We start from the raw sequence: 57,671 nt of genomic DNA on the forward strand, positions 1-57,671 counted from the left end.
CGACGGGGCTCCATCGATCGCGATCGGGCTATCGGCAAGGCCCTGTCGCGCCCGGGTGCGCTCCTACGGGGTGGCGGGGATTGGTGACGTTCCGCGCTTGGGCAGGACCCGCACCACGTGCAGGCTGTTGACCAACGGCACAGCGTGATCCACGACAAACGCCACGCCGTTGTAGGAGCGCCCTTGGGCGCGATGGGCCTTACCGGTAAAGCCCATCGCGCCCAAGGGCGCTCCTACATCGTCAGCTAGATGCGCGTGCGTGCACCTGTGGAGCCGCGCACCACGCAACGCCCGGTCATCACCATGCGGCGGATCGGCAGCTGCGGGTTGCCCAGGCGCTCCAGCAGCAACGACATCGCCGCGCGGCCCATGTCCTCGACCGGCTGTTCCACCACGGTGATGCCCGGCTCGACCAGGTCGGTCCAGCGCTCGTTATCGAAGCCCGCCAGGGCGAGATCCTGCGGCAACCGCAGGCCGGCGGTGCGCGCGGCTTTCAATGCGCCCATCAGCAGCAGGCTGTTACTGGTGACGATGGCTTCCGGGCGGTGATCGCTGGCAAGCCAATGGCCTAGCTCGGCAATCGCTGCTTCGGCAGTCGGCGCCACTTCGCGGTAGTCAGGCTCCAGTCCCTGCACACGCATCGCGGCCAGATAGCCGTCGCGACGCTCGGCCGCGGTGGTGCTGGTGCTACCGAACAACCCGCCGATGCGTCGATACCCCTGCGCCTGCAGATGCGCGACCAGCTCACCCATCGCTGCCGCATTGTCCAGCACCACGCTGTCGTAACGGCTGCCGGGGCCGGCGCGATCGACCAGCACGGTGGGGTAATCCAGCGCCAGCTCGTGCATCCGCCCCACGGTCACCCGGGTCGGAGCGAAGATCAGTCCGGTGATGCGTTCTTCCTGCATCAGCTCCAGATATAGCGCCTCGCGCTCGGGATCTTCATCGGTATTGCACAGCGTGACGCGCATACCGGCACGGTAAGCGACCTCTTCCACCGCTCGGATCAAGGCAGTGAAGTAAGGGTTGCGGATGTCGGCAACGATCACGCCCAGGATGCCGGACTGCTGCGATCGCAGCCGCCGCGCCATCAGGTTGGGGCGGTAACCGGTCTGACGCACAGCCGCCTCGACCTTGGCGCGCACTTCCTCGCTCACCGGGCCAGTGCCCAACGCGCGCGAGACCGTGGACTTGGACACACCGGCCACCCGGGCCACGTCATTGATGCTGATACTCACTGGGACCGTTCCCGCTCCATTTGCGCACCTGACCCAGGCGCCGTGTCTACTCCGATGCTAACCCGAAAGCACTACAAGGATTTTGTGCACTGCACATTGACCTGGATCGTGGGAACGTTCCCACTATACTTCCCAGCCTGATCCCCCAATCGGAGCCCGCCTTGTCTTCTCCGTCGCCCGCCCCCGTCACTCCCGAGCTCATCCGTCTGCGTGCGCAGGCCCGCGACAAGGACGACGCCATCGCACAGGCCGCCCAGCTGCTGGTCGCCGCAGGCTGTGTGGCGCCCGGTTACGACGCCAGCATGCGGCGCCGAGAAGGCCTGGCCAATACCTTCCTCGGTCACGGCCTGGCGATCCCGCACGGCGTTGGCGAAGACCGTCACCTGGTGCGCCGCGACGGCATCGCGGTACTGCAGCTGCCCGAGGGCGTGGAGTGGAACCCGGGCCAGACCACCCGGCTGGTGGTGGGCATCGCCGCCCAGTCCGACACCCATATCACCCTGCTGCGCCGGCTGACCCGCCTGATCCAGGACCCTGCGCAGCTGGAAGCGCTGTTCACCACCGACGACCCCGGCGTGATCGTGGCCGCGCTCACCGGTGACCGTGCGCCGGACACCAGCGCCGCACCGGCCACCGACCTGGCCGAAACCTTCGCGTGGACCATCGCCTACCCCAGCGGCCTGCACGCCCGCCCCGCCACACGCTGGGCCGAGACCGCACGCGGCTTCTCGGCGCGTGCGCAGGTGCGCGCCGGCGACCAGGCCGCCGATGCCAAGAGCCTGGTCGGCCTGCTGCAGCTGGGCCTGCGTGCCGGCGACAGCATCACCGTCTCGGCCGAAGGCAGCGATGCCGCTGCCTTGCTCAAGCGCCTGCGCGCGGTGATGGACAGCCTGACCGCGCAGGAAAAGGCCGATGCCGAACGCGCCGCGCAACGCCGCGCCGCGCCGGTGGCGGGCTGGACGCCGCCGCAGGCGCAGCCGGGCATCGTCGGCATCGGCGCCAGCCCGGGCGTAGCGATCGGCATCGTGCACCGGCTGCGCGCGGCGCAGACCGAGGTGGCCGATCAACCGGTCGGCCTGGGCGATGGCGGCGCGCTGCTGCACGACGCGCTGACCCGCACCCGCCAGCAGCTGGCGGCGATCCAGGACGACACCCAGCGCCGGCTCGGCGCCTCGGACGCGGCGATCTTCAAGGCCCAGGCCGAGCTGCTCAACGACACCGACCTGATCACCCGCACCTGCCAGCTGATGGTCGAAGGCCACGGCGTGGCATGGTCGTGGCATCAGGCGGTGGAACAGATCGCCTCGGGCCTGGCGGCGCTGGGCAACCCGGTGCTGGCCGGGCGCGCGGCCGACCTGCGCGACGTCGGCCGCCGCGTGCTGGCCCAGCTCGACCCGGCCGCCGCCGGCGCCGGCCTCACCGACCTGCCCGACCAACCCTGCATCCTGCTGGCCAGCGACCTGTCGCCGTCGGATACCGCCAACCTGGACACCGCACGCGTGTTCGGCCTGGCCACCGCGCAGGGCGGCCCGACCTCGCATACCGCGATCCTGTCGCGCACCCTGGGACTGCCGGCGCTGGTCGCGGCCGGCGGCCAGTTGCTGGATATCGAAGACGGCGTCACCGCCATCATCGACGGCAGCAGCGGACGCCTGTACGTCAACCCGTCCGCGCAGGATCTGGACGCGGCCCGCACGCATATCGCCGAGCAACAGGCCATCCGCGAGCGCGAGGCCGCCCAGCGCGCTCTGCCCGCCGAGACCACCGACGGCCACCACATCGACATCGGCGCCAACGTCAACCTGCCCGACCAGGTGGCGATGGCGCTGACCCAGGGCGCCGAAGGCGTCGGCCTGATGCGCACCGAATTCCTGTTCCTGGAAAGCGGACGCACACCCAGCGAAGACGAGCAGCACCAGACCTACCTGGCGATGGCGCAGGCGCTGGGGGGCCGCCCGCTGATCGTGCGCGCGCTGGACATCGGCGGCGACAAGCAGGTGGCGCATCTGGAACTGCCGCACGAAGAAAACCCGTTCCTGGGCGTGCGTGGCGCGCGCCTGCTGCTGCGTCGCCCCGACCTGCTCGAACCGCAACTGCGTGCGCTTTATCGCGCTGCAAAAGATGGTGCGCGGCTGTCGATCATGTTCCCGATGATCACCTCGGTGCCGGAGCTGATCGCCTTGCGCGAGATCTGTGAACGCCTACGCGCCGAACTCGACGCGCCCGAGGTTCCGATCGGCATCATGATCGAAGTGCCCGCCGCCGCCGCGCAGGCCGACGTGCTGGCGCGGCATGCGGACTTCTTCTCGATCGGCACCAACGACCTCACCCAGTACGTGCTGGCGATCGACCGCCAGAACCCGGAGCTGGCCGCCGAGGCCGACAGCCTGCATCCGGCCGTGCTGCGCATGATCCGCAGCACGATCGAGGGCGCGCGCAAGCACGACCGCTGGGTCGGCGTGTGCGGCGGCCTGGCCGGCGATGCGTTCGGCGCCAGCCTGTTGGCCGGCCTGGGCGTGCAGGAACTGTCGATGACGCCCAACGACATCCCCTCGGTGAAAGCGCGCCTGCGCGCGTCGTCGATCGGCCAGTTGCGGCAGTTGGCAGAACGGGCGCTGGACTGCGAAACCGCCGAGCAGGTGCGCGCACTGGAAGCGCAGCGCGGGGACGTGGCATGAGCCTGCAGGCCATCACCGTTACGCTGAATCCGGCGATCGACCAGACCATCCGGCTCGACAGCCTGCAGCCCGGCGCCGTGCATCGCGCCAGCAGCGTGCGCAACGATGCCGGCGGCAAGGGCATCAACGTGGCTGCCTGCCTGGCCGATTGGGGCACCGGTGTCGCCGCACTTGGCGTGCTCGGCGGCGGCAATGCCGGCGTGTTCGAAGCGCTGTTCCGCGAGCGCGGCATCGTCGACCACTGCCAGCGCGTGGCCGGCGAAACCCGCACCAATCTCAAGCTGGTGGAGGCGCGCAGCAACGACACCACCGACATCAACCTGCCCGGCCTGCAGCTGACCAGCGCGCATCTACAGGGCGTAGCCGATCAACTCGCGCCGCTGCTGCGCCCCGGCCTGCCGGTGGTGCTGTCCGGCAGCCTGCCTGCCGGCCTGCCGGACGACAGCTGGGCGCAGCTGCAGGCGCAGGCCAGCGCCGCCGGCGCACGCGTCCTGCTCGATACCAGCGGTGCGCCGCTGGTGGCCGCATTGGGCGCCGCCCGCGACGCCCTGCCGTACGCGGTCAAGCCGAACCGCCACGAACTGGAAGCCTGGACCGGCCGACCGCTCACCGACCGCGCCGCGCTCAGCGCCGCTGCGCACGAACTACTCGCGCGCGGCATCCAGCTGGTGGTGATTTCGATGGGCACCGACGGTGCGTTGTTCGTGCAGCGCGACCAGCGACTGATCGCGCGTCCGCCGCGGCTGGCGCAGGGCAGCAGCGTGGGCGCAGGCGATGCGATGGTGGCCGGACTGGCCGCCGCACTGCTGGATGCGGCCACCGATCTGGAGCAGTGCGCACGGCTGGCCACGGCGTTTTCGATGTGCCGGCTGGAAAGCGGCGACGCGCGCAGGCTCAGCGCCGACGGCGTGCGGCGTGCTGCAAGCCAGGTCGTGATCGAGATGCTGTCGTGAGCGCGGCCTTGCACCAGGCGGCGACCGCCACGCAGGTCTCCGCGCATCGTTCCGACCGCCGCCATCCCGGCACGCGTCACCCGTACGCGTAACGCCCCAATTCCCCCGCCGGCCTCACCGGCGACCGCAATACAGCAGGAGTTTTGCCATGTCCTCTTCCATCGTGGTCATCGCCGCCGGCGAACGCAGTACCGAAGCCGTCCTGGCGGCCGAAGCGCTGCGCCGCGCGGCCACCGCCGCCGGACGCAGCGTGACGATCGAAATCCGCAGCGACCAGGGCGTGCTCGGCGCGCTGCCGACCGAGCTGACCAGCGGCGCCGCGCAGGTCCTGGTCGTCGGCGATGCCGATGCCGACACCGCGCGCTTCGGCGATGCGCAACTGCTGCACCTGAGCCTGGGTGCGGTGCTGGACGATCCGGTCGCCGCCGTCAGCCAGCTCGCTGCCCCCACCGCACCAGCCAGCACACCGGCAGCGACCGACGCATCCGGCGCAGGCGGCAAGCGCATCGTTGCGATCACCTCCTGCCCCACCGGCATCGCGCACACCTTCATGGCCGCCGAAGGCCTGCAGCAGGCCGCCAAGAAGCTTGGCCACCAGATGCGCGTGGAAACGCAAGGTTCGGTGGGTGCGCAGGACGCATTGACCGACGAGGAAATCCGCGCGGCCGATGTGGTCATCATCGCCGCCGACCGCGAAGTGGACCTGGCCCGTTTCGCCGGCAAGCGCGTGCTCAAGAGCGGCACCAAGCCGGCCATCAACGACGGCCCGGCCCTGATCAACAAGGCGCTGGCCGAGGCCGGCGTACAGGGCGGCGCGGCGCCGGCCACCGGCACCGCCGCCAGCACGGCCGCAAGCAAGGGCAACGGCCGCACCGGCGCCTACAAGCATCTGATGACCGGCGTGTCGTTCATGCTGCCCTTCGTCACCGCCGGCGGCCTGCTGATCGCACTGGCCTTCGCGCTCGGCGGCATCTATGCCGGCGACGATGCGCACCAGGGCATGCTGGCCTGGTCGCTGTTTCAGATCGGCGCCAAGGCCGGCTTCACCCTGATGGTGCCCGCGCTGGCCGGCTATATCGCCTACTCCATCGCCGACCGCCCCGGCATCGCGCCCGGCATGATCGGCGGGCTGGTCGCGGCCAATCTCAATGCGGGTTTCCTCGGCGGAATTATTGCGGGCTTCATCGCCGGCTACGGTGTGGCCGCGCTCAACCGATATATCAAGCTGCCGCGCAACCTGGAAGGACTCAAGCCGGTGCTGATCCTGCCGGTGCTGGGCACGCTGCTGGTCGGGCTGGCGATGATGTACGTGTTCGGCCAGCCGGTCGCCGACCTGCTGGCCTGGCTCACCGCCTGGCTGCGCGGCATGCAGGGCAGCAGCGCGCTGCTGCTGGGCCTGTTGCTTGGCGGCATGATGGCCTTCGACATGGGCGGGCCGGTCAACAAGGCCGCCTACGCTTTTTCGACTGGTCTGATCGCCAGCCAGGTCTATACCCCGATGGCCGCCGCCATGGTCGCCGGCATGACCCCGCCGCTGGGCATCGCGCTGGCCACCTGGGTATTCCGCAACCGCTTCACCGTCGAAGAGCGCGGCTCGGCCACCGCCGCCGGCGTGCTCGGGCTGGCCTTCGTCACCGAAGGCGCCATCCCCTACGCCGCGCGCGACCCGCTGCGCACCATTCCGGCGCTGGTGATCGGCTCGGCCGTGGCCGGTGCGATCTCGATGTCGGTCGGCGCCGAACTGAAGGCCCCGCATGGCGGCATCTTCGTGCTGCTGATCCCCAATGCCGTCACCCATCTGGCGATGTATGTGCTGGCCTTGCTTGCCGGCGTGGTGGTCACCGCCATCGCCCTGCGCGTGCTCAAGAAGCCGGTGGCCGACGTCGTCGCCTGAGCCAACCCGCGGCGGCAGGCAGCTGCCGCCGCATCCGACGCGCCGGACGCGCGTCACCGCTGATTGCTGTTACCCCGCCGCGCCGCGCATTGATCGCGCGCCGCCAGCGGCTTGCCCATCCCCTTGCTGTCGCGTCCGCCATCTCGGCCACGCCCTCTTTGTTCGGAGTCCTGCCATGTCCGCCCTGCTCTCCCACCGCGCCTCCCATCGTCTGCTGTGCCTGTCGCTTGCCATGGCGCTGGCCCCCTTGGCCCACGCGCAGGAGGCCGCCGACGCCTTCAAGCTCAAGCTGGGTTACACCGGCGAAGCGGCGTCGATGATCGATGGCGGCCGCAAGAACGGCGATGCCTACGCCGGCCAGCTGATGGTCGGCACCGACGTGGACATGGACCGCCTGTTCGGCTGGAACGGCGCCACGGTCAAGCTGTACGTCTCCAACCGTCATGGCACCAACCTGTCCAACAGCAGCATCGGCAACAGCACCTCGGTGCAGGAAATCTACGGCGGCCAGGGCACGCGGCTGGCCAACTTCACCCTGCTGCAGAAACTGTTCAACGACCGCCTGGAACTGGAAGCCGGCCGCAGCGTGGCCAATATCCACTTCCTCGGCTCGGACCTGTGCCAGTACTTCCAGGGCAACTCGGCCTGCGGCAACCCCACCTTCGTGTTCCGCACCAGCAACTTCACCTACTGGCCGGTCTCCAGCTGGGCCGCGCATGCCACCGCCTGGGTCACGCCCAAGGTCTATGTGCATGTCGGCGCGTATGAAGTGAACCCGGTGCAGGCCCAGGACGGCCAGCACGGTTTGAAGTGGAGCACCGACGACACCACCGGCGTGGTGGTGCCCTACGCCATCGGCTACAAGAACAAGGGCGGCGACGGCACGCTGGCGGCGATGTACGAACTCGGCGGCTGGCAGGACAACTCCGACTACACCGACCCGCTACGCGACCGCAACGGCAACCCCGCCGTGCTCAGCGGCCTGGGCTATGAAAACAAGCAAGGCCGCTCGGGCCTGTTCGGCCGCTTCGAGCAGCAGGTCACCAACCCCGACCCGTCCGGCACCCGCGGCCTGACCGTGTTCGCCGCCATGCTCAAGAGCACCGGCGGCCAGGCGATCGAGGATCACTTCGTGCAGCTCGGCCTGGTGCAGAAAGGCACCTTCGCCAGCCGCCCGCAGGACAACATTGCGTTTGTGATCACCCAGCAGAAGTACAGCGACGAGGCGATCGAAAACCTGCGCCTGGCGCGCGCCTCCGCCGGCGGCACCGGCACCCCGGCCGACAACCAGATCATGATGGAGCTCAGCTACGGCATCCAGGTCACCAAGCGCCTGCGCATCGCGCCGAACCTGCACTACGTGATCAACCCGGACCAGTTCAACGAACCGACGCGCACCAGCGATCTGAAGAACGCGTTGATCGCGGGCATGCGGATCGATTGGAATCTGTGACGCGTAGAGAGGCTGCGCGCGTCGCTCGTATGCCTGGCGGGCACCATTGCCTGAAGTGAGTGGCGGGTGCGTTGCATCTGACTGCAGTGCAACGCATGGCGTCGACTCGGTTGGCTTGGGCATTTGCCGGATATGGCCGACGGGTTTGATGAGCCGCGTCGGTACGCAATCGCGCGTAATGAAGCTTTATCGGCCCACCTGGTCGCGCGCGAGCCAGTCGCTGGACACGCAAGATCACGCGACGACGGATGCCGAAGCTGTAATGACCCACCACCGCCTAATACCTGAACTAAGCCGCACCGCGAAGCGGTGTCGGCTTGAATGAATTGTTAGGTGTACGCCGACTGGACGACACAACCTCACCCATCATAGTCCAAACCGTACAACTCACAAACGCAAACCATGAATCCACATACAGCATGGAGTGCATGCTGCTCGATTGGCATGTGCACTACGACAAGTACGCTAGGCGATGCCTCCAGGTCATGCGCGGTAGCTACGCCGTACTGATACTCGTTGATTCAACTGGCAACAATCTCGGCTTTCTCGGCTATCGGACAGCGCAGCAAGATATTGACGTTTCTTGGAATGCCAAAGCAATCACCCTGGCTGTCGAGCCTGCGAAGAAGCTCGACATCCGCGACCGCTGTTTCCATCAATTTCTCTACTACTGCCATGCGCAAACCTAAAGCTTGAATTAAGCCGAGCCACGAAGCGACTTCGGCTTGAATGAAGTGTTAGACCTGTCACCTAGGTGAAGTCAGGCCGCTGTCGAACTTGAACTCAAATGAAGCCTGATGGCGACACGGTCTAGCTTGTGACGGATAACGCCATTGCCGCAAAACCGAAAGAACTACTTCATTGTGCCCAGTTGGACTGGGCCTAGTGCGCCCGACAGGCTGCCACTCCGCAGATTTGACGAAAGCTGACCTGACACGACCGTCGAGGTCGATAGTGAAGGAAATAACCACGCTACCCCCAAAGTCGTTGTGAAGTTTGGCGGGGAGCGTTGGGGGAACGAGAGTCAAAGGCCGCAACCCCGATGCACACGCGGGCAAGGGGTACTCGGTGGAGCATGCGCTAGCAGATGCACACAAAAGGGCAAGAGCCGTGACACGATGCAGTAATGTCATGGCAGGCCTAACAACTGAGTTAAGCCGCACCGCGAAGCGGCGTCGGCTTAAATGAAGTATTAGCGGCCATCAAGCGACGCTTGCTTGGTACACAGAAACCATGTGCTCGCTGGTGGAAATGGCATGCTCCGCGCTGCAAGTAAAGCACTCATCCGCAAAGCTCGGACGGTTATTCAATCGATTTAACCAAGGAAAGCGACTACGACGAAACCCTTCGTTGGCGAGGCGCGCGTGAATCATACTCTCAACTGCGACGGCAGCGTGGTTGGAGGCCAACGAGAAAATTCCTACCTGCCGCCAATCCTCGGCTCCGCCGTAGCACATCTCTATCAAGTGTGGAACGCGCCTGGCATTGTTGGATTTTCCAACCTTTACGAGGCCCTGTGATTCGCTGGCAAGTATGTACACATGGCAGTTGCTCTCTACTTCTGACACCCGAAAACCTTTCATGGACACTAACGCATGAATTATGCCGCGACGCGAAGCGGCGTCGGCTTGAATGAACTGTTAGAACTCAGGCTCACGTAACGACCACCTGGTCTGGAGCGCGTAGATTGGATTGCTTGTGCTCCGCGTTGTAAACGCGGATATGAAAGCTTCCTGTGGCAAGAAGATCAGCCGCTTCTTCGAGCGTATCAACAAGAACCTTATTTACTCCGTAGCGCAGAGGCTTGCCGCTTTTTGCCGCAAGATCCTCGGAGTGCAAGGTGTACTTTCCGCCTCTCGCTACCGCGAAGAATGGCTTACCGGCTACTTTCCCTGAAGTGCCGGTGGCACTGATCTCTTTGACGACGCGCGACATAGTCCCCCCTGATTTCTAACACCCGAGTTAATCTGCGCCGCGAAGTGGCGTCGGCTTGAATGATTTTTTAGGCCGCTGCCGCATGGGCGTTTTTGAACACGGCCAAGACTTCCATTGCGTTTTCAAACAAGAGGCCTTTCTGCTTGGGTGAAACGCCAGATCTCTCCGAAAGAATCTTCAAGGTTGCAAGATACTCATGGCGTAGGCTGGTTATCTGCGCCTCAATTTCTGCCGGAATCTTGAAGCAAGTGCGTGGACCGCCGGCCCCGGCGTACTGCCTTAGCTTGATATTGCAGTAGAGCAAAGTGGACTGCCCGGAATCGTGCTTGATGTTGATACAGAATCCCTCGTAGGTAGGGACGAGATTCTGGATGTGGCGACGATTGAAATGGGATAACGCGGAAATCCGGGAGTACAGAATAGTTTTGTCGCTCAGCACGAGCCCAAGGTCGGTAAATTTTGTCTCGAAGAGCCTGGGTCGCATGTGAGCGGCCTAACGCCTGAATTAAGCCGAGTTGCGAAGCAACTTCGGCTTGAATGAGTTTTTAGGCAGTGAGTGGCCGCGAAGGTTGGATGGTGCAACCCTGCTCCCCAGCACTGCCGCCTGGACCGAGTGTGCCACAGCTTGCGGGATGGAGCTTGCCCAGCGATGCAGCGGCGAGTGATGCCGCCGAAGCCAAGGGCAACAAGCGCAGCGCGGGAACGATGTGCCAAGGCGAAGCACCGAACCTACCTCAACCCGCAACGGTGATGACTGCTGCCCGGAGCCAGCCTCATGCACGCCTGCGAACTCACCGAATCGACAACCACCACCGCCTAATGGCTGAATTAAGCCGAGCCGAGAAGCGGCTTCGGCTTGAATGAATTGTTAGCCCTGCTAGTCATGCATGATGTGCGGATTCATCTGCTTTGGTGAGAACCACACGATATCGTGGCGCTCAAGAAGGATCCCGGCTTGCTCGCGCCAGACAAAATGGCAGCTACCTCTACCGATGCGCCCAGCTTGTTGGGCTAGCTCCCTCGCCTCAACCGCTGCCGCGGAAATGAGGGGGGCAAAATGCGGATCATCTTGCGTGGGATCAACCAGGCCCTGACGTTTCGGCCGTTGGATAGCTAACAGCACGCGCTCTCTAAGGAGTGGCTGCATAGCTCCGAGCGTGTCCTTGGCGAGCATCACCGGACAGCCAGTGGCCTTGTGGTAGGCAAAAACTTCTTCTGTGGTTGGATCAGTCATGTTCAGTGGGGCTAACGCTTGAATTAAGCCGCGCCGCGAAGCGGCGTCGGCTTGAATGAATTGTTAGGCGCATCCGAGAGACCGAGATATGCCCTGTTTGCAGCAGTTACAGGCGGCAAGAGTGCCAGAAGTTGCTGCGCCAGATCACGGATCGGCTCCCAAGCCGGATTTTGCATAGCTGCAAGATTTACGGCGCGACCAGATCCGAACGGCATCTCGATTACCGGGATGAGATCTATTTGCGCTAGAAACTCAAGAATGCCCGCCTCTTGTTGCTCTGTAAAGAGACCGGAGCCGATCAAGTAGTGGCCGGCGAGCGCATCATCCCGTAGCTCCCACGCGGTGTTGTAGTCGCCCATCAACTCGCACTGCTTATCGGCCGATTCGGCAAGCGATCCAAGAGTAAATACGAACACGTCATAGGCGTTGTGAAACGCTTCTAATGTTGAAATTTGCGATGGATGAGACATGCGCCCTAACGCCTTAGTTAAGCCGAGCCGCGAAGCGGCTTCGGCTTGAATGAGTTGTTAGGCAGTGAGTGGCCGCAAAGGTTGGATGGTGCAACCATGCTCCCCAGCACTACCGCCCGGACTAAGTGTGCCACAGCTTGCGGAATGGAGCTTGCCCAGCGATGTAGCGGCGCGTGATGCATCCGAAACCACGTGCACCGAGCGCAGCGCGGGAACGACGTGCCAAGGCGAAGCACCGAACGTACCGCAACTAGCAGCGATGATGACTGCTGTCCGGAGCCGACTGCATGCACGCCTGCGAACTCACCGAAGCGGCAACCACCAACGCAATTGCTCCACCACTGCCTAACACCGGAATTAAGCCGACCCGCGAAGCGGGTTCGGCTTGAATGAATTGTTAGCCGCTTGCGACGACAATTGGAGCGCGGCCAGACCAGAAATTGTTGAGGCCTTTCCACCACCGGAGGCTCTCGGGGCATAGGTGGATAGCAAATGTCTCCGGATCGACTCCCGCGTTGCCCCAAACATTTTGAATGGCCTCCAGAATGCCGACAGTAGCGAACTCTTGGACCCAAGGGGAACCGCTAACATGTAGCCGCTCAACTGCGGCAGCCAGGTCGGGGAAGGTCGATGAGTCGCCGGCCCTATGCAGCACAAGCAAGTGATCGGCCAGCTCTCCAGCAGCGACATACAAGACGTCGTTGCCGTACTCGAGCAGGTGTGCCTTCCAAGCGGAACGAAAGGAAGGGCAGGCCTCAACGATGTGGAGCATGGCTTGAGATTGCTCGATCATGTTCGATGCGGCTAACGCTTGAATTAAGCCGAGTTGCGAAGCAACTTCGGCTTGAATGAGTTGTTAGGCAGTGAGTGGCCGCAAAGGTTGGATGGTGCAACCATGCTCCCCAGCACTGCCGCCTGGACCGAGTGTGCCACAGCTTGCGGGATGGAGCTTGACCAGCGGTGCCCCCGGCGCGTGATGTCCCCGAAGCCAAATGTAACGGGCGCAGCGCGGGAATGACGCGCCAGGGCGAAGCGCCGAACCTACCGCTACCAAAAACGCTGATGACTGCTGCCCGGAGCCGACGGTGTGCATGCCAGCGGACTGGCCGAAGCCGGACTCATCGATTGATCTGCTCCACCACTGCCTAACACCTGAGTTAAGCCGCGCCGCGAAGCGGCGTCGGCTTGAACGAGTAGTTAGGCGCCAAATACGTATCCGCGACGTGCCAGCGCCAGAACCAAGATCACTACCGCTACGACGATGCTAAGAGCCAAGGACACGCGGTAACGAGCCAATTGCCGGCTCTTGTGCTCCCCGACTAACGTGACCCGCTCAAACGGATACCCAGTAAAGATCTGCAGGATGATGCTCAGCGAAAGCATGGCGAAGAATACGAGATCTTCTTGGCCCTTCAGTTGGCCGTTGCCATGCAGCACCACCACGGCCAGCACGCAGCAAGCGCTGAAAGCTGCATAGATTTCCGTCGGCCTTGGCGGGAGTTGAATCATTGGCGCCTAACGCCTGAATTAAGCCGAGCCGCGAAGCGGCGTCGGTTTGAATGAATGGTTAGGCATCAGGCGTCTCCACGAAAGATAGCGGAACCTGATGCTCATTGAGTACGGTCTTGTAGTGAGCAAGCATACTTAGCAGCTTGTTGTGCAGATCTTGGAGCTCGTCCCGGGAGTCAGGACTGTCCGACAATGCCTCAGTAGCCTGAGCGCACAACATATGAAGGGTGTCGCCCTGCACGAGTACGCCAGGGAACTGGCGGCCGGGATGCCTAATCACCGGCGTGTTTGATTGGTCTGAGAAAATTTCAACGTTCTCGACGCGCATAATCTGATGCCTAACGCCTGAATTAAGCCGCGCCGCGAAGCGGCGTCGGCTTGAATGAATTGTTAGGGGGCAATTAGCGACGGAACAAGCTTTTTCTCCATGCTCCAGCCGTCACGACCAGCCCTTACACCTTTGAATTCCTGACCGGCTATGAACTTGAAAAGTACACGGCCCGGCCAACTGCCCTCGGTCTCAACACGCGACTCAACAATGCGTCCGCCGAAAAATGAAGGCTTGTCTTGTGCCTTGTGGAAGTAGATCCGGCCACCCACCAGCAAGGACGCAGTTTCAGGCGAAATGGCCCACCAACCGCTTTCCCAGAGCGCGGTCTGTTTGTCGAGGCAAGTCATGTGGCCCATGCGCTCTATCAAGTGCAGGTCGCCTTTACTCACTTCCAATGCCCCTTAACGCTTGAATTAAGCCGAGCCACGAAGTGGCTTCGGCTTGAATGAATTGTTAGGCAGTGAGTGGCCGCAAAGGTTGGATGGTGCAACCATGCTCCCCAGCACTGCCGCCTGCACCGAGTGTGCCACAGCTTGCGGGATCGAGCTTGCCAGCGATGCCCCGACGCGGGGTGCCATCGAAGTCAAACACAATGAGCACAGCGCGGCAACGACAAACAAGCAAAGCGCCGAACTTACCGCAATCAGCAACGGCGATGGATGCTGTACGGAACCAACCGCATGCGTGCCTGCTAAGTTACCGAAGCAGGAGCCAAGAAGTTCCTTGCTCTAACGCCGCCTAACACCTGAGTTAAGCCCCGCTGCGAAGCGGCGTCGGCTTGACTGAATTGTTAGGCCACATGGCCAGGTGCTGCCAGTGCGAGCATTTATCAGCCGGATCTATGATCTGCGCTCGCCAACTACCAACCAGCGGATCCCAAGCGCGCTGACCCGAGAGAATATGCCCATCAAGAAGCGAGAAAGTAACCGAATAGTAGCTATTGCTATAGCTGCGAAGATCATATTTTCCGCTATAGAAAGTCAGTGATACGTAGGCAGGTAGGTTTACGCGCGTATGATACCAAGAGCCGCTGGCCTCAACTTTAGTTACATCCCGAAGCTTGCCTAGGATGCATTGATTCAACACGACGTTGAAATGAGGCGATGAAATCGCAACTCTTGTCAATGTTCCAGGATTTCCCTTAGCACGATTGATATGAACTTTGACAGGACCATAGGTGGCCGGTACGGCACCCAGAGTCCCATCTTCGCCAATCCGGAAAATGCGATCTTGATGAGCAGAAGCCGCGGCTGCCACCAAGAAGAGCAAGAAACCAGCTGCAATCTTTATCATGTGGCCTAAGATTGAAAGAGATGTTAGGCGATGAGTGGTCGCAAAGGTTGGATGGTGCAACCATGCTCCCCGGCATCGCCGCCTGGACCGAGTGTGCCACAGGTTGGGTAGATGGAGCCTGCCCAGCGACGCTCCGATGCGGGGTGCCATCGAAGCCGGACGCAACGAGTGCAGCGCGGCAATGAGGTACACGGGCGAAGTATCGCCCCTGTCGTCACCAGCAACGGTAATGATTACTGCCCGAAGCCGACTGTACGCCTGACTGCAAACCGACCGAAGCCGGACCCACCAACTGATGTGCTCTAACGGGTAGTTACGCCCTTCCGCGCAAGAAGACCGAACGAATTCTTGCGGTCCACGAACGCTCATAGAATGGTTTTACGGAATCGATGAAGTAACTGCTCAAGCCAGCGTCGCCTCGTTGCACCCGAGTCAAATCAACCATCTCCCCACTCGGCACTGTGTCTGCTGCGATTGCACCCGCCTCTCTGATAACCATTCCGAGATCTCCATCGCCCTCAATGCCAACGAGAAGTGCTGGCGCCGAGAAAGCTGCTGGATCGTGCATCAAGCAAAGATAGGCTGCACGAACATTCGGGCTTTTCTTGAAGAGCTTAGAAAGTGAACCAACCAACCGGGTTGGATAATTCGCTGGTTGACCCAAAAGAACCTTTGTCTCTTTCTCAACCACCCTTTGATCTGCGATGTGATTTATGCCCGCTGTTAGAAGAGCGTCAATCTCATTAGGGAAAAACTCTTTTCCGTAGCTTACCCCCGGATTAAGGACAAGGGTTGCACCTCGCGTGATCTCGAAAAAGCTTCGTGAAGGCATCGCCACATAGCGCGTCTCTTCCCTCAACACTCTCTGCAGCGTCTCAAGGCTCGTGAAGAAAGGGACGAAGGGCGTTCCGTCGGATTTCTCAAAGTTGACTAGAGAGAGCTTCGCGCCGGCAGGGATCGTGCCTTGGCCATCACCAGGTGCGTCCGTGTATCCGATAACGAAGATCTCCGAGTCAAGAAGAACTCTGTAGAAGTCCGGTCGCGAAGCGGGCTCGTCAGCCGCTCGGGCAAGTGCCTCTTCTAGCGGATTCTTCGGGACGTCCATGATCTCTCCAAAGGGCATAAAGCGTGAATCAAGCTGACCCGCGAAGCGGGTTCGGCTTGAATGAATTTTTAGGCGGCTACCGAAAAACTAAGACAATCGCCTCGTTGTGTGGTTCCGTCGCTATCTCACGGAGGTGGCGAAGAAACTGGCCGTTGTCCAGATGGTGCAGTCTGGAAGAATTGAACAAGCTTAACTCGCACTCGCCAGGATAGCCCGGACCACCCGCAAGAGCGTCATTGAAAGCATCTAGGTTCCGGCCAAATAGCCCCGCACCTTCTGGCTTGACAACGGCCAAGTACGTTTCCCAGAACTGAGCAGCCGTCGTGATGTTGCTGCAATCAATGACGAAACATTTCATGTCGACCACTGCTTGAGTTAAGCCGTGCCGCGAAGCGGCGTCGGCTTGAATGATTTGTTAGGTGCTACTGAGAGCAACAAGAAAATCACGCTCACCGTCAGCGCCCCACCACGGAACAGAAACCTCACCGCCAAGGCCGAGTAACTGACGTAGTAACTCGAGCCAGGACTGAATCTCAGGCGGACCCCAGTCAGATCCCATCCGATAGTCCAACGCTAGGCTATCAGTGAAAACGAACACTCCCAAGTCCGGAATTGGGCAATCAGTGCCGGCGATACCACCCAGAACGACGTGGAAGGCCTCGGCAGCTCCAGATGCGACAAGAACGGCGTCTTCAGGGCCGCCGAATGGCTTTTCCGACTGGGTCTCCTTGATCCAAACGTAGCCGCCATTGACGGTCACATTCCGAGCACCGCGATCATAAAGGTGCTTAAAGGCCACAGATACAGCTGACCGGTTCGAGAATTTCACCTCGACCTCGGGCAACGACCCATCATTCCTCTCAAAGTACTTGGATAGGTCCATGTGACGCCTAACGCCTGAATTAAGCCGACTGGCGAAGCCAGTTCGGCTTGAATGAATTGTTAGACCGCACCCTGTTTCAGGACGGTCGGCTCAATGGGCGAAGCTTGCCATAGCTGCACGCGGTAGTGGTCTTGACCATCAAGTCCGTCCTCCGACAGTGAGCGCAGGCCGGAGGAGGAAAGCCTGACAGTGTAAGTACCAGGCTCTAGGCCGAAGCGTGCTGCGTCAGGCAAATAGTCCGTACGGCCGGCCACTACAAGCGGGCCGCTTTTGACAAGGAGTGATCCCTCGACAACATGGTCGAAGTTTGTGAAGTCAGTGAATGGTTCCGAGTCCAAGAACTCAAGCTTCACTGGCACATCTATATTGCGCACGGTGCCGATACCGACAACGCCGGTTGAGACAGCAAACATGCGCTGGACAGCTGCCGGACTCCACGCATCAGACAGGTCGCCACTCGCCGCCTCGTCCTGCAGGCAGAACTGGAAGTAGTCGGCAAATAACTTGAGATTGTGGGATCGCATCGTTGCGGCCTAACGCCTGAATTAAGCCGAGTCGCGAAGCGGCTTCGGCTTGAATGAATTGTTAGGCGGCCAGCTAACGGCGCCGGAACCCGACAACCTTGCCATGCTCTGTGCCGCCAAATAGTCCATAGGAAACATAAGTGCCGTCAAATTGAGCGCCAGAAACTGTCCCAACAAACGAGGTGTATGCATCACAGAGTCCGTTTGTTATCAGGAGCTCAAGGCGTCCGTTTGAATAGGTGTAAGCCGGGTCTGACGGTTTGAGTTCTCCCGCCGAGATCACCTTTGCCTTAAACCACTCACCGGAAATGCAAGTGTCCGCCGGTGTATCACTGAGCTTGAAGGCGGACTTGCGAATGCCGTCCTTGCCTGTGGTCGTGAACTCCCATGTGCCCAATATTGTCTCGGGCGCGGATGTAGGACTAGGTTCGTTGGTGGTGATACGTGGAGGCGCGGTAGAGCAACCGGTAGCTATGAGCGCTGCTGCTACGAGCGATAAAAATACTTTCATGGCCGCCTAACTACTATTGGACCGCCGAAATGCGGTGTTGCGCTGAGTATCTTCGATCGCTGCCGCTTTGTGAACGGGGGAAATCCTAGCCGGGGTTACGGGATTGCACGACGGCAAGCGGCCGCGACCATGCGGGTGCTTGCCTTGTTATCCAGCAAGGAGGCGGGCGTATGAAATACACCCCCAAAAACATTGGCGTGACAGCACCTCCATCGCTCCGGCTAGTCGATCAGGTGCGCGACCGCCTGCGGGTACGGCACCGAGCAGGCCTATCTGAGTTGGAGACGACGCTTCATCTTGGCTAGCGGCAAGCGCCATCCGGCGCAGATGGGCCAGGCGGAGGTCGAGACGTTCCTCACCCGCTTGGCGACCGATGCGCAGGTGTCTGCGGGCACACAGAACCAAGCGTTGGCGGCGCTGTTGTTTCTCTACTGCAACGCACTGCGTTTCGATCGGCACCACGTGTCCGACGAACTCCCTAATGCTCACGATCTTGAGTAGTGGAGTCACAGTGCATAACCGTGCACTCACGACGCCCAACGCCAGAAACGAAAAAACCGCGCAATGCGCGGTTTTTTCGTCACACCTTTTGCCAGCCGATCAAGGACGACGCGCCAGCGCCTCCACGTCCTTGGCCTTGGGCAGCAAGTCCTGCTTGGTCACTGCGAACGGGCCGATGCTCAGCATCGGCACGGCCACGATCACCGAGGAGATCACCACGATCACCGCGCCGATCATGTGGGTCTCGGCCAGGCCTTCCATCGACTCGCCGCCGTACATGTACAGCGCCAATGCCGACAGGAAGAACATCACCGCGGTGATGATCGTGCGCGACAGTGTCTGGTTGATCGAACGGTTGAGCACTTCCAGCGGTTCCACACGCAGCGCACGGAAGTTCTCGCGCACGCGGTCGAACACCACGATGATGTCGTTGATCGCAAAGCCCATCACCGACAACAGGCCGGCCAGCACGGTCAGATCGAACTCGCGACCGGTCAGCGATACGAAGGCCACCGTCACCAGCAAGTCGAACAAGGCCGTCAGGCTGGCCACCACCGCAAATTTCCACTCGAAGCGGAAGGCGATGTAGATCAGAAAGCCCACCAGCATGAACACCGTGGCGTACACGCCGTTCAAGGCCAGGTCCTTGCCGACCTGCGGGCCGACGAATTCGCCCGGCTGCACGGTGGCCGGGTTCTGTTCGGTGCTCACAGCCTTGCGCACTTCTTCGGCAACGGTGCGCGCCGCATCGTCGCGGTTATTGTGCTGCTCGCGCGCCTGCAGACGGATCATCACTTCGTTGCCGCCGCGGGCGTTTTGCACCTGGGCGTTTTCGAAGCCGGCCCTGGACAGCTGCTCGCGCACCTGGTCCACGTCCACCGTTTTCTGGAAGCTGGTCTGCACCAGCGTGCCGCCAGTGAACTCCAGCGCGTAATTGAAACCCTTGCCCACGATGATGCCGACCGACGCAACCGCCAGGATCAGCATCAGGATCAGCACCGGCTTGCGCGGGCGCATGAAGTCGATCCTGGTGTCGTTGGGAATCAGGTGAAGCGGAAAAATTTTCATTGAAAGATCTTCCTAAGAAGTCCGCACATGGATGTGCGGGCTCTTGCGAGGGACTCGCATCAAATAGCGACGGTCTTCAGCTTCTTGCGGCTGCCGTAGATCAACACCGCCAGCGCACGCGACACGGTGATCGCGGTGAACATCGAGGCGAAGATACCGATCATCATGGTCAGCGCGAAGCCCTTCAACGGGCCGGTGCCGAACGCGTACAAGGCCACCGCCACGATCAGACCGGTGAGGTTGGCGTCCAGGATGGTGCCGCCGGCCTTTTCATACCCTGCGGCAATTGCCGATTTGGCAGGCACGCCCAGCCGCAATTCTTCGCGGATACGCTCGTTGATCAGCACGTTGGCGTCCACCGACAGACCCACCGACAGGGCAAGGCCGGCAAAACCCGGCAGCGTCATGGTGGCGCCGAACAGCGACATCACCGCCACCACGATCAGCAGGTTGAACAGCAGCGCCACCGAGGTGATCGCACCGAACACGCGGTAGTAGATCGTGAAGAACACCAGCGTGAACAGGAACGAGTAGACCACGGCAGTGACGCCACGCTCCACGTTCTCCGCGCCCAGGCTCGGGCCGATCACGTATTCCTCGACAAAATCCATCGGCGCAGCCAGCGAGCCGGACTTCAGCAGCTTGGCCAGGTTCTCCGCTTCCACCTTCTCCAGACCGGTGGTCTGGAAGTTCTTGCCGAACACGCCGGCAATGCGGGTCGGCGACAGGGCTTCTTCCTTGACCCGAACGCTGCGCACTTCCTTGCCGTCGACCATGGTCACGGTGGGGATGCGCTCGATATACACCACCGACATCAGCTTGCCGACGTTGGCGCTGGTGTAGTCGAGCATGCGCTGGCCGGCAACGTTGTTGAGCGTCACCGACACCGCCGGCATGCCGTTCTGGTCGTTACTGACGCTGGCGCTGACCATCTGATCGCCGGTCACCAGCGCGCGCTTGTTGAGCAGCACCGGCGCGCCGGTATCGCGCACGCGGTAGACCTTGGCTTCCGGCGGAATGCTGCCGCTGCGCACCGCGTCTTCGGCATTGCCTTCGACCACCGCACGGAATTCCAGCGAGGCGGTGGCGCCGATCAGGCGTTTGGCCTCGGCGGTGTCCTGCAAGCCGGGCAATTCGACCACGATGCGGTCTTCGCCCTGGCGCTGGATGGTCGGCTCGGACACGCCCAGCGCGTTGACGCGGTTGCGCAAGGTGGTGAGGTTCTGCTCGATCGCGCCGCTGGCGATCTGCTTGAGCTCGGCCTCGGGCACCTTCACTGCGATGTTCTGGCCGCTGACGTCGTAGGTCAGCGTCGGCTGCGCCTTGGCCAGCGCGGTGCGCGCCGCGTCGGCGCTGGCGCCCTCGCCCAGGCTGACCTGGATGCTGTTGTCGCCGCGACGCTCGACCGCCCGATAGGCAATGCGGCTGTCACGCAAGGTGGTGCGGATGTCTTCGGCAAAGCCTTCGATCCGCTTTTCCACTGCGGCCTTCTGATCGACCTGCATGGCGAAGTGGACGCCGCCGACCAGGTCCAGGCCCAGCACCATCGGCTTGCCGCCCAGCTTGGCCAGCCACTCCGGCACGGTGGACGCCAGGTTCAGCGCCACCGTGTAGTTCTCGCCCAGCTGCTGGCGCAGCACGTCGTTGGCGCGGGTCTGCGCCTGCAACGAAGGCAGGCGCACCATCAGACTGTCGCCTTCCTTGGTGACGGCCTTGGGCGTGATGCCCGCGCCCTTGAGCTCACCGTCGATGCGGCTGCGCAATGCGTCGTCGAGCTGCGCACCGCGGCTGGCGGTGATCTGCACGGACGGGTCTTTCTGGTAGATGTTGGGCAGCGCATACAACGCGCTGACCGCCAGCACCAGCAGGATCAGGAAATACTTCCAGCGGGGAAATTCGAGCATTGCGACAGTCCCGCACAGCACCATCCCGGCGCCGCGCCTAGCAGTGAGAACGACTTCAAGCGGCCGATACAGCGTCGCGAGCGGTCATCCGGTGGATACGGGCAGTGCGCGGAGCGAAAGCGCCCGAAGGGCGAGTTCCGACTTCGTGCACCGACTGCGCCCGCCTGACGGTGCGCGCAGTTGTGGTGTTGCAGGTGTTCATGTGCAGCGACGTCTTGAGCAGCCCCAAGCACGCATCGGCAGCACGACGACAGCGGAGTGTACGAGCGGCCGCTGGCGTTTTCGAGCACCGGCCGGCAGTGCCAGACGGTGCCCGATGCCGATGGCGCGACTCAGCTGGCGGACTTGAGCGTGCCCTTCGGCAGCACATGGCCCACGGCGCTCTTCTGCACGCGGATGCGGACGTTGTCGGCCACTTCCACGGTGATGAAGTTGTCGCCGATGTCGGTGATCACGCCGGCGACGCCGCCGGAAGTGATCACTTCATCGCCGCGCGCCAGCTTGTCCAGCAGCGACTTGTGCTCCTTCTGACGCTTCATCTGCGGGCGGATCATCAAGAAATACATGACCGCGATCAGGATGATCGGCAGCGCGAAGGTAGACAGGCTACCCATCGGGCCGGGCGCCGGTGCGCCGCCAGTGGCCTGCGCCTGGGCGACCGGGATCAGGAAATCGAGCAAATTCATTCAGTGCATCCTAGTTTGGTGCCAGCGCGCCCTCACGGGCCCACTCGCTATTCAGGTACCGCCAGGGCGGAACAGCCGGGAATTATGCCACGCAGGTTCCACCCCGTCCGCGCTGAGGGCATGGACGGCAGGGCTCAGCTGGCTTCCCCCGGCAACGGCGGCGTGGTGGCGCCGCGTGCCGCATAGAAGGACCGCCGGAACTGCACAAAGGTTCCCGCCGCGATCGCCGCACGCAGGTCGGCCATCAGTTTTTCGTAGTACCAGAGGTTGTGCAGGGTTCCCAGCATCGGTGCCAGCATCTCGTTGCAGCGGTCCAGGTGACGCAGATACGAACGCGTGTAGCCACTGCTGCAGGCGTGGCAGCCGCAGCCGGGCTCGATGGTGTCCAGGTCGCGCTCGTACTTGGCATTGCGGATGCGCACGGTGCCGAATGAGGTGAAATAGTGGCCGTTGCGCGCATTGCGGGTGGGCATCACGCAGTCGAACATGTCCACCCCACGCGCCACGCCTTCGACCAGGTCTTCGGGCCGGCCCACGCCCATCAGATAACGCGGGCGGTCGGCCGGCAGCCGTGGATGCAGGTGTTCGAGCATGGCGTTGCGCTCGTGCTCGGGCTCGCCCACTGCCAGGCCGCCGATGGCATAACCGTCGAAACCGATGCCCTGCAGTCCGTCCAGCGAGCGGCTGCGCAGGTCCGGATGCACCCCGCCCTGCACGATGCCGAACAGCGCCGCATCGTTGCCCAACCCGTCGTGCGCATCGCGCGAGCGCTGGGCCCAGCGCAGGCTCAGCTCCATCGAGCGCCGCGCCACCTCTTCGGTGGCCGGGTACGGCGTGCATTCGTCGAAGATCATCACGATGTCCGAATCGAGCACCTTCTGGATCTGCATGCTCTCTTCCGGCCCGAGGAACACCCGTGCGCCGTCGGTGGGCGAGGAAAAGGTCACGCCCTGCTCGGTGATCTTGCGGCGGTGCGCCAGCGAGAACACCTGGAATCCGCCGGAGTCGGTGAGGATCGGCCCATCCCAGCGCGCAAACCCGTGCAAGCCGCCATGGTCGCCGATCACATCCAGGCCCGGCCGCAGATACAGATGGAAGGTATTGCCCAGGATGATCTCCGCCCCCAGCGCGCGGATCTGCTCGGGCAGGATGCCCTTGACCGAGCCATAGGTGCCCACCGGCATGAACGCCGGGGTCTCCACCGTGCCGCGCGGAAAGGTCAGACGGCCACGGCGCGCGTGGCCGTCGGTGGCTTGGAGCTGGAACTGGAGTCGGGACATTGAGGGGCCGGGATTTGGAATTGGGGATTCGGGATTGGCAAAAGCGAGAAGCGGCGAATGGGGTGCTGTTACGAATCCCCAATCCCGACTCCCCAATCCCTGCTCCACAACAACATCGCATCGCCGTATGAAAAGAAGCGATAGCGCTGCGCGATGGCGTGCTGGTAGGCCTCGAAAATGCGCTCGCGGCCGGCGAAGGCCGAGACCATCATCAGCAGCGTGCTTTCGGGCAGATGGAAGTTGGTGACCATCGCATCGACGCTGCGGATGCGGTAGCCGGGCAGGATGAAGATCTGGGTTTCGCCGGCGAACGGCAGCAACTCGCCCCCGGGCGCGGCGTCGGTGGTGCGCCAGGCGCTTTCCAGCGAGCGCACCACCGTGGTGCCCACCGCGATGACGCGGCCGCCGCGGGCACGCGTGCGGCGCACCTGCTCGACCAGCGCGGCACCGACATTGAGCCACTCCTTGTGCATCACGTGCTGGTCGAGCGCATCCACGCGTACCGGCTGAAACGTGCCGGCACCGACATGCAGCGTGACGTGGCCGAACTCGACACCGCGCTCGCGCAGGCGCGCCAGCAGCTGCTCGTCGAAATGCAGGCCGGCGGTCGGCGCGGCGACCGCACCGACCTGGCGCGCAAACACCGTCTGATAGCGCTCGCGGTCTTCCACCCCCGGCTCGCGCCGGATGTACGGCGGCAGCGGCAGGCGGCCGGCCTCGGGCAGCCACTGCTCCAGCGGCAGCGGGATCTGGAAGCGCAGCAGATAGAACTCGCCGTCGCGCCCCAGCACCTCGGCCTGGCCGCCGGCATCGAGCGCGATCAGGCTGCCGGCCTTGGGCGACTTGCTGGCGCCGATCTGCACCCGCGCCTCGCGTTCACCCAGCAGGCGCTCGATCAGGATTTCCACCCGCCCACCGCTGGCCTTCTGCCCGAACAGCCGCGCCGGGATGACGCGGGTGTCGTTGAAGATCAACAGATCGCCCGGCTGCAACAGTTCGGGCAGATCGCGGACCTGGCGGTCGGCGAATGCCTGCGGCGACGGCGGAACGACCAGCAAGCGGCTGGCCGCACGCTCGGCCAGCGGCGCCTGGGCGATCAGCTCGTCGGGCAACGAATAGTTGAAATCGGACTTCTTCAAGGCCGCGGGATTAGATGGCTAAGGAGCCGGGTAGTGTAACTGCGGTGGATTGGGGATTCGGGATTCGGGATTGGTAAGAGCAGGATCCGTAGGCCGTAACGTGTAGGACAGGAGCCGGCCTGCTTTGACGAATCCCCGATGCCCAATGCCGATTCCCGGTCTCCTCACTGCGCAAACTTCGTCGACAGACTTGGCCTAGTGGCCGGGATTCGGGATTCGGGATTCGGGATTGGCAAGAGCAGGATCCGCAGCCCGGAACGTGTAGAAACCAAGCCAGCCCGCTTTGACGAATCCCCAATCCCCAATCCCCAATGCCGAATCCCGGCTCCGCATGCCGGAACGTCTCGGGCCAAGCCAGCCAGCTATGACGAATCCCCAATCCCCACTGCCGAATCCCGGCTCCGCATGCCGGAACGTCTCGGGCCAAGCCAGCCAGCTATGACGAATCCCCAATCCCCACTGCCGAATCCCGGCTCCGCAGGCCTGAACGTCTAGGACCAAAGCCAGCCAGCTTTGACGAATCCCCAATCCCCAATGCCGAATCCCGGCTCCGCAGGCCGGAACATTCAGGACCCAAGCCAGCCCGCTTTGACGAATCCCCAATCCCCAATGCCGAATCCCGGCCCCCCCTCACCGCTCGAACTTCGTCGACAAAATGATCGAGGTCGTGGTGCGCTCCACCCCGTCGATCGCGCCGATCGCGTCGGTGAGCACGTCCATCTCGTTGACGCCGCCGACCACACCCAGCGCGATCAGGTCGTAGGCGCCGCTGACCGAATGCAGCAGGCGCACCTCGGCGATGTCGCGCAAGGCCTTGACCACCGCAGGCATCTTCTTGGGCAGCACGGTGATCAGGATGTGGGCGCGGATGCGGCCATGTTCGTAGTCGTCGTGGGTGCGCACGGTGTAGCCGCTGATCACGCCATCGCGTTCGAGCTTTTCGATGCGGCTTTGCACCGTGGTGCGCGACAGCCCGAGCCGGCGTGCGATCTGGGCAGTGGACGCTCGCGCGTCCTCGCGCAGCAGCGACAACAGGCGTTCGTCGGACGGGGTGATCTTCACAATGCGCATCCGATTCGGCGAATCGACGAAAATACCGCACATCGTGCCCAGATTCACGCTGCCAAACGCCGATCGTCTGCCGATAATAGGAAGGACAACGCCACCTGCAGGAGATGCGCCATGTCCGTCCTCGCCCCGCTCGCCCCGCTGCGTGCCCACGCCGGCCGCCGCCTGACCGATGGCCTGGACGATGCCGCCATCGTGCGTCTGGCCGCCAATCACCCGGACCTGGCCCACGCCATCGACGCCGCTTCCGCCGAATACGCGCAGGTGCGCGAAGACGCCGCCGACCTGCTCGACCTGGACGAAGACGCCCAGATCGCCGCGGTGCAGGACGGCTTCATCAACTTCTACGCCGACGATGCGGTGACGCCCTACGTGGCGCTGGCCGCACGCGGGCCGTGGGTGGTCACGCTCAAGGGCGCGGTGCTCTACGACGCCGGTGGCTACGGCATGCTCGGCTTCGGCCACACCCCCGCAGCGGTGCTGGAGGCGATGGCACGCCCGCAGGTGATGGCCAATGTGATGACGCCCAGCCTGGCGCAGCGCCGGCTGGACCGCGCCCTGCGCGCCGAGATCGGCCACAGCCGCGGCGGCTGCCCGTTCGCACGTTTCATGTGCCTCAACTCCGGCTCCGAAGCGGTGGGCCTGGCTGCGCGCATCGTCGATACCAATGCCAAGCTGCACACCGACCCGGGTGCGCGGCACGCCGGGGCCACCATCAAGCGCCTGGTGGTCAAGGGCAGCTTCCATGGCCGCACCGACCGACCGGGGCTGTATTCGGACTCCAGCCGCAAGACCTACACCAAGTATCTGGCCAGCTACCGCGACGAAGCGTCGGTGATCGCGATCGCGCCCTATGACGTGGCCGCCCTGGAGCGCGCCTTCGAAGAGGCCGCGCATAACCATTGGTTTATCGAAGCGGTGTTCCTGGAGCCGGTGATGGGCGAAGGCGACCCGGGGCGTGCCCTGCCGGCCGAGTTCTACGCCGCCGCACGGGCGCTCACCCGCTCGCACGGCAGCCTGCTGCTGGTGGATTCCATCCAGGCCGGGTTGCGCGCGCACGGCGTGCTGTCGGTGGTGGACTACCCCGGTTTCGAGCAGCTGGACCCGCCGGATCTGGAGACCTATTCCAAGGCGCTCAACGCCGCCCAGTACCCGTTGTCGGTACTGGCCGTCACCGAGCACGCCGCGCAGGTGTACCGCAAGGGAACCTACGGCAACACCATGACCACCAACCCGCGCGCGCTCGATGTCGCCTGCGCCACGCTGGCGTTGTTCACGCCTGCAGTGCGCGACAACATCCGCACCCGCGGCGCGCAGGCGATTGCCAAGCTGCAGGCGCTGCAGGCGGAACTGGGCGGCCTGATCACCAAGGTGCAAGGCACCGGGCTGCTGTTTTCCTGCGAACTGGCGCCGCAGTTCAAGTGCTACGGAGCCGGCTCCACCGAGGAGTGGCTGCGCCATCGCGGCGTCAACGTGATCCACGGCGGCGAGAACTCGCTGCGCTTCACGCCGCACTTTGCGATGGACGAAGAAGAGCTGGATCTGCTGGTCGGTCTGATCGCACGCGCCTTGAAGGAAGGCCCGCGCCAGATGCAGGCCGAGGCGGCCTGATCCGTGCCGGGCGGTACATCGGCCGCGCAGGTGCCGCCGACGCGGCGCCCGCTTGGGTATTGGAGCGCCACCCGCGCGGTGCTGTCTGGGTTGACACCCTGAGCCGCACCGGCGGGCATCGCGCAAGGCATCGTCCGCATACAGTCAGTTGCCATGCCGTGGCCAGGCGCATCTCACCTGGATCGCCGCGCCTTGCCGCATAAGTGCAAGGCTCACTGCGAAGCCAAACCGGCGTGCAAGCGTTCGCTTGCATGAATCGCCAGCAACGTGCTTGTCGGATTGGCTGAACACCCTCGTCCTGCACCGCATGCGCCGAGGTCGGTCGCTGTGTCACAACGGACAAGCACCAATCAGATCGGCACCGCACTCAACTTGCGGCGCAGGTAATTGCTCACTGCGCGGTGTGGCGATTTGCCGCGCCACGATGCCCAGCACAAGTGCGAGCCGACTGCGATCTGGCCGCCACGATGGCCAAGCCCGAACCAGGTGCGATCCGGATGGAAGGCATTGCGCGGCGGGAACACGATGCCGGCGAACTGCCCGCCATGCGCGTTGTAGAAGCGAGTGAGCCCGCGCGGGCCGGAGATCATCGGAATCTCGCGGTGGTCTTCCAGCGCTTCCGGTGCATGCACGTTGAAAATGTGCTCGATGAACGCGCGCCAGAACGGATGCCCCGCTTCGGAGCCGAACACGGCATTACCGATCTTGAAGTCGTCGTTGCCGGGCGTGCCCTCCTCGATGGGCAGCACGCATCGCTGCGACAGCACGTCCGCACCTAGCGGGCGCAGTAGCTTGTAGTCGGTGTCGAAGTAGAAACCGCCATGCGCATGCATGTATGCACAGCGCGCGATGTCGGCTTTCATCACGCCAAAACGGATGCGCTCGTAGCGCTGCGCAAACTGCGGAAACGCACGTCGCATCAATTCCGAGTTATCGGCATCGTCCCAGAGGTGACAGGTCCATCCGGGCAACAAACGCTGCAGGCGATCGCAAACCCTGCGCTCCTCCCACAGCAGCTGCTTGGTGGGTGCGGTCAGGTGAATGAGTTGGGGAATCATGGGGGGCGACTCGGTGGGCTGGGGGAGCCAGAGCCGTCACCGCAGCACCGCGTTGAAGCGGGTCACTCGGCTGGCGACTTGGCCGCAGCAACCGTAGTCTCACTATCGACATGATGTAATCCACAGTATCTGATCGTGCAACGCACTCCCCATCCATAAAATCTATGGCGATGCGAAGTTTTGCAACGACGCATAAATCTTGGCGGATGCCGATTCAACCTTTCGCCGCTTTGTCATCGTTGCGTGATCGAGACCCGGCGATAACCGTCAGATTGCAGCACAAGGCGTATGTGTGCGGGGTTCGCGCCTTGCACATCATCGGGGCAGCGCCGCCATCTTCGAGAGTGCGCAATCGCTGGCTGCCCCCATTCCTGCGCCCTGCCCGGCTCACTCCCAGCAACGATCCGCACGGCCCTTGAGCGTGGCATCGCGCGGGCAATCGCGTGGTGCGATACGCCCTTGCGGGTGCTCGATCAGTCGTTTGTCGCCGTGCGCGTCGCGCCGCAGCTCGAAGGCGTCATATAGGCGGCCGGTGGCGGTGCGCGATTCGTAGACCAGATGCTGGCCGTCGATGCGCAGCACCTGATACAGCTGGGTGTCTTCACCCACCGGGCGCATGGTCTTGCGGGCCATGTCCGAAAGCCGGTATTGCTTGGGCCCGGCGACCGATACCACGAACACCGGCGTGGCCTGCCCGGCCTGGTCGCCGCGCCGGCCATAGGTGTGGTCGTGCCCTTGCAGCACCAGATCCACCTTGTGCCGGCGGATCACCGGCAGCACCTGTTCGACCAGCTTTTCGTTCTCGCGATCGGCGCGCGGCGAAAAGAACGGCTGGTGGATCAGCACGATCGACCACGGGTGCGGGTTGTCGGCCAGCACCGTGTCCAGCCATTGCGCCTGCGCCGGCCCGGTGCCCAGGTCCAGTACCGAGGTGCCATCGAGCACGGCGATGCGCACGCCCTGATAGTCGAACCAGTAACTGGTGCGCGCCGTGGCCGAGGGCCCGTTACGCGGCAGGGCGAAGGTTACCGGCCAATGGCTGCCAAGCGTGCGGGTGGCCTGCGGAGTGTCTTCGCCCTCTTCGTGGTACTCGTGATTGCCCGGCGCCGGCGCCACCGCGGTGCCTTCCAGCAACCAGCGCCCGGCTTCGAACCACTCCGCCCATTCGTTGTCGTCCTGGCCGTCCTTGCCGCTGACCAGATCGCCGGCAAACAGCGCCAGCCGCGCGTCCGGCGCCGAGCGCCAGGCCTGGCGGATCACCCGCGAGACCAGGCTGAGATTCTTGTTCTGGGTATCGCCGAAGTACAGCAGCGTCAGCGGTGTCTGCGGCGTGGCCGCGGTGCGGAAGTGATTCCATGCACCCCAGGTGTCGTGCCCCTGCACGCGGTAGGCGTACAAGGTGTCGGGCTGCAAGCCGTCGATATCGGCACGATGGTGATGCGAGCTGCCGTTTTCGCTGCTCAGCGTGGCGGTGCTGGCGCGGATGCGCCGTGGCGTACCGACGTCGGGCGAATCGCCGGCAATCACCAGTTCCAGCCACGGCTGATCGACGCTGGCATCGGTGCGCCAGGCCACTGCGAAACCGGTCGCCGCGTCCTGCGCGGGGGTGGCGACGATCCGGTCCGGAAAGCCATCGGCCACGTAATGGGTGGAACCGGCCGGCACCTGCGTATTCGGCTCGGCCGGCCGCTCGCCAGCCAGCGCCTGGGTACCCGCCAGTGCGATCGACACGAGCGCTACATAACACGCTGCACGCGCCACGCTCATGGCGCGCAGTCCTTCAACCGCAGCGTGCGTGCGATGTCGCGCCAATCGAATGCGGCCACGGCCTGGTCGTCGTGCAGCGCGTAGAACACGCCGCCGGGGAAGCGCGCATCGCCACGCTGATCCAGCCACACGCCATCGGTATTGGCGGTGACGCGGCCGGCGAAGGCGCCCACATGCGCCAGCGTGTTGCGATCGAACACCTGGAACACGCTGCGATCCTTGAACTGATCGGTGGCGATCCAGTAGCCGCTGCCATCGGCGCACTGCAGCAAGGTCAAGCCCTCGGCCTGCGCCTTGAACAGCCCGGCGCCGACATCGCGCCCGCGGTAACGCCCGTCCATGCCGTACTCGCGCAACTGCGTGCCTACCGCCACGTCTTCTTCGGCAATCAGCAGCCGCGCATTGGCCTCATCGCCAAACACCGATTCTGCGATGCGCACCGCGCCAGCGGTGGTGGTGTCGCCAAAGCTCTGCGTCAGCCGCGCCTGCCAGCCCTGCCCTGCCGCATTCAACTGATAACGACGAAAACGCTGGCCCAGTTCGGCCAGCGGCGGCGGCTGATCCTTATTGGCCGGCGACATGTAGTTGTCGCTGACCACCACCTCGTAGCCGCCGTCATGCTTGCGCACCCATAGCCCGTAAGGCTCGCGCAGGTCTTCCTGGCCGAACGCGGTCAGCGGTTTGAAATCCGGCAGCGAAAACACCTGCACGCGGCGGTTGTCGCGCTCGACCACGAAGACCAGATCGTCGACCACCGAAATCCCGTTGGGCCGGTCCAGCTTGCCCAATGCCTTGCCCTTGCCGCCGACCACGCGCAGCCGCTTGCCGCTGTCGCCGTCGAACACCACCAGCGCATGCGTGGCCTTGGCCGTGGCGATCACCCAGCGGCTGCCATCGGGCGCAATCCAGCTGGCCGGCGAATCCAGATTGTCGGACGGCGTCAGCGCGGTGATGAAGGCTTCCGGCACCACTTCGTGCGCGACCTTGGCGTCGCTGAGCGTGGGATCGGTGAGCAGCGCTTCGTCGGCTTCGCGGTCGACCGGCTTGGTCGCACACCCGGCCAGCAGCAACGCGCTCGCAAACACTGTGGAGTGCAGCAGCCCGCCAGCGCGCATCACAGCGCCACCTTCAGGCCCAGCGCATAGGTGCGGCCGTACTCTTCGTTCTGCAGCGTGCGCGAGGGCACGCCCTGGTACAGCTCCAATGGCTCATCCAGCAGGTTCTGCGCTTCCAGGTACAGGCTGATGTGGCTGTTGAACTGATAACTCATGCTGACATCCAGCTGGGTGTGCGGGGCGACATAGATATCGTACGCACGGCTCTGGCCGATGGTGTCCAGGTACTCGCTGCGATACACCGCTGCCACGCGCGCACTGAAGCCGTATTTTTCATAGCCCAGATGGCCGCTGTAGATGCGCTTGGACGAGCGCGGCAGCATGAAGTCGTCGCCGGCACGATCGCTCAGGCCCGGGTCGAAGTCGCTGTCCAGCGCGGTGGCGCTGGCACCGACCAGCAAGCCGTTCCAGCCTTCGGGCAGGAAGTCCAGCGTCTGCTGCCAATTGAACTCGGCGCCGCGCACCTTGGCGGTGTCGCCATTGATCGAACGCGTCACCTGCAAACCGGGGAACTCGACATCGGTGGTGCTGATGGTCTGCACGATGTAATCGTCGATCGACTTGTTGAACACGCCCAGCGACACCAGGCCGGTGCTGCCGATGTATTTTTCGAACGACAGATCCAGATTGGTGGAGCGATACGGGTTGAGATCCGGGTTGCCGATGCTCACTTCCTCATCGCCGCGGTTGATGCTCACGCGTGGCGACACATCGCCAAATGACGGGCGCGACAAGGTCTTGTTGGCTGCAAACCGCAACACCCAGTCGTTGCCGCTGTCGTAACGCAGGTGCAGGCCCGGCAGCACGTTGGTGTAGCTGCTGGACGCCTCGCGCGGCGTGACCGTCGCAGTACGGCCGTTTTCGGCAACGTCGACCTGGTTGCCGGTGGCGTTGAACTGGGTGTTCTCCACGCGGACGCCGGCAATCATGCGCAATGCACCGATATCCCAGGTGCCCATCGCATAGGTGGCGAACACGTCTTCGGTTGCGGTGTAGTCGTCCTGCAGCGAGACCTGCTGGTTGCCGCCCACATCCTGCGGCCGTGCGCTGTACAACCCGCCCGACGCGCGCCAGTAGCGGCGCATGCCGTCCGAGCCGATGCTTTCGCCCAGCGTACCGCCGCGGTGCTCCGGTGCGGCGGTGGTCCAGCTGCTCAGATCGATGGCGGGGCCACGCCGCAGCTCCTGTTCGTCGACGTCCACATCGCGTTCGCGCCAGCGACCGAGCACGCCCATCTTCAGGCTGGAATGTTCGCCATCGAAACGCACATTGACCTGCGCGCTGTGCTCGCTATCGTCCACCGTCTTGGGCGCCAGCACGAAGCGGTCGAACACGAAATCCTGGTTGCTCTGCCATCGGTTGTCCGAGAAGCCCAACCGCGGGATGCCGCTGCGCTGATCCACGCTGGCCGACAGGTCGTCGCCGTCGTAGTTGAAGCGCGCTTCCATCTCATCGTTCACCCGCTCGGTGGTTTTGGTGTAGCCCACCTTGTAATCGACGGTGGCGCTGCTCAGGCGATTTTCGCCGCCAAAGCTGATCGCCGTGTTGTCTTCCTTCTTGGTGCGGTAGCGCACCCGTTTGGAGATGCTGTCGGCCGGCAGATCGGCCACGTTGTAGGTGCCATCGCCGTTGGCGCTGACCTCACCGTCGCTCAGGCCGAAGATGGTGCGCTGGCGTGTTTCGGCATCGTCGAAACGGCTGTACAGCGAGCGCAGGTAGTAGCGGTTGTCGGCGTCCGGGCGCCAGTCCAGATTGAGGTTGGCGCCCATGCGGGTGCGCTCGATGAAGTATTTGCGGCGCTGTACTTCGCCGGCGAACAGGTCGTCGGCAGCGCCACCGTCGAAGCGGTCGTACGCCACTTCGGTGTTGTCCGATTCGAACTCGCGGTCCTGATAGTTCACACCCACCGCCACACCGAAGGTGCCGTTGTAGATGTCGCTGTAGTTGAACGCGCCCTTGGGGCTGGTCTTGCCCGACAGCGACTGGTGGCTGCCTTCGATCGAACCGCGCAGGGTGCGCCCGTCGCGGTCGAACGCAGAGGTGGATTCCACCTGGATGGCGCCGCCGATCGAATCGCCCGGCATGTCCGGGGTGGGCGACTTCACCACCTTCAAGCGCTCGGTGGAATCGGACGGAATCACGTCCAGCGGCGCCGAGCGGGTGCCGTCTTCCGGCGTGCCCATGCTCATGCCGTCGATGGTCACGCTGTTGAGCGACGAATCCAGCCCGCGGATCACCACAAAACGCCCCTCGCCCTGATCGCGGGTGACGCTGACACCGGGCAGGCGCTGCAAGGATTCTGCAACATTCTTGTCGGGGTAACGCCCCATCGCATCGGAGGCCACGGCATCCTGGATGGCATCGGACGCACGCTTGAGATCGACTGCGCGCTCCTGCGCTTCCAGCTGCGGGCGCACTTCCAGACGTTCCAGATCAATGGCCGCCGCACCGCTGGCCGCGCCGGATGCGGCCGCCGCCTCTGCCGCATGTGCCTGCGGGCCCCAGCCGGCCGATGCCAGCGTCAGCGTGATCGCCAGGCAGAGCGGAGTCTTGTTGGACACGAGTGCTTCCCCAATCGGTTAAGAATGGGTGTGCACACTATGTCTGCGACGTTTCAACGACATGACATATGCAAGCGCGATCACACCGGACGTGTGGCAGCGCAACGCATGGCTGCGGCACACTGTGCGTCTCTCCCGCCTGTCGCTGCCCATGAAAATCGTCGAAGTCCGCCACCCTCTCGTCCAGCACAAAATCGGCCTGCTGCGCGATGCCGCCTTGAGCACCAAGGGATTTCGCGAATTGGTCACCGAACTGGGCACGCTACTGGCCTACGAGGCCACCGCCAATCTGGACACCGAATCGCACGTGCAACAAGGCTGGGCCGGCCCGGTCGATGTGCAGCGCATCGCCGGTGCCAAGATCACCCTGGTGCCGATCCTGCGTGCCGGCTTGGGCATGCTGCCCGGCGTGCTGGCGCTGATTCCGGCCGCACGCGTGAGTGTGGTCGGCCTGCAGCGCGACGAAGAAACCCTGCAGCCGGTGCCCTACTTCGAACGCCTCACCGGGCGCCTGGAAGAGCGCGACGCACTGATCCTGGACCCGATGCTGGCCACCGGCGGCACGTTGATCGCCACCATCGACATGCTCAAGCGTGCCGGTGCGCGGCGCATCAAGGGCATCTTCCTGGTCGCCGCACCGGAAGGCCTGAAAGCGCTGGAAGCGGTGCATCCGGACGTGGAGGTGTATACCGCCGCAATCGACGATCATCTCAACGAAAAGGGCTACATCCTGCCCGGGCTGGGCGATGCCGGCGACCGGATTTTTGGTACGCGGGTGGAGTGAGCTTTCCAGCTGAAGTGAGTTTCCCAGCTGAGATGAGCGCCCCAAGCGTCCAGATCAAGGCCGATGCGCGCTGCACTATCCGACCGCGCTGCAACCGCGCCGATAAGATGAATCGGCGACCTCAAGCCCCTTTCCTACAGGAGAGGGATTGGGGTGAGGGGACGGTGTGTCAGCGTTCTTGCACACGCCGTACCCTCACCCGGCGCTATGCGCCACCGTCTCCCGACGGGAGCAGGAAAAACCGCGTCGACGCGCTGAAGCCTGCCTCAGGGTGTCGACGCCTCGATTGCCGCACTCACATATACCAGCGGCGCATTCCAGTTGATGGCGACTTCATTGCTCGCGTAACTGCAGGTGTCGTCCAGGTACGACAGCGCCGGCAATCTGGACGGATACGGCATCTTGCAGTCCTTGGCGTCCTGCTGTCCCGGTTGCGGGCCGCCGGCCAGCCAACCCGGCACCGGCGCCTCGATGCCGTCGGCCTCCGATGGGCGATGATGGATATGCATCGGCGTGCGCTGGCCCACGCCGGTGACGAACGATAGCCCCAGCGGATTGCGGCCCAGGATGTAATCCAGGTGCGATTGCGCGGCATCCAGCGTCGCCCGTTGACGGGTCAGCCGATAGCCCTGCAGCAGCATCATCGCGCGGTTGAGTACGGACGCATTGCTACCCCATACGAAATCCTTGTCGGCCATGGCCAGGCGCCACGGAGACGCCTGCCACTGGTCGGTCAACTGCTGCGCCAGACTGGTGATCTCGCGCGTGATGCGCGCACGGTCCGCATGCGCGGTCAGCGTGTCGCGATGCGCGGCCAGCGACATCCACGCCAGCCCGCCCACATTGCTCCAGCCAGGTACGCTGGCCGGCACGTTGCGCGCCACCATCGCGTCGTAGAAAGCATCCTCGCCGGTGGTGACATACAGCTCCGCTGCCGCCCACGCGAACTCGTCGTCGACCTGCGCATCGTCATAACCGCCGGTGCGCACGTCGTCGGGCTGGCGATAGATCACGTCCGGATGTTGCTGCGCCCAGCTCCAGGCAGCGCGCGCGGCCTTCAACATGCGTGCCGACACCCCGGGATAGTGTTTTTCGAACGGCGCATAGACGCGGCTGGCTGCCGCCATCACGGCCGCAAAATCCAGCGTGGCCGCGGTGGCCTTCATCACCACATAGCGCTGCTGCCCGGCCTGCGCCGGCATCACCAGTCCATCGAACTGCTTGTCGGTGAGCTTGTGGTACACCCCGCCATCGGCCGGGTCCTGCATGGCCAGCATCCATTCCAGGTTCCACCAGGTTTCCTGAAGGATGCCGGGCACGCCGGGCGCGTCGTCGGGGATGGTCAGGGCCTGCGCGTTGAACAGCGCCGGGTAGTGCTCGTAGGCCGCCAGCAAGGTGTAGGTGCTGATGCCGGAATTGACGATGTACTTGTTGTAATCGCCGGCGTCGTACCAGCCCTTGGGTGCGCTGATCACGCTGTCGGCCGGACGCGTGGCAGACGCGGCGGAAGGATGGATGCGCACCTGCGTGTCCGGATGTCCGGCCGCACGCGCGTAACGCCCGGCGAACTGCGCCGGCAACGCGGTGCTGGCACGGTTGTAGTAGAACGCCTTCAGCGACGCATCGACTACCGGCTGATACGCACGCGCATCGATCGCAAATGCATCCGAGGCCGGCAGCCCGTCGATCTTCAACCGGTAGGTGCCCGGCGCACGCACGCTGGAGAAATCCGCCACACGCGCCTGCTGACCAGCCGGCGACCACAGCGCTGGCGGTAGCAAGCTGCCTTGCAGCACCTTGCGGCCCTGTGCATCTTCGACCGTGAAACGGTCCGCCCCCGGCGCCACGCCCTGCGGCAACCCGACCACCGCCAGCTTGGCTGAGCCGGGCAGATAGCCGAGCTGATTGACGTGGATGGCAGCGCCGGTCGCCGTTGCGGTGCCGGCAGTGCCGGTGGTATCGGCTGCACAGGCGGCGATGGGCGATGCGATCACCATGGCGGCAATCAAGGTCTGGAAAATGGTCATGCCACGATGGTCGCCAAATCGACGCACAGCGACAAGTCCAATATCGACATAAGCCACCGCGGCAAATCGCATTGCCGCTGGCGAAGCCGCGACGGGCAAGCCATCGCGCCGACGCAGGCCTGCACCTTGCACGCACGCGCCTGAGACGTTTCGCAGCGCGACAGTTGGCAACGCTGCCGCGCGAGCCGACCCCGCTGACAAGACGCCACCGCAGCAGAGGGCATGTCCGGTCGTCCGCTTCGGCTTGCCTGCTCCGGCGCACGGAGCAGGCAGGACGGACTCATCGCACCGGTATAGCCAACTGCACTTCTGCCTTGCCCACCGGATTGCGCGGGTCGCTGCCGCCGCTGAGCACGTTGCTGCGCTTGTCCCATTCCACGGTCTGCAGGTTGCCCCACACGTGGCTGGAACCGCGCCCGCCCTCGGCGGTGTCGCCCGGCAGCTTGAGCGCGTGGCCCATCGCTTGCAGACCCTTGGCGGTCTGCGGCGAGAACGCGTCGGTTTCGGCGTCGATGACGTCCGGCAGCCACTGATGGTGATAGCGCGGCAAGGCGCTGACCGCCTGCGCATCCAGCCCGGCGTCGTAACCCAGGATGCCCAGCAGCACCATGGTGATGATGCGGCTGCCGCCCGGCGTCCCCAGCACGATCGCCTTGTCGGCCGATTCCATGAAGGTGGGCGTCATCGAGCTGAGCATGCGCTTGCCCGGCTTGGGCGCGTTGGCGGCATAGCCCATCACGCCGAACGCATTCGGCGTGCCCGGCTTGAGCGCAAAGTCGTCCATCTCGTCGTTGAGCAGCACGCCGGTACCCTTGGGGATCAGGCCAGAGCCATACAGCAGGTTGACGGTCTGGGTGGCGCCGACGCGGTTGCCTTCGCCATCGATGATGGAAAAGTGGGTGGTCTCGTCGTCTTCCAGCGGCGTGGGGTTGCCCGACAACAGATCGCTGGGCGTGGCCCTTTCCGGATTGATGGTGGCACGCAGGCCTTGCGCATAATCCTTGCTGGTCAGCACACGCTGCGGCACGTCGACAAAGTCCGGGTCGCCCAGGAAGAACGTGCGGTCGCGGTAGGCACGGCGCATCGATTCCACCACCAGATGGGTGCGATGCACGTCGTCGAGCTTGCTCAGGTCCCAGCCTTCCAGAATCTGCAGCATCGCAGCCAGCGCGATGCCGCCGGACGACGGCGGCGGCGCGGTGGTGATCTTCCAGCCGCGGTAATCGAACTGGATCGGCGCGCGCTCTTTGACCGCATAACCGGCCAGCTCCGCCGCGGTCCAATGGCCACCGGCCTGCTTGACGCCGGCGATCAGCTTCTTGGCGGTCTCGCCCTTGTAGAACCCATCGAAGCCCTTGTCGCCGAGCAGCGTCAAGGTGTGCGCCAGCTCGGGCTGCTTGAAGAGGTCGCCTTCGGCAATCGGTTTTCCGCCGCGCAAGTACACCTCGCGCGTGCCGGGATAGCGCTCCATCACCTCGCGCCGCGAGGCGTAGCCCTTGGCCATGCGCGCATACACCGGAAAGCCCTCGGTGGCGATGCGGATCGACGGTGCCAGCGATTGCTTCAGCGGCAGCCGGCCGTGTTTGGCCGCCAGCTCCACCAGCGCGGCGGGCAGCCCGGGAATACCGGCCGACCACGGCCCGTTGACCGAGCGGTCACGGTCGAGCTCGCCCTGCTTGTTGAGGAATTTTTCCGGCGTGGCCGATTCGGGCGCGTATTCGCGCGCATCCAGCATCACGTCCTTGCCGGTCTTGGCATCGTGCAGCAGGAAGAAGCCGCCACCGCCCAGCCCCGAGCTGATCGGCTCGACCACCGCCAGCGTGGACGACACCGCAATCGCCGCATCGAACGCGTTGCCGCCCTCGCGCAGGATCTGCAGGCCGGCATCGGTGGCCAGGGCATGACCACTGGCCACGGCCGCACCGGGCGGATGCGCGGCGACCGCCGCAGCTGCGCCGGCGGACGGCTTGGCGCCGTCGGCGGACCAGGCCGGCGGCGCCAGCACCAAGGCCAGCAACAGCAGGCCGCGTGTCGAAAAACGTCGGGACAAAGTGCTCACGGGACGGGAGGCTCCTGTTCGTACAGTTCGGGGTGATCGCGCTGCAGCTGCATGAGCTTTGCCAGCAATTGATCATGGGTTTCCGGGATATCCGGATCCGGGTCGATGCACTCGACCGGGCACACCACTACGCATTGCGCTTCATCGAAGTGGCCCACGCATTCGGTGCAGCGTGCCGGGTCGATCACGTAGATGGTCTCGCCCATCGAGATCGCCTGATTCGGGCAGGCCGGCTCGCAGACGTCGCAGTTGACGCAGAGCTCGTTGATTTTCAGCGACATATCGACAACACCATGCGATGCAAGGCAGCGCGATTCAACTGCAGGCGCTGGAACGCAACGTACTGCTGCAGGCAGGCGCACACGGCGCAGATGATCAGCAAATGGACAACGCCGTGAGCGCTGTCGGACACCGGCCTGACACGGCCGGCTCCGGCGATGTGCGAAGTCAGCATGCTGCTGGCTCCGCACACGGCGGCCGGCTGCGCCCTCCCGCGCATCCGGCCTGGTACGGCATTACTTGGCTTCAACGAAGGTGTATTCCGCGCCCTTGGGCTGGACGATGGTCTGCACGCGCGCATTCTCGGCGGCGTCGCCGATGAACAGCACGCGCACGCCCTTCATCGAATCCGGCTGCACGTCCTTGAACGCGGCGTCGATCAGGTCGGCCATCTTGGTGGATGCGGACGAACCGAAGGCCAGCATGTTGCCCGGCTGCACGCCACGCGCCAGCGCGGTCTTGACGCTTTCCAGCTGACGCTCGTAGCTGCCGGCGAACTCGGCATCGGACTCCGGCGGCAAGTAGTACAGGAACGGGCTGTTGGTGGTCGCGCCCAGGTTCTGGCCGACCACTTCCTGCAGATACTTCTTCCAGCCGGCGTTGTCGTCCTTGGCCGGGGCCTTCAGCGCTGCCGGGGCGGCAGCGGCGGTCGGCGCCGGCTCTTCCTTCTTGCAGGCGGTGACCGCCAGAGCGGCGATCGAAGCGAGCGCCAGAGCGCGCATGGTGTGTTTCATGAAACTCCTCCCTTTGAAAAGCGTGGTGATGGAACGACAGATGAGATCAGGCCTGCGCGCGGGACTCGCGCACCTGCCGCAAGGCTTCGACCACAGAGGCCGGCACGAAGCCGGAGACGTCGCCGCCCAGCCGCGCGATTTCGCGCACCAGCGACGACGAGATGAAGCTGTATTGCTCGGCCGGGGTGAGGAACAGGGTTTCCACTTCCGGGATCAGATGGCGGTTCATGCTGGCCATCTGGAATTCGTACTCGAAGTCCGACACCGCACGCAGGCCGCGCAGCAGCACCCCGGCGTTCATGTCGCGCACGAAGTGCGCCAACAGCGTGTCGAAGCCGCGCACCTCCACGTTCTTGTGCGCCGCCAGGGCTTCCTGCGCCAGCGCGACGCGCTTTTCCAGCGGCAACGCCGGGCCTTTGGACGGGCTGTACGCCACGCCCACCACCACGCGCTCGAACAACGGCGCGGCGCGGTTCACCAGGTCGATATGCCCGTTGGTGATCGGGTCGAAGGTACCGGGATAGACGGCGGTGCGGCTGCTGGCCACGCTCATACGGAAACTACCGGGGCTGGATCGCCGTTCAGTGTAGCAGCGGCCCGGCGATACAGCGCATAGCGCACCTGCCGGGTGCCGCCCTCGCGGTGCAGGTGCCAGCCGGCCGGCAGCTGCAGCGCCGCATCGGCCGGCGCTTCCAGATACAGCCAGGCCTCGGCGGCCAGATGCGCGGGCAGGCGTTCGAGCACGCTCGGCCACAGGCCGGCGGCAAACGGCGGGTCGACGAACACGATATCGGCCTGGGCCGCAGGCGCGCGCTCCAGCCAGCGCAGCGCGTCCTCCTGCAGCACCTGCACCTGATCGGCCGCATCGAGCTTGGTCACCAGCTCGCGCAGCCGCTGCGCCAGGCCGGGGTCGCGCTCGATCAGCGTGGCATGCGCGGCCCCGCGCGAGACCGATTCCATCCCCAGCGCGCCGGAGCCGGCAAACAGGTCCAGCACGCGCGCACCGCGCAGGCGCGGCATCAACCAGTTGAACACCGTTTCGCGTACACGGTCGCTGCTGGGGCGCAGCCCCGGCGCGTCGGGCACCGCCAGACGCGTGTTGCGCCAGCGCCCGCCCACGATGCGCACCTGCCCTTCCGCGCCACGCGGCGCCGGCCGCGCCGGGCGGCTCATCGCAGCGCGCCTGTGGCAGGCGGACGACGGGGGAGTACAGGTGGTACGAGTGGCAGCATGGTTCGGAGTGCAGGCGATGGCCGCCCATGATACCGCTGCCGCCGACGTGCCCGCCCTGCCCTGACCGGACACCCACGCGCCACATCTTGCGCGGGCACGCCTTGAAAAAATCCGCCGACGGCCTCATCCCCCAGGCCATCGGCCGCAGTGCGGCCCGGACCACCATGGAGCACGACCCCAATGACCGTTGACACCGACAAGCAGACGCTGGGCTTCCAGACCGAGGTCAAGCAGCTGCTGCAGCTGATGATCCATTCGTTGTACTCGAACAAGGAAATCTTCCTGCGCGAGCTGGTTTCCAACGCTGCCGACGCCGCCGACAAGCTGCGCTTCGAAGCCTTGGTCAAGCCCGAGCTGCTGGAAGGCGGCAGCGAGCTGCGTATCCGCGTCGACTACGACAAGGACGCGCGCACCGTCACCATCGACGACAACGGCATCGGCATGAGCCGCGAGGATGCGGTCTCGCATCTGGGCACCATCGCCAAGTCCGGCACCGCCGACTTCCTCAAGCACCTGAGCGGCGACCAGAAGAAGGACGCCAACCTGATCGGTCAGTTCGGCGTCGGTTTCTACAGCGCCTTCATCGTCGCCGACCAGGTGGACGTGTACTCGCGCCGCGCCGGCCTGCCCGCCAACGAGGGCGTGCATTGGTCCTCGCGTGGCGAAGGCGAATTCGAAATCGCCAGCATCGACAAGCCCGAGCGCGGCACCCGCATCGTGCTGCAGCTGAAGGAAGGCGAAGACTCCTTCGCCGACGGCTGGACCCTGCGCAACATCCTCAAGAAGTACTCCGACCACATCGGCCTGCCGATCGAAATGCGCAAGGAGCATTACGGCGAAGACGCCGACAAGCCCGCCGAGCCGGAGTGGGAATCGGTCAACCGCGCCAGCGCGCTGTGGACGCGCCCCAAGTCCGAGATCAAGGACGAGGAGTATCAGGAGTTCTACAAGCACGTCGCGCACGACGCGGGCAACCCGCTGGCGTGGAGCCATAACAAGGTCGAAGGCAAGCTGGAGTACACCTCGCTGCTGTTCGTGCCCGGCCGTGCGCCGTTCGACCTGTATCACCGCGATTCGGCCAAGGGCCTGAAGCTGTACGTGCAGCGCGTCTTCATCATGGACCAGGCCGAGCAGTTCCTGCCGCTGTACCTGCGTTTCATCAAGGGCGTGGTGGATTCGTCGGACCTGTCGCTCAACGTTTCGCGCGAAATCCTGCAATCGGGCCCGGTGGTGGACTCGATGAAGTCCGCACTGACCAAGCGTTCGCTGGACATGCTGGAGAAGCTGGCCAAGGACAAGCCGGACGACTACGCCACGTTCTGGCGCAACTTCGGCCAGGCATTGAAGGAAGGCCCGGCCGAAGATTACGCAAACCGCGAGAAGATCGCCGGTCTGCTGCGCTTTTCTTCCACGCACGACACCACTGGCGCGCAGAGCGTGGGCCTGACCGATTATGTCGGTCGGTTGGCCGAAGGTCAGGACAAGCTGTACTACCTCACCGGCGAAAGCTATGCGCAGATCAAGGACAGCCCGCATCTGGAAGTGTTCCGCAAGAAGGGCATCGAAGTGCTGCTGCTCACCGACCGCATCGACGAATGGTTGATGAGCTATCTCACCGAATTCGACGGCAAGTCGTTTGTGGACGTGGCACGCGGCGACCTGGATCTGGGCAAGCTGGATTCGGAAGAAGACAAGAAGGCGCAGGAAGAAGTCGCCAAGTCCAAGGAAGGCCTGGCCTCGCGCATCAAGGCCGCCCTGGGCGACGACGTGGCCGAAGTCCGCGTCTCGCACCGCCTGACCGACTCCCCGGCGATCCTGGCCATCGGCCAGGGCGACCTGGGCCTGCAGATGCGCCAGCTGCTGGAAGCCAGCGGCCAGGCCGTGCCGGAAACCAAGCCGGTGTTCGAGTTCAACCCCGCCCACCCGCTGATCGAAAAGCTGGATGCGGAAGCCGACATGGACCGCTTCGGCGACCTGAGCCGGGTGCTGTTCGACCAGGCCGCATTGGCGGCGGGCGATAGCCTCAAGGATCCGGCCGGCTATGTGAAGCGCTTGAACAAGTTGTTGCTGGAGTTGTCGGCTTAAGGCTTACGACGCGTTTGCGACACACCAAGACCGGCGCATGCGCCGGTCTTTTTTATGTCTATGCTGGCTTATGGCAGACGCCTTACCTGCGTCACAGGTCACTTGCCGAGTTAAAATTCATCCCCAGAGCGTTGAACGCGCGCCAGCCACCACCGTGAGTGCAGCAGGCATGCCAACCCGTACTCGCGACATGGCCAGTCCACGAAACAATTGAATTGACCTGACTGCGACAATGCAACAAGGCAGAACTGCAATGATGAACCATCGTTTCCTACTTGCACTGCTCGCCGCTTCGGCGGCCTCGTTTCCGGCATGGAGTTCGGATACCGGCGACCCAATAACTTGGCAAGCATCGCGATCGGCTGAACTCAATGGAACACGCGACTTGCCGAAATTGACCGAAGCATTGATCGCCAGGTTCGATCCCGATGGCGAAACCGTCCCCCCAACCGTCGGAGAAGCGCAATTCATCGATCTTGATCACGACGGCACGTTGGAGCTTGTTGCGCTGGTCGACTACTCGGGACGACAGTTTTTCAGCACGATGATTGTCATCACGACCAGCGCTGCAAAGCCGGTCGTGGTGACCTACCGCAGCAACGGCGCCAACATGGATCGCCTGGGCGAGCGCATCGTTACAGAACCTGAAAACCCGAAGAGGTTGATTGTCGCAGACCGCTTCATCGCGGAATACAAAGGATCTACCGCAAGCGCCAGAGAACAGCGACTTCTGGAACTCAGATCGGCCACGCTGGAGGATGTCAGCGCGCACTATCCCAGCTACTACCTGACCAAGCGTCTACCCGCGCTGGAAAAACAGGCCCGCATGTCTGCTCCAGACGATAATGCGGACGGCGTCGGGCTTGGCTCGATCAATACCGACGAGAATAAGCGCGTGCTCAGCCAGGAGATAGAACGGGCTCGGGAACAGTCGCTAGGCAAGTGATGCATTGGTTCCACCCCGTGCCTGGATGTGTGGCGCTCCTATGGAATAGCCCAAGCTGCTGCGGCGTAGGTGCATCGATTGGCTCGTCCAATCGATTGGCTCGTCCACATGCCGCACCGCGTGCGTCGGGCCGCCGACGGGGGACGACTCACTCTCATCGTGAGCTTAGGCCGGCGCAATATTCAAGCCGATTCCAACACCCAACACCCGAATACCGGTCCAGCCGATTAGCCGGTCACCGGTTCGATGCGGATCCGCAGGGTGGCGCGGCCGGCTATCGCTGCGGGCAAGGCGTAATCAAAATCGACGAAGTCCAGGCCACGATTGCCGTCCAGGGGTTCGTTGGCGATCAGTGCGCGGCCGACGCGGAGGCGGTAGCTCAGTGCGTAGGAGCTGTCGCTGGTGAGGGCGTGCGCCTCTTCCGATGCATCCTCTGCTGATTCGCCCAGGGCGATGCGATCAGGTGCGCCTTTCCTCGACATCACACCAACACCTAAATGCTCTGCGATGAGGCCGGTCATTGGCTGGGCAGCCTTACGTAATGCAGACAATCAAACATCGAGCACTAATCTAGCAAATGATCCATCTGGCGCTTGTAGTTGTTGAGAAAATATTTGGTAACCATGTAGTGCTCCGTGTCTTCATAATCAACCTTCTCAAGTCCGTTATCGCCGATCTGGTAAATGCAAGCATCAGGGTACGCCATGAGAATTGGCGAATGAGTAGCGATCAAGAACTGTGATCGCGACTGTACCAACTGGTGCAGTCGCGACATCATCGCCAGCTGCCGTTGAGGCGAAAGTGCAGCTTCAGGCTCATCGAGTATGTAAAGGCCGCTTCCACCGAAACGGTTCATCATCAGCGCGAAGAAAGATTCGCCGTGAGATTGCTTATGAAGCGATACCCCACCATAAGAATCGATGATCGCCGCCCCATAAGGACCCTCATCCAGCCGCTCGATCTCGGTTGCAAGGTTGAAGAAACTTTCTGCACGTAAAAAGAATCCATCTTTGGCCCGCGCAACCCCTTTCACAAGCGTCAAATACTCATGCAGCTCCGAGTGCGAGGGACGGGTCTGGAAATTGAAGTTCTTCGTACCTCCTTCTGGATTGAATCCAAAGGCAACCGCAATGGCTTCTAGCAGCGTGGACTTGCCACTCCCGTTCTCACCAACGATGAAGGTTACCTTCGGATGCAGCTCTAAATTACCCAAATGACGGACTGCAGGAAGAGAAAAAGGATAGCGATCAAAGGCTTGGCCTTTCCTCTTGAGCTTGATTTCCAACAGAAAGTGTTCAGCATCGAGTGCGCGCATGGAGATCACCCTTTAGGCGGCGCGCGCTTACACGCGGCGGAAGCGATAAAGCGCAAAGCACGTATGTTAACGCAACAAATCGCGTACGGGGCGGTGCTGTATGCCTGCGAATTATCCATACGACACTACTCGTAATTTCTAATTCTGTCAGTATGGAAGGCAAAGCGTCGCTGCCTACCCAATGACGCTCACGCCGCGATGATAACTAGCCCATCTTCACCACTCACATCGTTTTTCGACGCGGGATTCGGCTTCGGCCCGGCCGGCAATCTTACCGCGTTGACGCCCGCTGGCAATTCCACGCCCGAGATCGGCCTGGGCTACGACACCCTGGGCCGCCTGACCGGCCTCAAGGACGGCAGCACCGGTACCCTGATCGACGGCTACAGCGACGACGCCACCGCCCCCCTCAGCGCCAAGGTCGGCACCGCCACGCAGGCCTACACCTATCCGGCCGACAGCCATCGCCTCAGTGCCGTGGCCGGCGTGGCCTGCAGTTACGATGCCACCGGCAACACCACCGCCATCGGCGGCACCGCGCGCCAGTACACCTACGACACCACCGGCCGCATGACCCAAGCCCGCCGCGCTGGCGCGGTGACCATGAACTACCGCTACAACGGCCGTGGTGAGCAGGTGCGCCGCTTCCTGGGCACCACCAATACCTACACGCTCTATGACGAAGCCGGTCATTGGCTAGGCGACTACGACGCCAGTGGCGCGCCCAAGCAGCAAGCAATCTGGCTGGACGACCTACCGGTCGGCCTGCTGGTAAGCGCAAACAAACTGCACTACATCGAAACCGACCACCTGGGCAGTCTGCGTGTAGTCATTGATCCAACCCGCGATGTGGCGGCGTGGACATGGAGCTTGAAGGGCGAAGCCTTCGGCAACACCGCGCCGAATCAGGATCCGGATGGCGATGGTGCAGCGTTGGTGCTGGATATGCGGTTCCCGGGGCAGCGGTTTGATGCGGCCAGTGGCTTAAATCAGAATTACTTCCGGGATTACGACCCTGCTACCGGGCGATACGTGCAGAGTGACCCAATCGGTCTTTTGGGCGGACTTAGCACTTTTTCATATGCTGGCAGTAGCTCCCTTGAAAAATTTGATGTGCTTGGTCTTATGGAGGGAAGTTTAACCAATTTACAGAAGCGTAACGCCATCTCGAGTTGGGCGATGCAAAATGTAGGATCAACTGCTTACGGATTCTACCAGTCTAGGTCTACGCAATATCCTGCAAATTCCTGGAAATGCTCGTCATTTGTCTGTGATGCGGCCTCGAATGCAGGAGCCCCAACAACTGTTACGATCAGAGATAAAAACGACCAACAGATAGATAGATGCGCTACCGCCGCCGAACTGGCAAAAGGATATATTCCAAATTGGAGGCAGCTAGGCAAGTACGAAGAACGCATGCCTGGAGACATTGCAGCAAATAGAAATGTGGGTCCAAATTCGACAGGCCATACTGCTATAGTAGTTCCAGGCGTGAATGGCGGCGTCACTACGATGGGGGCGCATGACATATACGTTGGACCTGCCGGGGTTGATCAGTTCCCCGAAGGCTCCACCGTCTTACGTTACATAGGAGACTAAAATGAGGCACTTAGCTGTTGTAGCTATCGGGGTCGCCGGGATTCTTCATACTTCATACGCTGCAGCTTCAACCTCTTGCGATGCTCGGGATTTAGTCATAGTGGAACTTGACCTAGTTAAAAATATTGAAGTAATGAAAGTGAATGAGCACCCTGTCAAGGGGCGAGATTCATTCGAAGTTTTTTTTAAGAATTGCGCTCGCAAAACTGTGATTCTAGCAAGTCCACGAGCAAAACTTTCGCAGATACTTGATATCCAGGTATTTCTGGGAAAAATTGGAGCGCGTCCAAAAAATGATAATTTTTTTATATTCTCCGCCAGCCCTGAATCTGGTGCGATGACCTACATGGGGACGTTCGCAACAATGAAATACACCAGAAAGCACGACGAGCTTATAAAGCTAATTGAAAGTCCGCCGGAAGAAAGTAATTGGTTCTAAAAGTTTACCAGGAGAAAGATAAAGGAGAAGGCTGTGGGGAATATCTCATGCGGCCACAATGCCCTGGGCAAGCTGACTACGTGGACCATCCGACAACCAGCATCTACACCTAACAATTCAGCCAGACCACCTGCGCCAGCGGCGAGACCTACCCCATCTACCGCCTGGCCCAATGCAGGACGGCAGCAGCAGCATCGACTACTGCTACGACGCTTCTTCGATCTGATGCGCAAGGTGCAGACCACCAACGGCAAGGCGTTTTTGTGCTGCGCTACGCCTACACCAAAGCCGGCCAACCTATCCCGATGGTGCAGCGGTGGACTATGTTCGCAATGCCCAAGGTGAGACCGCAGAAGTGGGCGTCACCACCGCCGGCGGCACGCGGCAGGTTTTTCTGGGCTCGGCCCTGTGGCCGCCTACACCTATGGCAATGGCCGCACACTCGCCCGCCTCTATCATCTGGATTACCGCTCGCAGCCCATCCAGGACACCCGACCAGGCGGGCTGGAGATCGGCTTTGGCTTTGAGCCGGCCGGCAATCTCACCGCGCTGACGCCAACACCCAACACCCGAACGCCGGCCCTGCCGAGTAGCCGGTCTCCGGTTCGATGCGGATCTGCAGGGTGGCGCGGCCGGCCACTGCTGCGGGCAAGGCGTAATCCACATCGACGAAGTCCAGGCCGCGGTTGCCGTCGAGGCGTTCGTTGGCGATGAGTTCGCCGTCGGCGAGGATGCGGAAGCGGCGGCGGGTTTCGTCGCCCCAGTAGCGTAGGCGCAGAATGCGGGCCTTCGCGGTGTTGCGCAGGGTGAAGGCAATGAAACCACCGGTGCGGGCGTCGCGGCCGGCGCGGCGGCGGTAGCTCAGTGCATAGGAGCTGTCGCTGGTGAGGGCGTGCGCCTTTTCCGATGCTTCCTCGCCCAGGGCGATGCGATCCAGGGCACGCGCGTCGAGTGCGCGTTGCGCCGCATCCGCCGCCGCCAGCTCGGCCTGGCGTTGTTGCCAGGCGGAGGCGTCGCGGTGCTCCAGGTAGACGGCGCTGCGGCGATCGAACTGGGCATAGAACGGGGAAAACAGCCATTGCTGGGCGCCATCGCCATCGCCATCTGCATAGGCGTAGTGGCCGTGGGCCGGCAGCGGCCGCAGGCGTTGCAGGACGTCATCGCCACCGATCAGCGCCGGGGTCTTGTTGCTCCACGGCGTTGCGGCATCGCCGAGGTCGGCCGCCAGCACCAGCGGGCCGCGCATGATCGCGACCCATGCCGGATCATCGGGTGTGGGTTCCAGGCGCAGCGGCATCTCCAGCTGCAGGGACACGGTGTCGCCAGCGGCCCATACCCGTTCGATGCGCAAATACCCATCCATCGGTTGCAGGTTCTGCAGCTGACCATTGACCTGCAAGGTGAACGCGCCGGCCCAGCCAGGCACGCGCAGCGCAAGGGTACGCGCCGTTGCTGGCGCTGCGGCGATCTGCAGTGTGACCTGGCCCTGTTCGGGCAGCGTGCTGCGCAGGCTGAGCGCAAACCCGGCTGCATCGCGCACCGTGGACGGCACATACAGATTGACGTAGACGCCCTGCCCGTCTTCCCAGTAGATGGAGTCGCCGAACTGCGCATGCGCCTCCATGCCGCTGCCGACGCAGCACCAGAAATCGTCGAACGGTGTGGACCAGCCGCGCGCTTCGCCGGCCAGCAGCGGTGTCATGTAGGTGAACATGCCGGTGCGCGGATGCTGCTGCGCCATCACGTGGTTGAGCAGCGTGCGCTCGTAATAGTCGAAATATGCAGCCTGCGGGCCCCATTGATACAGATGCCGGGTGAGCTTGAGCATGTTGTAGCTGGCGCAGTGCTCGCAGGTCTGCTCGGTGAGAAACTTTGAAATGCTGTCCGGCTGCTGGAAGTACTCGCGGTCGCCGTTGCCGCCGATCACGTAGGTGTGGTGGTCGGTGACGGTGTGCCAGAAGAAGCGCGCGGCCGCACCGGATGCGGCATCGCCGGTGACTTCGTACTCGCGCGCCAGGCCGATCAGTTTGGGAATATTGGTATTGGAATGCTGGTGCACCAGTTCGTCGCGCTGGGCGATCAGCGGGTCGAGCACGGCGTGATGATGCAGGCGCTGCGCCAGTGCCAACCACTGCGCATCGCCGGTTTGCACATGCAACTCGACGAACGACTCGTTGAGGCCACCGAATTCGCAGGACAGCACCTTCTGCAGCTGCGCATCGTCCAACGCCGCAAAAATGCCTTGCAGATAACCGGCTAGCCCCACTGCCACCTGCAGCGCCTGCGCATTGTCGCAATGCGCATGCACGTCCAGCAGGCCGGCAAACAGCTTGTGCCAGGTGTACAGCGGCGCCCAGCTGCCATTGAGATAGAACGGTGCGGGGTCGATCTTGCCGCGCTTGAGTTCATCGAAGACCGCACGCCCGCTTTCGATCTTGCCTGCGGCGTTCTTGCGGGTGAAGCCGGCCACATAGCCATCGCCTGCATGCGCCTGGCAACGCGCCAGCTCGCTCACCAGATACGCGGCACGCGTGGCGCATTGCGCATCGCCGGTTTGCGCATGCATCAAGGCCAACGCACTGAGATAGTGGCCCAGCGTATGGCCTGCGATGGTGTCCGCTTCCCAACCGCCATAGGCAGGCGCCTTGGGGTCGAGACCGGCGTACAGCACGAAGTTGTGCAATAGCCGGTCCGGCTGCAGCCGCATCAGGTAGCGGCGATTGGTGTCGAGCGCATCCAGGAACAGCGACGGCGTCAGGCGCACCTGGGCCAGCGGCACCGCGCGCATGCGGCCAGGCTGGGCGGCGCTGGCATCGGCGGGGAAGCGCAGGAAGCCCGCGGCCACTGCCAGGCTGCTCCAGGCCAGAAAGCGCCGCCGCGACAGGGACAAGGTGTGATCGGTGACGCGCTCGGTGCGGGATGGCTCTGTCATGGGCTCAGCTTAGCTCCTGCGCTGCTTGCGGACTGCGCGCGCGGTTACAGCACAGGCCGACACTCGCGCTGCAAAGCAGTGGGTGACGTGGTCTGCTGCCGCCCGGCCGGATCGGAGAGCAGCAGTGCGATCGGACGGCGGCGGCGCCATGGCCGCACTCAAAACTTCACCGTTGCACGCGCCCAGTAGAACCGACCGAGCAGATCGTAGGTGGCCACATCGGTATTCGCATTGCCCACGTTGTTGGAGTAATACAACGGCGGCTGCTTGTTGGCGATATTGTCCACGCCCACCTCGAAGCGCGTATGCCAGGGCTCCACGTTGTAGCCGAGCTGCAGGTTGTTGTAGACGTACGCACCGATGTTGCGCACCACTGTCGGCGTGCTGGAATCGGCCGACAGGCTCTGGTCCGGATCCGAGTTGCCGATGGCGGTGTGGCCGACATAGCGGATGCGCCAGGTGGCGCTCCAGTCGTCCAACGCCCAACTCACCGTCCCCAGCGCGCGCCAGCGCGGGAAGTTGCCGTACGCCTGGGTGTAGCGGCCGACATTGTGGATGGTGACCGAGCTGGGGTCGGTGGTGTCGGGCAGCACGTCGTAGCGGGTGAGATAGGTGCCGTTGAGGCCGGCGGTGATGTTGCCCCATGGCGTGGACGGCAACCGGTAGGTCAGATTGAAGTCCATGCCCTTGGCCCACAGCTTGCCCAGGTTGACGGTGGGCTCGGCGATGTAATTGATGGTGCCGTTACCGTTGCGATGGATCAACGCGCAGAACGCGCTTGCCGAGTTGGCGTAGCACTGGTTGAGCACCGTTTGCGCGGAGACGGTGGTGATGGTGTCTTCCAGATCGATGCGCCACCAGTCGGCGCTGATCGACAGGCCGTCGATCCACTGCGGGTCATAGACCAGGCCAACGTCGTAGGACTTGCCGGTTTCCGGCTTGAGCTGGTAGCCGGCCACTGCCGCGCCGGACACCTTGCCCGACACCTGCCCGTCCGATTGCTGGTAGCTGCCGTCGGTGGGCACATTGGCGCAGGCGACGTTGTTGCCGCCGGTGTAGCCGTTGCAGGGGTCGTTGACGGTGGCTGCATCGCCTGCGACGCCGGCATACAGTTCATTGATGTTGGGCGCGCGGAACACCTGCGAGACGGTGCCGCGCACCAGCAGGTTTTCGATCGGCCGATACTCCAGCGACACCTTGCTGTTGGTCTTGCTGCCCACCGAGCTGTAATCGGAAAAACGCGTCCCCAGGGTGATATTGAGCGCGTTGATGCCAGGCAGCTCCTTGAGCAGCGGGAACAACGCTTCGGCGTACGCTTCCTTGACGTCGAAGCTGCCGCTCAGTGTGGACGAACAGTACTCGATCACCCCGCACAGTCCGTTCTCGTCGCCGGTCCACAGCGCATCCGACGCCGTCGTCGAGCGCTCCTTGCGATACGAAAGCCCGGCCGCCAGGCTCGCCGAGCCAGCCGGCAGTTCGAACAACGTGCCGTTGGCGTTGGCTTCGAACTGCTTGACCGTATACACGCTGGTCACGATCGGGTTGACCACCATGCCCTGCAACGTGGCCAGGTTTGAGCTGTCGTTGAGGTTGAAGAAGTTCAGCGGTGTGCACCCTGCAATCGCCGCGCCCGCGCTACCGCACTTGACCACGCCATCGCTGTCCAGAAACGACGGCCCGATGGCCTGGTTGAACGCGGCATAGTCCAGGAAGCCGTTGTTGATCGACTTCTGCTTGACCTTGCCGTAGTTGAAGTTCGCATCCCACTGCCAGGAACTGTCGCCGAAGCGGCCACGCAGGCCGGGGCTGATCTGGAAGTTGTAGGTGTTGTATTGATAACTGCGGTTGCCGAGCACCGTGGCGCGCGTGTTGAGGTCGTTGTACGAGGTACCCGTGATGCGATCGGTGCCGAAGTTGACCCCGAACGGGTTGTAGTAACTCTGCGACGACACCAGGATGTTGTCGCCGTTGGAGAAGATCGGGATCGGCGCGATGATCGAGGCCGACTCGGTTTTACTGAACCAGGTATTGAGGTAACCCTCGACGCTGTCGCTGAAGCGGAACGTGCTCAGCAGGAAGGCATTGGTGCGCTTTTGCGGGGTCTGCAGCAGGTTGAACGGCTGGTAGTTGTAGGAGTCGGCGCTGGCGTTGTAACAGTGGAAATCGCCAGGGCCCGCGCGGCCGCTGACGCCGCCATTGAGCGTGACGCGCGCGCAGCCGTTGGCCTGCCGGAGCTGATTGGATTGATCCGAGCCATCGTTGAAGTTGACCGTGCCGGTCGGGGTGGCAGACGAGCCCTGCTTCACCGGCACGCCATCGGTCAGCGCCAGCGCATCCTTCGAATAGTCGCGCGCACCGGCCGAGACCGGGTCGATGTTGTGATACGACAGCCCACCGATCAGGCTGCCGCGCTCCCAGGTCTTGCCGGCGGTGAGGGCGAAGTTGCGGCGATTGCCGTCGCGCTCGCTGCTGGTACCGAAGTCGCTGCTGAACTGCACGCCATCGAAATGCGTGCGCAGGATGAAGTTGACCACGCCACCGATGGCATCGGAGCCGTACACCGCCGAGGCGCCATCGCTGAGCACCTCGATGCGCTCGATCATGCTGGACGGAATGGCGTTGACGTCGTTGTAGGCCAGGCGGATGCCGTTGACCAGCACCAGGGTGCGCTTTTCGCCCAGGCCGCGCAGCGAAATCGCCGAGGCCCCGGTGCCGCCGCCGTTGTTGGTGTAGGGATTGGTGGCGTTGCCGGCGATCGATGGCAGTTCCTGCAACAGATCGCCCACCGTCGCCTTGCCGGTCGCCGCGATCTGTTCCTGGCTGACCGTGACCACCGGATTGGCGGTTTCGGTATCCACGCGGCGCAGGCGCGAGCCGGTGACCACGACGCTGTCGAGCGTCTGCGTTGCATCGCCGTTGCCGGCTTGCTGCGCCAGCGCGGGAACCACCGTGCCTGCGCAAAGCGCCACGACCAGCGCGGTGGCAAGCGTGCTGCGCAGCGGGCGCGGCCCCGTGACGGGACGGCGATGGATGGGCAGCGACAACATCGACATGCAGGACTCCTGATTCGAAAAAAGCGGGTAGCCGACGGGCAACACACGCCCGTACCGGCATGCACCAGTGCGGGAAACATCGAAGGCGGAAACAGCCACGGCGAGATGCTTCGCCATGACGACAACGCAGACGCAGACACCCGGCGACGCACGCGATCGGCATCGATCGCGTCACCACGCGTCGTCAGATGGAGGTTGGTTCGTTAATGGAGTCGCCCATGCGCTCCAGTTTCATCAGCTGGTCACAATGTGCCTGTGCGCACGCGCCGCGTCTTGTCGCATTTGGCGACAGTGCATGCGGAAAACAGCATGGTTGGCATGCGCACTGGCGTGCGCGGACACATCGCTGCAGCAAGACTGCATGCAGATGCCGCCTGCCGCCAGACCGCCAGCGACCGCAAAAACCCTGTCCGCGCCAGACAAGCATAGGGTGCTCATAGCGGCATATCGCGCGTACGCGGCAGTGTCGCAGCGACACCTGCACTCACCCCACAGGTGTTGGCACCGTTGCGTTGGCCATCCTCTGCCCCGGCGGCAGATCCAGACGCCGGGCCTACCGTCGGGTACGCTCACTGCTGAATATCAGCGCCTTATCTGCACGGTGTGTCATCGGTGCGATGGCCGTTGGTATTCCAGTTCTGATCCAGCCCATCGGTTCCTGCATAGGCGTAGCAGGTGGTGGCCAGACCCGCTAGCGGCGTGGCCCCGGTGATGCTGACTTCGTACGGAAACTGCAACGGCCTCTTGCCTGCCAGCTGGTCGACGGCGGTCGGCACAACGCTATAGCGATACGGCGTGGCGGTCACGACCAGATAGGTCTGCGTGCTGCCGGCAGGCAGCGTCAAGGTCACCGCGCTCTTCGCCGTGCCGTCCACTGCGCCCAGCGGTGCGTACGTGGGATGCGACTGCGCATCCAGACTGACCAGCGTGAAGCGCCACGCAGCCTGGTCAGCCACGGTCTTTCCCTGCAGGCTCACGCTGATCGCCTTTGCTCCAGTCTGCGGGGTCAGCGGAATGACGTGGGTGCCATAGATGTTCAATGGCCGCTCCGGTGAGGAGGCATAGCGGCCGCGCGTGGCCAATGCCTTCAACGGTACATAACGCTTGGCGGCAGCACGATCCTTGCTGATGTCGAGCAAGGCCTTCTGGCTGACGAAGTCGAATGCGGCAAGCCGAGCGCCATAGCGCCCGATGGAATCTGCAAACGAACGAAAACCCTGCGGAAACACGCCCTGTTGCTGGCCGAGGCGAACCACTGTCTGAATCGGCAGCTCCAGGGTATCGCCAGCGGCATTGCGCTGATTTTTCAGCCACATCTCCCAGACCAGCGAGCGGGTTGCGTCGGTTTCGGCCAGAAACATCAACAATGGATGCGCACCATAGCGGCTCTCCGGAAAGAGCGGTCCGTTCTCCAGGTTCGACTGGTAGTACGCCACTGCAGAATCGTCCATCCGCGCGGTCTGAAACGCGCTCCAGTTGGCATGGGTTTCCCAGAACCAGCCGGCGGCCTGCAAATTGCGGTAGCCGCCACTGTAGTACTGCAAGGTGTGCATGAACTCATGCGCGACCGAGTGCGAGCCGTACCCAAGCGCCCAGGACGAGATACCGATCGCCTGCCCTCCACTGGCACCGCATTCGGTGAGATCGCCGCCCTGCACATACGGCAGCCCGGTGCCGCACAGGTAGACATTGATGCGCTTGGGCGCCGTCGCTGCGGCATAGGGCATCGGTGCGCCGAGCAGGTCGGCATTCATCTGCCAGACCTTTTCGAACCAGGCGGCGCTGTGGGTAACGAAGGTTGTCCACGCGACGCCGCGCGTGGCCACATCGCGATAACTCTCCGCGGCCGTATTCACTCCGTACCAGAATGCGAAGTGCTGCGTTTCGTATTTCTTCGCGGATCCAGTCGCCAGCATCGCGGCGGTAATGGTGTCCGGTTCGGCCTTGGTCAGATACGTGCGTCGATCCACCCGCGCCGGATGCGCCTTGGCGACGGTGGCGACGTATTGCCGGTCGGACGCGGCGAACGAAAGCAGTTGATACCGCCGTCGGCAACCATCGGGGTACTCGAGCACCACCGATCGCACCGACACCGCCGAATCCTCGCCGAACGCAGTGATCAATCTGGCCTGAAACGGCGCCCCGTCGGCAGCGCCGACCGCATTCAATGCCGCCGAACTGCGGACCGGCGTCCAGGTACGCAATGGCTGGGCGGCCCCCCAGGGAGCGTCGTTGGACAGCGACTGGCACCCCACAGCCTCCGCGGCTGCGGCAATGCCGGGGAGTGCCGCCGATAAGACGGTTGCAAGAATCGCTCTGACGATGCCGCGTGTTCGATGCTGCATGAGGTTCTCCAACGGGACGCGCCGGAATGGCGGCCTTTGAAATGAAGCTGCGCTCGCTGCCTGCACCGGCCCCGCTGACCGTGACACGCGCGTGCGATCACGCTGGCGGCTGTGTGACCGATAGGGTGGACGATGTGCGATTCCACTCCGGCGTCGGTGCCTGCTGCATCCAGCGCATGAAGAAATCCAGCAGGCGCCGGCGGCCATACTCGCCACCGGCGCCATGGTCGCCACCGGGCACCACCAGCAGGTCGAACTCCTTGCCGGCCTTGATCAGGCGATCGGCCACCTGGAAGGTGCTGGCGGGATCGACATTCATGTCCATGTCGCCGGTGACCAGCAGCAAATGCCCTTGCAGGCGCGCGGCGTTTTCCACGTTGGACGATTCGGCATACCACGGCCCCACCGGCCAGCCCATCCATTGTTCGTTCCACCAGATCTTGTCCATGCGGTTGTCGTGACAGCCGGAGTTGGCCACGCCCGCCACATAGAACTCAGGATGGAACAGCAACGCGCCCAAGGCATTCTGGCCGCCAGCCGAGGTGCCGTAGATGCCGACGCCGCCATTGATGGCGTACCACGGATACTGCGCGGCAGCGGCCTTGTGCCAGGCGATGCGATCCGGCAGGCCGGCATCCTTGAGGTTGCGCCAGGCCACGTCGTGGAAAGCGCGCGCGCGATTGTTGGTCCCCATGCCATCGATCTGCGCCACCGCAAAGCCCAGCGCGGTCAGCGAAGGCACCGCCGTGGTGAAACCCTTCGGCACGAAGGAGCCTTGCGGGCCGGCATAGATGTCTTCGACCACGCGGTAGCGCTGCTGCGGATCCAGCTGCTGCGGGCGATGGATCACCCCCCAGATCTCGGTCTTGCCATCGCGCCCGGTGGTATGGAACGGCAACGGCGCCTGCCAACCGGCCGCCAGCAGGCGGCTCAGATCGGTGCGCTCGATGGTGCGCGCCACGCTGCCGTCGACGTTGCGCCGCAGCTGGAGCACCGGCCCCAGATCCACGCGCGAGTACAGATCCAGCAACCACGTTCCGTCTGGCGAGTACTGCACGGCATGGTCGGCCTGCTGCGGCGTCAACGCCGTGAGACCGCTACCGTCCAGGCCAATGCGATAGGCGTGGCGATAATACGGATCTTCGCCGGGCTGCATGCCGGAGGCACTGAAGTACAGCTGCCCGGCTGGCTCGTCGATGCGATCGAGCTTGCGCACCACCCACTCGCCACGCGTGACCTGGCGGACCACCGCGCCGGTGCGGCCGTCGTACAGATACAGATGCTCCCAGCCATCGCGCTCGGAGGCCCATACGATCTGCGTGCCATCGGCCAGATCGCGCCGCGCATGCTTGCCGCCGTCCTCGTGCTCGCCGCTGAGCTCGGAGTATTCGATGAAGGTCGGCGAGGTTTCTTCGATCAGCGTGCGCGCGGCGGCGCTGCGTGCATCCACCTCGATGACGCGGTACAGCTGATGCCCGCGTGCGTTGTACTCGAAGGTGAGACCGCGGCTGTCCTTCCACCACACCATCTCACTCAGGCTGAAGGCATCGGGCAGCAGCGTCATCACCACCGGATGCGCCGCGCGCGTGGCGATGTCGAACAGTACCGGCTGCATCACCGGCAACATATCGCCGGGCTTGGGATAGACCTGCTGGTGCAACTTGGGCTGCACCTGATCGGCCGGTGCCGATTCGATGTAGTAGACCATGCGCGGCGGTGGCGCCTTGACCCGATAGACGGCCAGATGCTGCGAATCCGGCGACCACACCAGGCTGTCCAGCGCGTAGTAGTACTGCGCACTGCCATCGCGACTGAGCACGCTGCGCTCGCCGCCGCTCGCCGGCGCGATCACCACGTTGGCTTGCTCCACCCAGGCACGCCAGCGCCCATCCGGCGATAGCTTGGCATCGCGCTCGCCCTGTTTGAGCGGAAGCCGCATATCCATCGACTCCGGCGGCGCATCGCGGTCGTGCAGATGCACGCAGGAATAACGCGACAACGTGCACTGCCAGCCGACGCCGGCGAGCTGGAACGCCAGACGGTCCTGCTGCAGGGTTGGTGCCTGCAGCGCC

General features: G+C 63.4%; 45 protein-coding genes and 3 pseudogenes (1 of these 48 running past the window's edge). 13 read left to right on the top strand and 35 right to left on the bottom strand.

The annotated features are described in order from the left end of the window. Positions 1-245: 245 nt before the first annotated feature. Positions 246-1,238, bottom strand: coding sequence for a LacI family DNA-binding transcriptional regulator (locus tag FHY18_RS02375; protein ID WP_259150758.1), 993 nt, complete (start codon positions 1,236-1,238; stop codon positions 246-248). 161 nt (positions 1,239-1,399) lie between these two features. Between FHY18_RS02375 and ptsP the strand changes: the two genes are divergently transcribed. The 5 genes from ptsP (at position 1,400) to FHY18_RS02400 (ending at position 8,905) form a co-directional block, all read left to right on the top strand. Then, positions 1,400-3,916, top strand: a complete 2,517-nt coding sequence (gene ptsP / locus FHY18_RS02380) for a phosphoenolpyruvate--protein phosphotransferase (RefSeq protein ID WP_259150760.1) — start codon at positions 1,400-1,402, stop codon at positions 3,914-3,916. After that, on the top strand, positions 3,913-4,869 hold the full coding sequence (gene pfkB, locus FHY18_RS02385) for a 1-phosphofructokinase (RefSeq protein ID WP_259150762.1): 957 nt from the start codon (positions 3,913-3,915) through the stop codon (positions 4,867-4,869). The genes ptsP and pfkB overlap by 4 nt, the downstream gene beginning before the upstream one ends. A 148-nt stretch (positions 4,870-5,017) precedes the next feature. Next, complete coding sequence (locus FHY18_RS02390) at positions 5,018-6,763, top strand: fructose-specific PTS transporter subunit EIIC (protein WP_259150763.1); 1,746 nt, start codon at positions 5,018-5,020, stop codon at positions 6,761-6,763. Between the two features lie 175 nt (positions 6,764-6,938). Then, a complete protein-coding gene (locus FHY18_RS02395; protein ID WP_259150764.1) occupies positions 6,939-8,216 on the top strand; it encodes a carbohydrate porin in 1,278 nt (425 codons plus the stop codon). 428 nt (positions 8,217-8,644) lie between these two features. Beyond that, positions 8,645-8,905 (top strand): hypothetical protein, encoded by a 261-nt coding sequence (locus tag FHY18_RS02400; RefSeq protein ID WP_259150765.1) that lies wholly within the window; start codon positions 8,645-8,647, stop codon positions 8,903-8,905. Between the two features lie 964 nt (positions 8,906-9,869). Here the strand turns inward: FHY18_RS02400 and FHY18_RS02405 are convergent. The 12 genes from FHY18_RS02405 to FHY18_RS02460 all read right to left on the bottom strand — a co-directional run bounded on the left by FHY18_RS02405 (position 9,870) and on the right by FHY18_RS02460 (position 18,011). Further along, entirely contained in the window at positions 9,870-10,151 is a 282-nt protein-coding gene (locus tag FHY18_RS02405) for a hypothetical protein (protein WP_259150766.1), read from the bottom strand. 67 nt (positions 10,152-10,218) lie between these two features. Then, entirely contained in the window at positions 10,219-10,635 is a 417-nt protein-coding gene (locus tag FHY18_RS02410; protein WP_259150767.1) for a hypothetical protein, read from the bottom strand. 393 nt (positions 10,636-11,028) lie between these two features. Continuing rightward, the gene (locus FHY18_RS02415) at positions 11,029-11,385 is read right to left on the bottom strand and encodes a hypothetical protein (RefSeq protein WP_259150768.1); all 357 of its coding nucleotides are present in this window, start codon (positions 11,383-11,385) and stop codon (positions 11,029-11,031) included. Positions 11,386-11,408: 23 nt separating this feature from the next. Continuing rightward, on the bottom strand, positions 11,409-11,855 hold the full coding sequence (locus FHY18_RS02420; protein ID WP_259150769.1) for a hypothetical protein: 447 nt from the start codon (positions 11,853-11,855) through the stop codon (positions 11,409-11,411). 397 nt (positions 11,856-12,252) lie between these two features. Continuing rightward, complete coding sequence (locus FHY18_RS02425) at positions 12,253-12,648, bottom strand: hypothetical protein (RefSeq protein WP_259150770.1); 396 nt, start codon at positions 12,646-12,648, stop codon at positions 12,253-12,255. 404 nt (positions 12,649-13,052) lie between these two features. Next, a complete protein-coding gene (locus FHY18_RS02430; protein ID WP_259150771.1) occupies positions 13,053-13,364 on the bottom strand; it encodes a hypothetical protein in 312 nt (103 codons plus the stop codon). Between the two features lie 390 nt (positions 13,365-13,754). After that, positions 13,755-14,084, bottom strand: coding sequence for a hypothetical protein (locus FHY18_RS02435; RefSeq protein ID WP_259150772.1), 330 nt, complete (start codon positions 14,082-14,084; stop codon positions 13,755-13,757). Between the two features lie 361 nt (positions 14,085-14,445). Then, complete coding sequence (locus tag FHY18_RS02440) at positions 14,446-14,988, bottom strand: hypothetical protein (protein ID WP_259150774.1); 543 nt, start codon at positions 14,986-14,988, stop codon at positions 14,446-14,448. A 313-nt stretch (positions 14,989-15,301) separates the two neighbouring features. Continuing rightward, positions 15,302-16,093, bottom strand: a complete 792-nt coding sequence (locus FHY18_RS02445; protein ID WP_228419230.1) for an enhanced serine sensitivity protein SseB C-terminal domain-containing protein — start codon at positions 16,091-16,093, stop codon at positions 15,302-15,304. Between the two features lie 415 nt (positions 16,094-16,508). Next, on the bottom strand, positions 16,509-16,937 hold the full coding sequence (locus FHY18_RS02450; protein ID WP_259150776.1) for a hypothetical protein: 429 nt from the start codon (positions 16,935-16,937) through the stop codon (positions 16,509-16,511). Positions 16,938-17,035: 98 nt separating this feature from the next. Further along, a complete protein-coding gene (locus FHY18_RS02455) occupies positions 17,036-17,500 on the bottom strand; it encodes a hypothetical protein (protein WP_259150777.1) in 465 nt (154 codons plus the stop codon). Positions 17,501-17,573: 73 nt separating this feature from the next. Beyond that, positions 17,574-18,011, bottom strand: a complete 438-nt coding sequence (locus FHY18_RS02460) for a hypothetical protein (protein ID WP_259150779.1) — start codon at positions 18,009-18,011, stop codon at positions 17,574-17,576. Between the two features lie 297 nt (positions 18,012-18,308). Between FHY18_RS02460 and FHY18_RS02465 the strand changes: the two genes are divergently transcribed. Then, the gene (locus FHY18_RS02465; RefSeq protein WP_259150780.1) at positions 18,309-18,512 is read left to right on the top strand and encodes a phage integrase N-terminal SAM-like domain-containing protein; all 204 of its coding nucleotides are present in this window, start codon (positions 18,309-18,311) and stop codon (positions 18,510-18,512) included. 99 nt (positions 18,513-18,611) lie between these two features. On the opposite strand, the gene secF is transcribed toward FHY18_RS02465, so the two are convergent. The 6 genes from secF to FHY18_RS02495 all read right to left on the bottom strand — a co-directional run bounded on the left by secF (position 18,612) and on the right by FHY18_RS02495 (position 25,651). Then, positions 18,612-19,580: a protein translocase subunit SecF gene (gene secF / locus FHY18_RS02470; protein WP_228419227.1), complete on the bottom strand. Its 969-nt coding sequence runs from the start codon at positions 19,578-19,580 to the stop codon at positions 18,612-18,614. A 59-nt stretch (positions 19,581-19,639) separates the two neighbouring features. Beyond that, complete coding sequence (gene secD, locus FHY18_RS02475; protein WP_228419226.1) at positions 19,640-21,484, bottom strand: protein translocase subunit SecD; 1,845 nt, start codon at positions 21,482-21,484, stop codon at positions 19,640-19,642. Positions 21,485-21,816: 332 nt separating this feature from the next. After that, on the bottom strand, positions 21,817-22,170 hold the full coding sequence (gene yajC / locus FHY18_RS02480) for a preprotein translocase subunit YajC (RefSeq protein ID WP_228419225.1): 354 nt from the start codon (positions 22,168-22,170) through the stop codon (positions 21,817-21,819). A gap of 134 nt (positions 22,171-22,304) precedes the next feature. Then, the gene (gene tgt, locus FHY18_RS02485; protein WP_259150781.1) at positions 22,305-23,450 is read right to left on the bottom strand and encodes a tRNA guanosine(34) transglycosylase Tgt; all 1,146 of its coding nucleotides are present in this window, start codon (positions 23,448-23,450) and stop codon (positions 22,305-22,307) included. A 68-nt stretch (positions 23,451-23,518) separates the two neighbouring features. Then, positions 23,519-24,589, bottom strand: a complete 1,071-nt coding sequence (queA, locus tag FHY18_RS02490; RefSeq protein WP_259150782.1) for a tRNA preQ1(34) S-adenosylmethionine ribosyltransferase-isomerase QueA — start codon at positions 24,587-24,589, stop codon at positions 23,519-23,521. A 630-nt stretch (positions 24,590-25,219) separates the two neighbouring features. Further along, a complete protein-coding gene (locus FHY18_RS02495) occupies positions 25,220-25,651 on the bottom strand; it encodes an Lrp/AsnC family transcriptional regulator (protein WP_259150784.1) in 432 nt (143 codons plus the stop codon). A gap of 120 nt (positions 25,652-25,771) precedes the next feature. On the opposite strand from FHY18_RS02495, the gene FHY18_RS02500 reads away from it, so the two are divergent. Further along, on the top strand, positions 25,772-27,268 hold the full coding sequence (locus FHY18_RS02500; RefSeq protein ID WP_259150785.1) for an aminotransferase class III-fold pyridoxal phosphate-dependent enzyme: 1,497 nt from the start codon (positions 25,772-25,774) through the stop codon (positions 27,266-27,268). 350 nt (positions 27,269-27,618) lie between these two features. Here the strand turns inward: FHY18_RS02500 and FHY18_RS02505 are convergent, their stop codons facing one another. From FHY18_RS02505 to FHY18_RS02520, 4 genes are all read right to left on the bottom strand, one after another. Then, entirely contained in the window at positions 27,619-28,326 is a 708-nt protein-coding gene (locus FHY18_RS02505) for a glycosyltransferase (RefSeq protein ID WP_259150787.1), read from the bottom strand. A 387-nt stretch (positions 28,327-28,713) separates the two neighbouring features. After that, complete coding sequence (locus FHY18_RS02510; protein ID WP_259150788.1) at positions 28,714-30,093, bottom strand: metallophosphoesterase family protein; 1,380 nt, start codon at positions 30,091-30,093, stop codon at positions 28,714-28,716. Further along, positions 30,090-31,208, bottom strand: coding sequence for a phytase (locus FHY18_RS02515; protein ID WP_259150789.1), 1,119 nt, complete (start codon positions 31,206-31,208; stop codon positions 30,090-30,092). The genes FHY18_RS02510 and FHY18_RS02515 overlap by 4 nt, the downstream gene beginning before the upstream one ends. Then, positions 31,208-33,769, bottom strand: a complete 2,562-nt coding sequence (locus FHY18_RS02520) for a TonB-dependent receptor (RefSeq protein ID WP_259150790.1) — start codon at positions 33,767-33,769, stop codon at positions 31,208-31,210. The genes FHY18_RS02515 and FHY18_RS02520 overlap by 1 nt, the downstream gene beginning before the upstream one ends. Before the next feature lie 151 nt (positions 33,770-33,920). On the opposite strand from FHY18_RS02520, the gene upp reads away from it, so the two are divergent. Further along, entirely contained in the window at positions 33,921-34,553 is a 633-nt protein-coding gene (upp, locus tag FHY18_RS02525; protein ID WP_055852279.1) for a uracil phosphoribosyltransferase, read from the top strand. Between the two features lie 266 nt (positions 34,554-34,819). Here upp and FHY18_RS02530 read toward each other — a convergent pair whose 3' ends face one another. The 6 genes from FHY18_RS02530 to rsmD all read right to left on the bottom strand — a co-directional run bounded on the left by FHY18_RS02530 (position 34,820) and on the right by rsmD (position 40,825). Beyond that, complete coding sequence (locus FHY18_RS02530; protein WP_259150793.1) at positions 34,820-36,580, bottom strand: glycoside hydrolase family 9 protein; 1,761 nt, start codon at positions 36,578-36,580, stop codon at positions 34,820-34,822. Between the two features lie 280 nt (positions 36,581-36,860). Continuing rightward, a complete protein-coding gene (ggt, locus tag FHY18_RS02535) occupies positions 36,861-38,639 on the bottom strand; it encodes a gamma-glutamyltransferase (RefSeq protein WP_259150794.1) in 1,779 nt (592 codons plus the stop codon). Then, entirely contained in the window at positions 38,636-38,920 is a 285-nt protein-coding gene (locus FHY18_RS02540; RefSeq protein WP_104612443.1) for a YfhL family 4Fe-4S dicluster ferredoxin, read from the bottom strand. Before FHY18_RS02540 ends, ggt begins: the two co-directional genes overlap by 4 nt. Before the next feature lie 234 nt (positions 38,921-39,154). Beyond that, positions 39,155-39,652, bottom strand: a complete 498-nt coding sequence (locus tag FHY18_RS02545; RefSeq protein ID WP_055851674.1) for a hypothetical protein — start codon at positions 39,650-39,652, stop codon at positions 39,155-39,157. A 46-nt stretch (positions 39,653-39,698) separates the two neighbouring features. Beyond that, positions 39,699-40,205, bottom strand: coding sequence for a pantetheine-phosphate adenylyltransferase (coaD, locus tag FHY18_RS02550; RefSeq protein WP_259150798.1), 507 nt, complete (start codon positions 40,203-40,205; stop codon positions 39,699-39,701). Continuing rightward, positions 40,202-40,825 (bottom strand): 16S rRNA (guanine(966)-N(2))-methyltransferase RsmD, encoded by a 624-nt coding sequence (gene rsmD / locus FHY18_RS02555; protein WP_259150803.1) that lies wholly within the window; start codon positions 40,823-40,825, stop codon positions 40,202-40,204. Before rsmD ends, coaD begins: the two co-directional genes overlap by 4 nt. A gap of 240 nt (positions 40,826-41,065) precedes the next feature. Here rsmD and htpG point away from each other — a divergent pair, with 240 nt between their 5' ends. Beyond that, entirely contained in the window at positions 41,066-42,970 is a 1,905-nt protein-coding gene (gene htpG, locus FHY18_RS02560; RefSeq protein WP_259150805.1) for a molecular chaperone HtpG, read from the top strand. Positions 42,971-43,223: 253 nt separating this feature from the next. Beyond that, on the top strand, positions 43,224-43,916 hold the full coding sequence (locus FHY18_RS02565) for a hypothetical protein (protein ID WP_259150807.1): 693 nt from the start codon (positions 43,224-43,226) through the stop codon (positions 43,914-43,916). Positions 43,917-44,143: 227 nt separating this feature from the next. Here the strand turns inward: FHY18_RS02565 and FHY18_RS02570 are convergent. Together FHY18_RS02570 and FHY18_RS02575 are read right to left on the bottom strand one after the other, a co-directional pair. Further along, positions 44,144-44,389, bottom strand: a pseudogene (locus FHY18_RS02570) (hypothetical protein); the annotation flags it as partial. Positions 44,390-44,481: 92 nt separating this feature from the next. Beyond that, positions 44,482-45,231, bottom strand: a complete 750-nt coding sequence (locus FHY18_RS02575; RefSeq protein WP_259150809.1) for an AAA family ATPase — start codon at positions 45,229-45,231, stop codon at positions 44,482-44,484. Between the two features lie 243 nt (positions 45,232-45,474). On the opposite strand from FHY18_RS02575, the pseudogene FHY18_RS02580 reads away from it, so the two are divergent. The 3 genes and pseudogenes from FHY18_RS02580 to FHY18_RS02590 form a co-directional block, all read left to right on the top strand. After that, positions 45,475-46,326: pseudogene (locus FHY18_RS02580) on the top strand (RHS repeat-associated core domain-containing protein); the annotation flags it as partial. Between the two features lie 505 nt (positions 46,327-46,831). Further along, complete coding sequence (locus FHY18_RS02585) at positions 46,832-47,269, top strand: hypothetical protein (protein WP_259150810.1); 438 nt, start codon at positions 46,832-46,834, stop codon at positions 47,267-47,269. A gap of 54 nt (positions 47,270-47,323) precedes the next feature. Then, positions 47,324-47,827: pseudogene (locus FHY18_RS02590) on the top strand (RHS repeat protein); the annotation flags it as partial. On the opposite strand, the gene FHY18_RS02595 reads toward FHY18_RS02590, so the two are convergent. The 4 genes from FHY18_RS02595 to FHY18_RS02610 all read right to left on the bottom strand — a co-directional run. Next, the gene (locus tag FHY18_RS02595) at positions 47,811-50,201 is read right to left on the bottom strand and encodes a glycoside hydrolase family 127 protein (protein WP_259150811.1); all 2,391 of its coding nucleotides are present in this window, start codon (positions 50,199-50,201) and stop codon (positions 47,811-47,813) included. The pseudogene FHY18_RS02590 and the gene FHY18_RS02595 overlap by 17 nt on opposite strands. Before the next feature lie 158 nt (positions 50,202-50,359). Further along, positions 50,360-53,254 carry a TonB-dependent receptor gene (locus FHY18_RS02600; RefSeq protein ID WP_259150812.1) on the bottom strand — a complete coding sequence of 965 codons (2,895 nt, stop codon included), beginning with the start codon at positions 53,252-53,254 and terminating at the stop codon, positions 50,360-50,362. A gap of 590 nt (positions 53,255-53,844) precedes the next feature. Next, a complete protein-coding gene (locus FHY18_RS02605; RefSeq protein ID WP_259150814.1) occupies positions 53,845-55,599 on the bottom strand; it encodes a DUF6055 domain-containing protein in 1,755 nt (584 codons plus the stop codon). A gap of 97 nt (positions 55,600-55,696) precedes the next feature. Then, positions 55,697-57,671 carry the 3' portion of a S9 family peptidase gene (locus FHY18_RS02610; RefSeq protein ID WP_259150815.1) on the bottom strand. 320 nt of this gene lie beyond the right edge of the window, so 1,975 of the gene's 2,295 nt are visible here — the last part of the coding sequence; the start codon falls outside the window, past its right edge; its stop codon occupies positions 55,697-55,699.

The organism is Xanthomonas sp. 3793, assembly GCF_024806835.1.
Classification (GTDB): domain Bacteria; phylum Pseudomonadota; class Gammaproteobacteria; order Xanthomonadales; family Xanthomonadaceae; genus Xanthomonas; species Xanthomonas arboricola_F.

Bases quoted from the DNA above. Each gene is read 5' to 3' on its own strand.
- secD (WP_228419226.1), bottom strand. From the start codon at position 21,484: ATGCTCGAATTTCCCCGCTGGAAGTATTTCCTGATCCTGCTGGTGCTG.
- FHY18_RS02425 (WP_259150770.1), bottom strand. From the start codon at position 12,648: ATGATCGAGCAATCTCAAGCCATGCTCCACATCGTTGAGGCCTGCCCT.
- FHY18_RS02430 (WP_259150771.1), bottom strand. From the start codon at position 13,364: ATGATTCAACTCCCGCCAAGGCCGACGGAAATCTATGCAGCTTTCAGC.
- FHY18_RS02605 (WP_259150814.1), bottom strand. From the start codon at position 55,599: ATGCAGCATCGAACACGCGGCATCGTCAGAGCGATTCTTGCAACCGTC.
- FHY18_RS02600 (WP_259150812.1), bottom strand. From the start codon at position 53,254: ATGTCGATGTTGTCGCTGCCCATCCATCGCCGTCCCGTCACGGGGCCG.
- FHY18_RS02405 (WP_259150766.1), bottom strand. From the start codon at position 10,151: ATGTCGCGCGTCGTCAAAGAGATCAGTGCCACCGGCACTTCAGGGAAA.
- FHY18_RS02445 (WP_228419230.1), bottom strand. From the start codon at position 16,093: ATGGACGTCCCGAAGAATCCGCTAGAAGAGGCACTTGCCCGAGCGGCT.
- FHY18_RS02585 (WP_259150810.1), top strand. From the start codon at position 46,832: ATGAGGCACTTAGCTGTTGTAGCTATCGGGGTCGCCGGGATTCTTCAT.
- FHY18_RS02500 (WP_259150785.1), top strand. From the start codon at position 25,772: ATGTCCGTCCTCGCCCCGCTCGCCCCGCTGCGTGCCCACGCCGGCCGC.
- FHY18_RS02420 (WP_259150769.1), bottom strand. From the start codon at position 11,855: ATGTCTCATCCATCGCAAATTTCAACATTAGAAGCGTTTCACAACGCC.
- FHY18_RS02400 (WP_259150765.1), top strand. From the start codon at position 8,645: ATGCTGCTCGATTGGCATGTGCACTACGACAAGTACGCTAGGCGATGC.
- coaD (WP_259150798.1), bottom strand. From the start codon at position 40,205: ATGAGCGTGGCCAGCAGCCGCACCGCCGTCTATCCCGGTACCTTCGAC.
- FHY18_RS02460 (WP_259150779.1), bottom strand. From the start codon at position 18,011: ATGAAAGTATTTTTATCGCTCGTAGCAGCAGCGCTCATAGCTACCGGT.
- FHY18_RS02390 (WP_259150763.1), top strand. From the start codon at position 5,018: ATGTCCTCTTCCATCGTGGTCATCGCCGCCGGCGAACGCAGTACCGAA.
- FHY18_RS02415 (WP_259150768.1), bottom strand. From the start codon at position 11,385: ATGACTGATCCAACCACAGAAGAAGTTTTTGCCTACCACAAGGCCACT.
- FHY18_RS02575 (WP_259150809.1), bottom strand. From the start codon at position 45,231: ATGCGCGCACTCGATGCTGAACACTTTCTGTTGGAAATCAAGCTCAAG.
- FHY18_RS02505 (WP_259150787.1), bottom strand. From the start codon at position 28,326: ATGATTCCCCAACTCATTCACCTGACCGCACCCACCAAGCAGCTGCTG.
- htpG (WP_259150805.1), top strand. From the start codon at position 41,066: ATGACCGTTGACACCGACAAGCAGACGCTGGGCTTCCAGACCGAGGTC.
- upp (WP_055852279.1), top strand. From the start codon at position 33,921: ATGAAAATCGTCGAAGTCCGCCACCCTCTCGTCCAGCACAAAATCGGC.
- FHY18_RS02530 (WP_259150793.1), bottom strand. From the start codon at position 36,580: ATGACCATTTTCCAGACCTTGATTGCCGCCATGGTGATCGCATCGCCC.
- FHY18_RS02595 (WP_259150811.1), bottom strand. From the start codon at position 50,201: ATGACAGAGCCATCCCGCACCGAGCGCGTCACCGATCACACCTTGTCC.
- FHY18_RS02510 (WP_259150788.1), bottom strand. From the start codon at position 30,093: ATGAGCGTGGCGCGTGCAGCGTGTTATGTAGCGCTCGTGTCGATCGCA.
- FHY18_RS02395 (WP_259150764.1), top strand. From the start codon at position 6,939: ATGTCCGCCCTGCTCTCCCACCGCGCCTCCCATCGTCTGCTGTGCCTG.
- yajC (WP_228419225.1), bottom strand. From the start codon at position 22,170: ATGAATTTGCTCGATTTCCTGATCCCGGTCGCCCAGGCGCAGGCCACT.
- FHY18_RS02515 (WP_259150789.1), bottom strand. From the start codon at position 31,208: ATGCGCGCTGGCGGGCTGCTGCACTCCACAGTGTTTGCGAGCGCGTTG.
- pfkB (WP_259150762.1), top strand. From the start codon at position 3,913: ATGAGCCTGCAGGCCATCACCGTTACGCTGAATCCGGCGATCGACCAG.
- FHY18_RS02440 (WP_259150774.1), bottom strand. From the start codon at position 14,988: ATGATAAAGATTGCAGCTGGTTTCTTGCTCTTCTTGGTGGCAGCCGCG.
- FHY18_RS02410 (WP_259150767.1), bottom strand. From the start codon at position 10,635: ATGCGACCCAGGCTCTTCGAGACAAAATTTACCGACCTTGGGCTCGTG.
- FHY18_RS02540 (WP_104612443.1), bottom strand. From the start codon at position 38,920: ATGTCGCTGAAAATCAACGAGCTCTGCGTCAACTGCGACGTCTGCGAG.
- rsmD (WP_259150803.1), bottom strand. From the start codon at position 40,825: ATGAGCCGCCCGGCGCGGCCGGCGCCGCGTGGCGCGGAAGGGCAGGTG.
- FHY18_RS02455 (WP_259150777.1), bottom strand. From the start codon at position 17,500: ATGCGATCCCACAATCTCAAGTTATTTGCCGACTACTTCCAGTTCTGC.
- FHY18_RS02565 (WP_259150807.1), top strand. From the start codon at position 43,224: ATGATGAACCATCGTTTCCTACTTGCACTGCTCGCCGCTTCGGCGGCC.
- FHY18_RS02545 (WP_055851674.1), bottom strand. From the start codon at position 39,652: ATGAAACACACCATGCGCGCTCTGGCGCTCGCTTCGATCGCCGCTCTG.
- tgt (WP_259150781.1), bottom strand. From the start codon at position 23,450: ATGTCCCGACTCCAGTTCCAGCTCCAAGCCACCGACGGCCACGCGCGC.
- secF (WP_228419227.1), bottom strand. From the start codon at position 19,580: ATGAAAATTTTTCCGCTTCACCTGATTCCCAACGACACCAGGATCGAC.